Consider the following 40,611-nt stretch of genomic DNA (forward strand, 5'->3'; position numbering starts at 1 on the left):
TCCAACCGGGGGGCCTCCGGCGGCCCCTGCGGGGGGCTTAAAGAAAGGAAAATACAAGAGCCGAATTCAGCAGACCATGCAGGTCTGACTTACATCAACCGGTCTCCTCGAAACCCGGGGCGGTTCACACCGATGCGAACGTCGAAGCGGAGCAAATCTGCGCAAACCGGGCTGCAGGCCGCATGAACACTTGTGTTCGCCCTGATCTAGTCGCTCGATCTGAAAGTCGCTGCATTGCTTCGACTATCGAACACCATTGCATTGTTGCCATCCCCTGCAGTGCATTCAGGCTGTTAGTGGATGTCAAAGCAATGGGCCGAACTGGTTTGAATTTGGCGCATGGTTCGCCTATTGATTTCGGATTCTGTGGAGGTGTGGCATGGGCAAAGGCGGAATGAGGTGCGGGGCCGGAAGGCCGGGCTATCGGGTGAAGGCCGAACACCTTTGCAGCGTGGATGTGCGGGAATGGGCGCGGCGGGGCTACCTGCGCGGCGCTGGCGGGTTTTCCTGGAGCTGGCATAGGGGTGAGGAGCCAGCGGGGTCTATCCGCGTCTCTGTGCACGGCCCGGCGGCGCTGACTCTGGCCTACACGTTCGGCGCAGGCAACGACAAACGCAACGTGGCGGAACGGGTGAACGTGGTTTGCACGCCCTGCGCATACGGTGGATCGCGCCAATGGTTCGCTTGCCCGCGATGCGCGCGGCGCGTGGCAGTGCTGTACCTGCGCGGCGGCTATTTCGGCTGCAGGCTGTGCAAGCGCGTGGCCTATAGCTCGCAGTCTGAGGATGATCTCGACCGGCTCTGGCGCAGGCAGCACAAGATTGAGCGGCGACTAGACGATCACTGGCAACGACCGAAAGGCATGAGGCAACAAACGTATGACCGGCTGTTTGCTGAACTGTTGGAGTGCGAGGAGCGGCGCGAGGGGGCATTCGCGATGCTGGCAGCGCGGCTTATGGGCTGGCGCTGAACGGGCGGGGGGCATTGAATGTTTGGAACCACCTCGGAGTGAAACCGTAGGTACTCCCACGCAGAAAAGTTTTCCCCGGTTTGAATCAGCGAATCAAACGCGCCATGCAATCGACGGCGGCGATCAAACGATTGCGTAACTGCCCGTCAGTTGCAAAACGTTTGGAACCCGATCGTTTGACAAGTGACCGTGCGACCACCTGTCCCATTGATGTAGGTCTGATTGCCGATCCGCTGCGCGTTCCACGAGTTACCGCGATTGTCGGAACCGTATGTCTGGTTGCCGATTTGCTGACTGTTCCAGCTGTTGCCGCGATTGTCGGAACCGTAGTTTTGATTGCCGATCTGCTGGTTATTCCACGAATTGCCTTTGTTGTCGCTCCCGTAGGTTTGGCTCCCGATCTGCTGGGTCTGCCATGAATACCCGTTCGATCCCGATCCATAAACCGTCTGGGCAAATGCAGATGCGGTGAGCAAACCGAGAAGGGCTGCAGCAATTGTGGTTTTCATTCGCGTTCCTTGGAGTGGCAGCCCGCGATTCGCACGGGAGCGGTGTTGCGTGTCAATTTGCAACAGGGGCAGTGTGGCTCTTCCGTGCGCGCTCGTCATCTCCGTTCATCAGGTGTTTCACGTCGATGGCTGGGGGTATTTTTGGGGGTACTTGTGATTCTTTTCAGAGCGAAAGGCAGCATTCATGCGGGCTGGCGAGGATGATGTGAACGACGCCCTCCCGCCAGGCACATGCAAGCAACCCGCCCTCCGGCGGGTTTTTTGTTGCCCCCTCATCTGCGGGATAGGCTCCTTGCCCCTCGATGCCTACATTGGGCCATCCCAAGGAGCAGTTCATGTCCGCACGCAACGCTTTCTACATCGCCGCCGCCTTGTTGCTGGGTGCGCTGTCAACGGAAGTTGCGGACGACTGGTCGGCCCGAAGCCGCGCGGCAGAGGCCTGGTTCTACGCCCTGGTGCCGGCCATGCTCGATCTGCTTCACCCGGCTCCCACCTGGGCCGTCGCCACCGTGGTCTATTCCCTGCAATACCTCACGCTCGCATGGCTGCTCGAGGCGGCCTGGAAGGCCGTCAGTCCTTGCCGGCTGGCGCGCCAAGAATCCTGAGCAGGCGGTCGATCCGCCTGCGCGTGAGCGGGCCTTTGCCGCCAGACGACACCAGCGCTTCATCCACGACCTGCGCCGGCTGCGCGAATGAAAGCGGCAGCCCCGCCGTGATGAATTCGTCGTCCTGCACGACAAGCACCATCGCCTGAACACCCGGGTCGAGCGCAAGTGCCTGTGCCCGCGCGTGCAGGCTCTTGCGCGGCATAGGCCACAGGTGGCCCGCCGGCCCGGCTGTCCTGTCGGCGGTGCTGAAGAAGCAGCGCAGGCCGGCGGCCACTTGCGCCTTCCAGCGCTGCGTCGCAACTTCGACCGCGCGCTCGCCGCCCACGAACACATCGACCGGAATGCGCCCATCGCCCTCCACCAGCTGCGCGAGGAACTGCGGAATGTGCCGGCGCGAAATCTCGCCGCCACCGAACAGCGGCGCGAAGTTCACTTCGTTGACGATGGCGCCCGTGTCGTACCAGGGCCTTGAAATGTCGGTGGTGATGATGTCGATGCCGGCCACCGTCAGGCCGAACAGCGCGGCAGCCTTGGTGGCGATGCGCCGGTTCTCCGGGTGCACGAGTGCGCCGACATCTTCGTCGACGCCGCCTGCCGCCGTGGACTCGATGCGTCGCAGCGCAACGAGCGCGCCCTTCGGCGGCACTGAGTCTGCGCTGAATCCGCCGGCGGCCAGGGCGGCGCGGGCTGCGTCGTCGATCGGCTGGATTTCCGAACGTGACCATGGCGGCAGCAGTGCTTGCCGGGCGAGTTCGATCTCAACCAGTTTGTCCACCGGATGGACGCCGTCGCCGCAGACGGACATGGGCAGCCGCTTCACGGCGTACAGCAGTTTGCCGCCGGCCATGAACAGCCTGTGGCACACGCCGGCAACCTGCTTTTCGACGATGGCTTCGCGCGAACGCGACATGGCCGCGGCTTTGCCGAAGGCGTGCGCCAGGCTTGCTTCATCGCGAACGTCCACGAACACGCCTTCGCCCCGGTCACGGTCAGTGGGCTTGACCACCACAGGCCAGCCCAGTACCGCAGCCGCTTCGCGGGCCTGGGGCAAAGTCGCGGCGACGAAATGCTCGGGCGCGGGAAGGCCCGCCATGCGCATGGCCTGTGCAGCGATGACCTTGTTTTGCGACTGGCGCGCGCCAATCGCCGAGTCCTGCGTGACGGCGCTTCGATCCATGCGCCGGCCGCGCGCACCCCAGCCCAGCTGGTACACACCACCGCCCAGGTGGATGAACGGCATGCCCAGCCCGTGCGCCACACGCAGCACGGGCACGGTCGATTTGCCGCCCGGATTCAGGCCCTGGAGCCGTCCCGCGATCTTGTGGAGGTCGCGCAGCACCACTTCGATCTGCGCAGGCGGTGTCTGTGGCAGACCCATCTGTGCACAAGCGGCAAAGGCCGCCTTGATCGCCATGTCATGGCAGCGCGGTTGCAGATGATCGACGCGCGCCAACTCGATGTCGGCGGCAAAGCGCTGCGGCGCCGCTGCGCTTGGCTTCACCGAGACGATGCGCGGGGTGTCGAACACGGGCATCCGGCCCGCCAGCATCACTTCGCGTGCCAGCAGCAGACACAGGCCAAGCCAGCGCGTCGCGCGGGGATCGGCCGATGCCTCACAAGGAACGGGCACCGTGGTGTCGACACCCGCGTACTGCGCCAGCCGCGCGGCCAGCACATCGGCCTGCGCCCCCTCGGGCAACTCGAAGCCGACGGATTTGCCGAGCGTGATGACCAGCGGGTGGTGATGGCTCGTCATGGCGGCGGTTTGCGTTGCGCTGCCTGCCTCAGGATCTCCTGCGCGAGCTGCGTGCGTTTGACCTTGCCCTGTTCGGTGCGCGGGATTTTGTCCAGCACATAGACGTGCTGTGGCTTGTGGGCGCCGAGCCGGCGCGCGCCGAAATCGAAGAGCGACCTCGGTGTGGCCGTTGAGCCGGGTGCCAGCTCCACGGCACACACCGGCACTTGCTGGTGCAACGGGTCGCTGGCGGGCAGGGCGGCAACGTCGAGCACGTCGGGGTGTGCGGCAAACGCCCGCTCGATTTCAGCGGGGTAGATGTTGATGCCGTTCATGATCATCATGTCGTCGGCCCGGCCATAAAAAATCAGGTGTCCTGCGGCATTGAACTTGCCCAGGTCATTGGGTGTGAACCAGCCGTCTTTGAAGACCTTCGCCGTGGCGTCTTTGTCGCCCCAGTAGCCATCGCACAGGCCGGGGCTGCGGATGCGCAGCGAGCCAACGGTGCCCACAGGCACGGGCTCGCCATGGTCGTCGACGATCCTGATCTGCGCGCCCGCATCGACGCGCCCCACGGTGCCGGCCAGGTTGAAAATCTCGGGCGGACCGGCAGTGGTGATCTGGCCGCTTTCGTTCGTGCCGTAACGCACGTAGAGGTTGCCGGTGAGTGCGTCGCGGGCGCGAGCGCGCAAATCATCAGTGAGTGTGGACGACGCAACGAACATCGCGTCAAGGCCTGCCAGCGCGCGCGTGGTGCCGGCGGGCAGCGAGCGAATCATCATCTCGGTGTGATACACGGTCGTGTGCAGCACCGTGATGCCTTGCAGGGCGCACAGGCCGGGTGTTTCCGGCGACGTCGCGTTCCAGCGGGCGAAGGCGGCGCCCGCGTGCAGCGCTTCGAGCATGCGCAACTTGGTGCCAAAGAAGTCGAGATGGCTCATCGCGGCGACACGATCAGCGGCGCGCAACGGGCGCCAGCCCGTCTTGAGGTCGATGCGCCCGCGCAGCTGGGCATGTGTGAGCGGTATGAGCTTTGGCTCGCCTGTGGAGCCGGAGCCGCTGATCAGCACTGCCGGCCCGTGCGGCTCTCGCACAAACGGCGCCTGCGCGGCAACGGGGCGCATCAGGAGTTCGGCCGACACCTCCAGCGTGACTTGCGCCGTGCCCGGTTTCAGGGGGCGGTCGCTTGCCACGGCACGCGCGCCCGTGCGCGCCAGCAGCTCGCGATGCTGCCTGCCTGTGGCGCTGTGCGGCAACGACTGCACCGTGGCGCCGAGTCGCAGCACAGCCAGCAGGGTGACGGCGAGCAGCACTTCATCGATAAAGACGAGGCCACAGATGTCCCCGGGCTTCAGGCCCGCATCGGAGAGCGCAAGTGCGCAGGCGTTGACGGCTGCACCCAGGTTGCCATAGGGAACGATCGCCTCACGAAGGAGCAGGGCAGGCGCATCGGGCGCGACGGCGGCCCACTCACGCAGCTCGAAGACGACGTTGGTGCTGCCTGGCATCGACGGACGAATCACGCAGCCGTCACGTGGGCGCGCGCGTCCCTTGCACCATCTTCATCGCCGAGGCGATCAGGGCCGTCGTCTCCGTCATGTTGCTCGGCACGATCAGCGTGGTCGTCGCATCGGCTGCGACCCGGCTGTAGGCATCGACGGCGCGCTCGGCCACCTTCAGCTGCACGGCCTGCTCGCCGCCGGGCTGGCGAATGGCTGCCGCAATTCGCTCGATGGCAGCTGCCGTGGCGTTGGCCACGGCCGTGATCGCCCCGGCCTCACCTTCAGCCTTGTTGATCTGCGCCTGCTTCTCGCCTTCGGAGCGGGCGATGAACGCTTCGCGCTCGCCGGTGGCGATGTTGATCTGCTCTTGCCGGCGGCCTTCGGAAGCCGCGATGAGCGCGCGTTTTTCACGCTCGGCCGTGATCTGCGCCTGCATCGCATGCAGGATTTCCTTCGGGGGCGTCAGGTCCTTGATTTCATAGCGCAGCACCTTCACGCCCCAGTTGAGCGCTGCCTCGTCGATGGCCTGCACGACTTGCGCGTTGATGATGTCGCGCTCCTCGAATGTCTTGTCGAGTTCGAGCTTGCCGATCACGCTGCGCAGCGACGTTTGCGCGAGCTGCGTCACGGCCACGATGTAGTTCGACGAGCCGTAGCTGGCGCGCATCGGGTCCGTCACCTGGAAATACAGGATGCCGTCCACCTGCAGCTGCGTGTTGTCGCGTGTGATGCAGACCTGGCTGGGAACGTCGAGCGGGATTTCCTTCAGGCTGTGCTTGTAGGCGACCTTGTCGATGAACGGGAAAAGGATCTTCAGCCCCGGTGTGAGCGTGGCGTGGTATTTGCCCAGCCGCTCGACGACCCAGGCGTTTTGCTGCGGCACGATCTTGAACGACCGGCTGATGAAGATGATGGCAATGACGACGAGGGCGTACGCGAAATATTGCATGCGGTGCTTTCCTTGGGGTGCTTTCAGATCTTTTCGACGACAAGGCGGCTGCCACTGACCGACCGTACGCGGTGCGGCCCGGCGCCATGCGTGTCGCCCGTGCCAATGACTGTCCATTTGGCGCCGCGGTATTTCACTGTCGCCGTTCCATCGGCGTTCCAGCCGTCCACCTGCACCGTCTCGCCGATGTCGAGGTTGACGTCGCGGTTCGATTCGGCGGGCGCGTCGCTGGGCCGGCGGGAGCGAATCAGGTAGCAGCCGCCTACCGTGCAGCTGCCGACGATGGCCGCCGTGACGAGTTGCGTCGTCGTGTCCGCGCCCAAATGGGCTGCAATGGCCGCCGCGGCGACGCCAATGGCAAGCATCAGCAGGTAGAACGTGCCCGTGATGAGTTCAAGGGCGACCGCGATGCCCGCGACCACCCACCAGATTGTCGATTCCGCCATGCCAGTGTTACTCCTTGCGTTTGCAACGCAGGCCTATTTTGGGTCAATTCGGGTGCCACGCAAGATACCGCCACTCTTATTGCATACACTTCGCGCCTGTTTTCCAGTTTTTGAGGCCTGCCCAGGCTGAAAGCCCGCCCCATGAAATTTCGTTTTCCCATCGTCATCATCGACGAGGACTACCGCTCTGAAAACACGTCGGGCCTGGGCATTCGCGCTCTTGCCGAGGCGATCGAGGCCGAAGGTTTTGAAGTGCTGGGCGTCACGCGCTACGGCGACCTTTCCAGCTTTGCCCAGCAGCAAAGCCGCGCCAGCGCCTTCATCCTGTCGATCGACGACGAAGAGTTCACCCCCGGCCCGGACCTTGACCCCGCCGTGCTGAACCTGCGCAACTTCATCGAGGAAGTGCGCCGCAAGAACGCTGACGTGCCGATCTACGTGCACGGCGAAACCAAGACGTCGCGCCACATCCCCAACGACATCCTGCGCGAGCTGCACGGCTTCATCCACATGTTCGAGGACACGCCTGAATTCATGGCGCGCCACATCATCCGTGAAGCCAAGTCGTACCTCGAAGGTATACAGCCGCCGTTTTTCAAGGCGCTGCTCGACTACGCGGAAGACGGCTCGTATTCATGGCACTGCCCGGGGCATTCGGGTGGCGTGGCGTTCCTCAAGAGCCCGGTCGGGCAGATGTTCCACCAGTTCTTCGGCGAGAACATGCTGCGCGCCGACGTGTGCAACGCCGTGGACGAACTGGGGCAGTTGCTCGATCACACGGGGCCAGTCGCCGCGAGTGAGCGCAATGCGGCGCGCATCTTCAATGCGGATCACTGCTTCTTCGTCACGAACGGCACCTCCACCTCGAACAAGATGGTGTGGCACCACACCGTGGCGCCGGGCGACGTGGTGGTGGTGGACCGCAACTGCCACAAGTCGATCCTGCACGCGATCATCATGACGGGCTCTATCCCCGTCTTCATGAAGCCGACGCGCAACCACTTCGGCATCATCGGGCCGATTCCGCAGAGTGAATTTGAGCCCGCCGCCATCAAGGCGAAGATCCGCGCGAACCCGCTGCTCAAGGGCGTCGATGCCGACACCGTGAAGCCGCGTGTGATGACGGTAACGCAGTCCACCTACGACGGCGTTCTGTACAACACCGAAACGATCAAGAAGCTGCTCGACGGGTATGTCGACACGCTGCACTTCGACGAGGCATGGCTGCCGCACGCCGCGTTCCATCCGTTCTATGGCACCTACCACTCGATGGGTCGCAGCCGCACGCGCCCCAAGGAGGCGCTGACGTTTGCGACGCAATCCACACACAAGCTACTCGCCGGCATCAGCCAGGCCAGCCACGTGCTGGTGCAGGACTCGCAGAACCGCAAGCTCGACAGGCACCTCTTCAATGAGGCGTACCTGATGCACACGTCGACGAGCCCGCAGTATTCGATCATCGCGAGCTGCGACGTAGCCGCCGCGATGATGGAGCCGCCCGGCGGCACGGCGCTGGTGGAGGAATCGATTCTGGAAGCGCTCGACTTCCGCCGCGCGATGCGCAAGGTCGATGAGGAATACGGCAAGGACTGGTGGTTCAAGGTCTGGGGCCCGGACAAGCTGGTGGAAGAGGGCATTGGCCGCGCCGACGACTGGATCATCAAGGGCGAGGCTCGCACGGCCAAGTGGCACGGCTTCGGCAACCTGGCCGAAGGCTTCAACATGCTGGACCCGATCAAGTCCACCATCGTCACGCCGGGCCTGGACCTTCAAGGCAAGTTCGCCAAGACGGGCATCCCGGCTTCCATCGTCACGCGCTTTTTGGCGGAGCACGGCATCATCGTGGAGAAGACGGGCCTGTACAGCTTCTTCATCATGTTCACCATCGGCATCACCAAGGGCCGGTGGAACACGATGCTCACGGCGCTGCAGCAGTTCAAGGACGACTACGCGCGCAACCAGCCGATGTGGCGCATCCTGCCGGAGTTCTGCCAGCAGTTCCCGCGCTACGAGCGCATGGGCCTGGCTGACTTGTGCCAGCACATCCACGAGCTGTACGCCAAGTACGACATCGCCCGCCTGACGACGGACATGTACCTGTCCGACCTGACGCCGGCCATGAAGCCCAGCGATGCTTTCGCGTACATCGCCCACCGCCGGACCGAGCGCGTGGAGATCGACCACCTGGAAGGGCGCATCACGACGTCGCTCGTCACGCCATACCCGCCGGGCATTCCGCTGCTGATTCCGGGCGAAGTCTTCAACAAGAAGATCGTGGACTACCTGAAGTTCTCGCGCGAGTTCAATGCCCAGTGCCCTGGGTTCGAGACGGACATCCACGGGCTGGTGGAAGAGGCCGGGCCCGACGGCACGGTGCGCTACTACGCGGATTGCGTGAAGACCTGACTTCCGGCGCTGCGTTCCTGCTGCGTCATGTGCGCGGGTTGACTTGCCGTAGCAGGGTAGATACGGTCAGCGTCGTCGACCTTTGCACCGCCGGGCGCTCACACCATGAATGCCCCCGGCACCAGGCCGGGCGCAAGCAGGCCGGACGTCTCTGCAAATAGCGCCTCACAGGGCGCGACTTGGCTGCCGCTTCTTTCAACGTCGAGTACGCGCACAGCCACGAAGTTCTCGATACCCCCGATTGCCTCAAACTGCCGCACGCGCTCGAATTCATAGAGGAGTCCCTGGTCGAATTCAGGCGACTGCGACGTCTCGTGGGTCATCCATATCCAATAGTCCAGAGTCATCAGGCCGAACGAGCTTCTCGAAACGAGAGGCTGCAGAGCAAGACGCACCGATTCATCGGGGAATGCTGGAAGGGCCGGCGCGACCATCAGCCGCACACGCTCGGGGCGTCGGACGCCCTTGTCGCGCGCCTGCATGATTTGCGTTTCATTTAAAGCGGCGCAACTGAATTGCATGTTGCCTTGGCTCACGTCATTGAAGAACTTCGCCAGCCATGCCATGGCTGGCGCCATAAGTTCGGTCGGGCCCAGTACTTGCGGGAAGGCATCCATGCGATGACCGCTTGTCCCCTCGATCACATAGCGGCGGCCCACCTGCGTCGTGATCACGGGAGAAAAGCGCCCTTCGAGTTTCTGGCTGAGCCAATCGTCTTCACTGTTGAAGTGTTCTACGTCAGCCTCGTCGATGCGCCGGGACCCGAGCTTGTTCCTCAGATGCACGCTCAGCCCTGCGCTGTTGAATGCCGTGACTTGCACGTTGTTGCCGATCCCGGCGTACTGCGCGAACGCGCCTCCCAGCGAATGGCCCACCAGGTGAAGCGCCGCCCCTTCAGCCTGGCACTTGTGCCTGAAAGCCCTCACCAGTGTGTCGGCGTCTTCAAAGGCGCTGTCTGCAATTCCGATTCCCTGCGCTACCAGAGACTTGAGCAAACCCTTCTGCTTGGGAAAATTCAGCCCTGTGAAGACGAGGAAATAGGTGGTGCCGCCACCGTGGCGATCGATGTAGACACCGACCCTCAGCGGTGCCCAGGGGCCGCCACTGAGTTGTCCGGCTTCGGCGTCGTAGTGAAACTTGGCCAGCTTGCCCGTGCCGTTCGGGTAAGCCGCGTGCCCTCGGGGCAGTATGTCTTGTGGAAGCTCATGGACCGCCGCGCGCTCCATGCGGTCCACCGGCAGAGGTCCTGCATAGGGAGTTGCGCAACTCGTGACAAAGGCCAGCGCTGCCGGAACGCGCACCCGTGCCGCCTCATCGGCTGTCAAACGCACTTGCGTGCCTCGTTGCATGAATGCACTCGAGTTCACGATGTCATCGCCTAACTGCACACACGCTCTCGCGATGGAGGCGGGCATCACGCTTTCCGCCACCGCAAGTGTGGAGGCTGCGGGCACCCGCACCAAGGCGTCCATGAGGTCGTGTATTGACTGCTCAGCGGTGGAAACGGCGCTTGCGAGCAACTTGACAGTGCCCCCAATTACGTTGGCGACGCCATGAATGGCGCACCCCGCGTTGTAGCCCGGCCCGCGGCCCATTCCGTCCTGAACCAGGTCGCCTAACTTATGGAGAGGTCTGCCCAACACGCACATTGGCACCTCTTCGACCAGCGTGCCCAGGGTCTGTTCCGTGTTCCATGTGGTGAAGCTTCTGCCGGGACGCCGGAATGGGTTGGCAGCAGCACGGGGTGGATTCGGCGTCTCAACTTGCATCGGCCTGTGCCGAGGAGTCCGTTCATCGATCGGGTGGCCGAAATCGGGTTCTGGCGCGACGTGGAAGGTGACTGGTCGGGTGGATGTGGTGCGGTTCATGGTCAAATTGCCCGCAATGGGCTCAATTCCAGTTGAGTGACGGACATGGGTCCGGTGTTCCACCCGAATCCAAGACATACGACTTGCCCGGCATGTAACGCCCATGCCGGGATTTCCGCGGTTCATCGCATGACGACGCGGCCTGTCGCATAGGCGGTGCGGCGCGTTCGCCGGATGCCTAAAGTCCAACCCGTCGAGCCATTGGAGGCCCGATCAAGGAAGGACACCATGAACACCCGCAACACCCCCGCCAACTCGTTTTTCCCGCGCCGCGATGCTTCGGGCGCACTTCACATTGCGCTCTTCGCCGCAGCCGCCGGATTGACGGCGGTGATGTGGTTGTCGGCCTTCGGGGCGGGCACCCAGCCGCGCGGTTATGTGGCCGAGATGATGGCCCAGGCGCCGCTGCGTGTGCAGCTGCCGCGTGTCGAGATCGTGGGCAACCGCAGCGCGATCGCCGGCCTGGACGCCAGCGAAGTCGCCTGCGCCGCCGACCGCAATCACAAGCCGGGCTGAGGCCTGAAACCGAGGTAATCTCACAAGCCATGGAAGCCAACTCCTCCCCGCCAGGCCGCCCGCCGCTCATTCAGTGGCTGCTGCGTGTGAACGGCGAAGTCTCGCAATGGGTCGCTTCCATGTCGTGGTGGCGCCTGATCGTTCTGTTCATCGTGATCCTCATGGTGGGCGGCATCATCGGCGACGTGCTCCACCTCAAGCACGAGTCCATCAACGTGCGGGACAACACGAAGATCCCCAAGAATGTGACCGTGACGATTGGTGGCGTGAAGATCACCAAGGGCCCGCACGGCAAGACGATCGAGAAGGTACCCGCCGACAAGGAAGGCGCCGATACGCCCACGCCACCGACGCCGCCCGGCACGGCTGCCAGCGAGCCGAGCATCGTCGTGCAGACCGACGGTGATGAAGACGATGAGGACATCAAATACATCCGCCAGCGGGTGATCACGGCAGGCGGCATTCTGGGCGACCTGGGCAGCGTCGTGCTGGTGCTGCTGTTCGGCTATCTCGTCGCGGCCAAGATCGTTGTGAAGAAGGTAGCGCAGGCCGACGAGAAGGTGCGCACGGCCAACGACGCCGCCGAGCGTGAGGCGATGGAGCGGCAGCTGGTGCAGGCCAAGTTGCAGGTGTTGCAGGCGCAGGTCGAGCCGCACTTCCTGTTCAACACGCTGGCCGCTGTTGATTACCTGATCGAGACCGAGCCACCGCGTGCCTCGAAGATGCAGAAGGCGCTGATCACCTATCTGCGCGGCGCGCTGCCCCAGCTGCGCCAGGAGTCGTCGACAGTCGGCCGCGAGATGCGCCTGATCCGCTCATACTTGGAGCTGCTGAAGATGCGCATGGAAGACAGGCTTGAAGTGGAATACGCGGTGCCTGAATCACTGGAGTCCGCTGAGTTTCCGCCCATGATGCTGCAGTCGCTCGTCGAGAACGCCATCAAGCATGGCATCGAGCCCAAGCCCGAAGGCGGCAAGATTCGTGTCGCCGCCAGCGTGCAGAACGCGCAGCTGTCGGTCGAGGTGAGCGATACCGGTGTCGGCGTGCCCGACGGCGATTTGCTCGACGGCCCGACATCCGGCACGGGCGTCGGCCTGCAGAACATCCGTGACCGGCTGGCCATGCTCTATCCGGGCAAGAGCCGCCTGATGCTGATCTCTGATCCGGCCAAGGGCACGGTGCTGAAGATCACGATTCCGTTCCGCGTGGGCAATCAGCCGGCTGCCCCGTCACCCGCAGAATCAGTCACATGAACACCAAACTGAGGGCGCTGGTCGCCGACGACGAGAGGCTTTTGCGTGAGCAACTCAAGAGCCGTCTTGCGCAAGTGTGGCCGGAGCTCGAAGTGGTCGGCGAGGCGCGGGATGGCCAGGAAGCGGTGCAGAAGGCCGACGAGCTGCGGCCCGACATCGTGTTCCTGGACATCCGCATGCCGGGCCTCACGGGCATCGAGGCGGCGAGCGAAATCGTGACGCTCGACTCGTGGCAGGGCGAGATTGTTTTTGTGACGGCCTATGACGAGTACGCCGTAGCCGCTTTCGAGCGCGGCGCGCTCGACTACTTGCTCAAGCCCGTAGAGACGGAGCGGCTCGCGCAAACGGCGCAACGCGTGAAGGCCCGGCTGCAGACGCGCAAGGTCATTGCCGAAAGCGGCGAAGCAGCAGGCGGGCAGGGCGCGGCAGGTGCAGTGGATGAAGCAGCCCTCGATGCATTGCTGCAAAAGTTCATGAGAGCCAGCCAGGGCCTCAATGGCGCGCCCAGTGGCGAGCCGCCCATGCGCTGGATTCAGGCGACGACCGGCGCGACCACCAAGTTGATCGACGTAAAGGACGTGCTGTTTTTCAGGTCAGACGAGAAGTACACCCGCGTGCAGACGAAGGACCATGAGGCCTTTATCCGCACGCCGATTCGCGAGCTGATGCCGCGACTGGATGGCCAGCAGTTCTGGCAGATCCACCGCTCCACCATCGTGAATCTCAGTGCGATTGCGGCAGTGACGCGCGACGATACCGGTCGGCAGCGAGTCCATATCAGCGGGCACCCGGAGGTGCTTGAGGTAAGCCGCACGTTTGCCCACCTGTTCCGCGCGTCGTGACCGTGCGGGGCGGGTGGGCTGTTTTTTGGGTGCAGGCCACCCCTGCATCAAGCCTCGCCGCTCTCGCCCAGCCCGCCGACGATCTTGCTGTAGCCGCCATCCACGTAGCTGATCTCGGCCGTCATGCCGGCAGACAGGTCGCTCAGCAAAAACGCCGCGACATTGCCGACGTCTTCGATCGTCACGTTGCGGCGGATCGGCGATGCCTTGGCGACCGCCGACAGGATCTTGCCGAAGTCCTTGATTCCGCTGGCGGCAAGCGTCTTGATCGGGCCGGCGCTGATGCCATTGACGCGAATGCCGTGCGGCCCGAGCGAGCTGGCCAGGTAACGCACCGATGCCTCCAGCGACGCCTTGGCCAGACCCATCGTGTTGTAGTGCGGAACCACGCGCTCGGCCCCCAGGTAGCTCAGCGTGAGCAGCGACGATTTGTCGTTGAGCCGGGGCAACGCCGCTTTGGTCATCGCCGGGAAGCTGTAAGCGCTGATGTCGTGCGCAATCCTGAATGCCTCGCGCGACAGGCCGTCGAGAAAGTCACCGGCAATGGCCTCGCGCGGGGCAAAACCAATAGCGTGTACAAAGCCGTCGAACTTCGGCCAGACTGCACCCAGGTCATCGAACATTTTTGCGATCTGCTCGTCGCTGCCGACGTCGCAATCGAAGATGAGGCTCGAGCCGCATTCGGCGGCGAATTCTGTGATGCGATCCTTGAACCGCTCGCCGACGTAGCTGAAAGCCAGCTCGGCGCCCTGCGCATGGCACGCCTTGGCGATGCCGTAAGCGATGGAGCGGTTGGATAACACGCCCGTGATCAACAACTTCTTGCCCGCTAGAAAGCCCATGGTTTTCCCGAATCAAAAAAATACCGTGCAGAATTGTCGCATGCGTGGTTTTACGTTTTTACTCGCGACGCTCCTTGCCGCGCCGTGCTGGGCCGCACCCGGCTATGCCGTGTGGGGGACTTTCAAGTACCAACCCGGGTTCACTCACTTCGACTATGTGAATCCGAACGCGCCGAAGGGCGGCGAGTTGCGGATGGTGGCGGGCTCGCGCATCTCCTCCTACGACAAATACAACCCCTTCACGCTGCGCGGCAACGCACCGTCATTTACCGATGAGCTGCTGTTCGAGGGCCTGCTCGCTTCACCGTATGACGAGATCGGTGTCAGCTATGGCCTGATCGCCGAAGACGTCGAGGTGCCCGCTGACCTGAAGTCGGCGACGTTCCGCATCCGCTCCGAAGCGCGCTTTCACAATGGTGATCCGGTCAAGGCGTCGGATGTGAAGTACAGCTTCGACACCCTCAACTCGAAGTTTGCGCATCCGAAGTACGCGACGGTCTTTGCCGATGTCGAGGCATGCGACGTTATCGATGAGCGCACCGTGCGCTTTCGCTTCAAGAAGACAGACAGGCAACTGCCGCTCGTGGTGGGCGCCATGCCGATCTTCTCGTCCAAGTGGGGCATGGAGAACGGCAAGAACAAGCCCTTCGACCAGGTCGTGACGGACATCCCGATCGGCAGCGGCCCGTACAAGATCTTGCAAGGCAAATCGTTTGGCCGCGATGCAACGTTTGCCCGTGACCCGAACTACTGGGGCCGCAACCTGGCCGTTCGCAAGGGCACGAACAACTTCGACCGCATCACGGTCAAGATCTATCGCGACAGCACGGCGCAGCTCGAAGCGTTGAAGGCGGGCGAGTTCGACCTGATGCAGTTCTTCTCGGCCGGCGACTGGACGCGGCGCATGAACAGCAAGCGCGTGAGGAGCGGCGAGATCGTCAAGGAAGAGTTCAAGCACAAGCTGCCTGAAGGCTTCTACAGCTACGTGCTGAACCTGCGCCAGCCCAAGTACCAGGACAGGCGCGTGCGCATGGCGCTCGAGCTGGCCATGGACTACGAGTGGATGAACCTGCACCTGTTCCGCGGTGCCTACAAGCGCGTGAAAGGCGTCTTCGGCAACACAGACTGTGAAGCCAACGGCCTGCCTTCGCCGCAGGAGCTGGCGTTGCTTGAGCCGTTCCGGGCCACATTGCCGGCTGAAACATTCGGGCCGATGGCGGTCGCGCCGAATACGGACCCGCCGAACTCCCTGCGCGACAACATGCGCAAGGCCCAGGCGTTGCTTGCGCAAGCCGGCTGGACCTTGCGTGATGGTGCGCTGCGCGACGCCAAGGGCAATGCGTTTGTGATCGAGTTTCTCGACAGCACCGAGGCGCGAGGCGCCACGACAACGGCCGCCTGGCGGCGTGCACTCTCGCAACTGGGTATCGAGTTCCGGTTGCGCGAGGTGGACTTCGCGCTCTGGCAGGAAAGGCTGGAGTCGAACAAGTTCGACATGCTGTCGATCTCGTTTCCAGGCACGCACTTTCCGGGCGCCGACTACGCCGACCTGTTCGGCAGCAAGGCGGCCGATATTCCCGGCTCTGGCAATTACAGCGGCATCAAGAGCCCCGCGATCGACGCGCTCGTCGCGAATCTCACCGTGGCCGACAACCGTGACGCGTACCTTGCCACCTGCCGCGCGCTTGACCGCACGATTGCGCATGGCCACTACATGATCCCCGCCTGGACGACCACGGGCCGGCGTATCGCCTATTCGCCGTGGCGGGTCGTGCGGCCCCCGGTGGTGCCCGCGTATCCACCTGAAGGTGTTCCGTACATGAACTGGTTCATGACCGTCTGGTGGGCGCAGCTTCCGCCCAAGTCCGCCAACTGATCGAGGCATATGGCCGCCTATATCTTCAAACGCATCCTGCTGATGCTGCCGACCCTGTTCGGCGTTCTGCTCGTGACATTCACGGTCACGCAATTCGTGCCCGGCGGGCCTGTCGAGCAATACATGGCCGAAGCCAAACGCGTGGGCGGCGGTGGCGATACCTCCTCGTATCGGGGCGGGCAGGGCGTGAACCCCAAGCGCATCGAGGAAATCAAGAAGATGTATGGTTTCGACCGGCCGCCGGCAGAACGCTTCTGGAAGATGCTTGGCCAGTACGCCACCTTCGATCTGGGCAAGAGCTTCCAGCAGAACAAACCGGTCGCACAGCTGATTCTTGACAAGCTGCCGGTATCGATCAGCCTGGGGCTGTGGACGTTCTTCATCAGCTACCTGGTGGCGGTTCCGCTGGGCGTGGCCAAGGCCGTGCGGGCGGGCTCACGGTTTGACTTCTTCTCAACGATCCTCGTGCTGGTGGGCTACGCAATACCCGGCTTCGTGCTGGGCCTGTTCCTGCTCGTGATCTTTGGCGGGCAGCTGGAATGGTTTCCGCTGCGCGGGCTGACATCGGCCAACTGGGACGAGCTCAGCTGGCCGTCGCGAATCGTTGATTACCTGTGGCACATCACCTTGCCGGTGACGGCCATGGTGCTCGGCAGTTTCGCCGTCACAACGATGCTGACCAAAAACGCCTTCCTCGAAGAGATTCGCAAGCAATACGTGTTGACGGCCCGTGCCAAGGGGCTGCCTGAGCGCCGCGTGCTCTGGAAGCATGTCTTCCGCAATTCGCTGCTGCCGATCCTCACCGGCTTTCCCGCAGCGTTCATCGGCGCGTTCTTCACGGGAGCGCTGCTGATCGAGACACTGTTCTCGCTCGACGGCCTGGGCCTGCTGAGCTACGAGAGCATCATCCGGCGCGACTATCCGGTCGTGCTTGGATCGCTGTTTGTCTTCACGTTGATCGGCCTTGTCACCAAGCTGATCAGTGACCTGAGTTATGTCTGGGCCGATCCCCGTGTCAAATTCGATTGAACTCCCCGCAGCGGAGCAAGCCGCAGCTGCTGCCGCGGCACCGGCATCCGTGAGTAACAGCCCGACGGCGCGCGCCTGGCGGCGGTTCCGCAAGAATCGCCTGGGCTTCACCAGCCTCGTGATCTTCACGGCCATGCTCGTGCTCAGCCTGTTCGCCGAGGTCATCTCCAACGACAAGCCGCTGGTGGTGCACTACAGCGGCCAGTACTACTTTCCGATGGTCAAGGACTACTCGGAAAAGACGTTTGGCGGCGACTTCGAAGCGCCGACCGACTATCACGATCCGTTCATCACGCAGAAGATGTCCGAGAGCGGCAACTGGATGCTGTTCACGCTCAATCCGTACGGCTCGAAAACACTGGCGTACTACTCGAAGTATCCGTTCCCAAGCCCGCCCTCCAAGGACAACTGGCTGGGCACCGATGAGCGCGGGCGCGACCTGCTCGCGCAGCTGCTCTACGGCTTTCGCCTGAGCGTGTTGTTCGGCCTGGCGTTGATGGTGGTCGGCGTCGTGGTGGGCATCGTCACGGGCGCCGTGCAGGGCTACTTTGGCGGCTGGACCGATCTGTCGTTCCAGCGATTCATCGAGATCTGGGAGTCGATGCCGGAGCTTTACCTGCTGATCATTTTCAGCGCCATCTTCACGCCCAGCGTCGTATTGCTTGTGTTGCTGCTGAGCCTGTTCGGCTGGACCAGTCTGTCGAATTACGTGCGCGCCGAGTTTTTGCGCAATCGCCAGATGGACTATGTGCGCGCTGCCCGAGCGCTAGGTGTGAGCAACAGCCAGATCATGTGGCGCCACATCATGCCCAACAGCATGACGCCCGTTGTCACGTTCATGCCGTTCCGCATGAGCGCGGCGATTCTGGCGCTCACGTCGCTCGACTTCCTGGGTCTTGGTGTTCCGCCCGGCACGCCCTCGTTGGGCGAGTTGCTGCAGCAAGGCAAGCAGAACCTGGATGCGTGGTGGATTTCCCTCTCCGCGTTTGTCGTGCTGGTGTTGACGCTTTCGCTGCTCACCTTCATGGGTGATGCGCTGCGTGATGCGCTCGATCCCCGGAAGGCAGACGTATGAACGCGCTGCTCGACGTCAAAGGCCTGCGTGTTTCATTCGGTTCGAAGGAAGTCGTGCACGGCATTGACTTCACCATCGGTGCTGGTGAACGCCTTGCCCTTGTTGGCGAATCTGGCTCGGGCAAGACCGTGTCGGCACTGAGCTTGCTGGGCTTGGTGCAGAACGCGAAGGTCTGCGGCACGGCGACCTTCAGTGGCCTGACTGACCAGCCGCCCCGCGACCTGATTTCCATGCCCGAGCGCGACATGCTCGCGCTGCGTGGCCGCGAGATCGCGATGATCTTCCAGGAGCCGATGACCGCGCTGAACCCGCTGTACCCAATCGGTGACCAGATTGCCGAGGTGCTCCAGCTCAAGGAAGGCCTGACGCGTCGCGAAGCATGGAATGCCGCGATCGAAGCGCTGCGCGCCACCGGGATTCCCGAGCCGGATCGCAGGGCCACGGCCTTTGCGCACCAGCTGTCGGGCGGGCAGCGGCAGCGCGCGATGATCGCCATGGCTCTGGCCGGGCGTCCGCGTTTGCTGCTGGCTGATGAGCCAACCACCGCTCTCGACGTGACGCTGCGCGGGCAAATCCTGGACCTGCTCGCCCAGATCCAGCAGAGCAACGGCATGTCGATGCTGCTGATCACGCATGACCTGAACCTCGTGCGCAAATTCGCGAATCGCGTCGCCGTGATGGAGAACGGGCACATCGTCGAACAAGGCGCGGTAGAAGAGATTTTCGCGAATCCCCAGCACCCCTACACACGCAAGCTGATCGACAGCCGTCCTGAGCGCGATGTCGTCGAAAGCGATGTGGGCCAGGCCGAACCCGTCATGGTCGCCAAGGGCATGAAGGTCAGCTATCCGGTGCGGCTCGCAGGATTCAAGGGCTGGTTCAAGAAGGGCGAGTTCGTTGCGGTGAAGAATGCCCAGTTCGAGATCAAGCCGGGCCGCACGCTCGGCGTGGTCGGCGAGTCCGGGTCGGGTAAATCGACGCTCGCTTTGGCTGCGCTTGGACTGATGCCGCACAAGGGCGAACTCGCCGTGGTCGGCAAGGGCTGGGGGCCGGACTCCGCATCGAACAAGTCGATCCGGCGCGTGGTGCAGGTCGTGTTCCAGGACCCGTTCTCGTCGCTGTCGCCGCGCATGACCGTCGAAGAAATCGTCGGCGAGGGGCTGCTGGTGCACGAGCCCTCGCTGTCGCTGGAGCAGCGGCGCCAGCGCGTGGTCGAAGTGCTCCATGACGTGGGTTTGACCGAGGCCCAGTTCCCCGGTCTGCTGCACCGCTATCCGCACGAATTCTCGGGTGGCCAGCGGCAGCGCCTGGCAGTCGGGCGCGCGCTGATCGTGCAGCCGCAACTGCTGATCCTGGATGAGCCGACCAGCGCGCTGGACGTGACGATCCAGAAACAGGTGCTCAAGCTGCTTCAAAAGCTGCAGCGCGAGCGCGGCCTGAGCTACCTGCTGATCACGCACGACGTGGATGTCATCCGCGCCATGGCGCACGACGTGCTCGTCATGAAGGACGGCGACATCGTGGAAACCGGAACGGTGCGTGAAGTGCTGGACTCGCCACGTGAGGAATACACCCGGACGCTGGTCGCTGCGGCCGCCTGAGCAATGGCCATGGGACCCGTTGTGCCCACCGTCATCCCCGAGAGCGAGGTGGAGCTCTCGGCCATGCGCGCCCAGGGCGCCGGTGGCCAGAACGTCAACAAAGTGTCGAGCGCCATCCACCTGCGGTTCGACATCCGCAACTCGTCGCTGGCGCCGGACCATAAAGACAGGCTGCTGGAACTGCGTGACTCACGGATCACCCGCGACGGGGTGCTGGTCATCAAGGCACAGACACACCGCAGCCAGGACATGAACCGTGCTGAAGCTTGGGGGCGGCTGCAGGAACTGGTGGACAGCGTGGCCCTGCCGCCGCGCGTCCGCAGGCCGACAAAGCCGACCCGGGCGTCGCAAAAGCGCAGGCTTGAAACCAAGAACTTACGCTCGCAGGTCAAGGTGCTGCGCGGGCCCGTGCGGCAGGAGCCGTGACCCCCGCTCATCACTCATAACCCGTTGCAAATCAACGATTTGCGAGGTACAATCCTTGCTTCACGACCAAACGGGCGGGTAATCACCGCCCGTTTTTTTTGGTCGCTCGTTTATTGGCCAAGAGCCTTTCGGAGCTGAGCGCAGGCAGTGGCATTTCAAGACATCGTGACGCAAACCGTAACCGGCCTCGGTTATGACCTGGTGGAGATTGACCGCTCCGCCGGGGGTCTTTTGCGCATCACGATCGACCTGCCATGGACGCCGGGCCAGCCCGGCGGCGAGCAGTTCGTCACCGTGGAAGACTGCGAAAAGGTCACGCGGCAGCTGCAGTTTGCGCTCGAGGTCGAAGGCACCGAATACAGGCGGCTCGAAGTTTCTTCGCCGGGCCTTGACAGGCCGCTGCGAGGCGAGAAGGATTTCGAGCGTTTCACCGGCCAGGTGGTTGATGTGACGCTCAAGGCGCCGGTAGGTGCAGTTGCCAGCGCCAGCAGCGGCGGCGGTGTCAGCGCCAACAGGAAGAAGTTTCGGGGCACGCTGGAGAAAGCGGCCGAGGGCTGGCAGATCGTCTGGAGCGATGAGCCTGCAGCCAAACCGGGGCAACGTGTTAGCAAAAAGAGAGTGCCTGCGCCATTGCAGGCATTGGGGTTCAAGCTGGACGAGCTGAAAGAAGCGCGGCTGGCTTCGATTGTTGATTTCAAGGGCCGGCGGCCCCGAGAGCTAGGAGAGTAGTGCCATGAATCGCGAATTGTTGATGTTGGTGGAGGCTATTTCCCGCGAAAAGAACGTCGAGCGTGACGTCGTGTTCGGCGCGGTGGAAGCAGCGATGGCGCAGGCCACCAAGAAGCTTTACGAAGGCGACGTGGACATCCGCGTATCGGTCGATCGCGACAGCGGCGAATACGAAACCTTCCGCCGCTGGCTCGTGGTGCCTGACGACGCTGGCCTGCAGAACCCCGACGCCGAAGAGCTCCTGATGGACGCCAGGGAGCGCATCGAGGACATCGAAGAGGGCGAATACATCGAGGAGGGCGTGCCTTCCGTGCCCATCGGCCGTATCGGCGCGATGGCAGCCAAACAAGTCATCCTGCAAAAGATCCGTGACGCTGAACGCGAAATGCTACTCAACGACTTCATGTCGCGCGGCGACAAGATCTTCGTGGGCACCGTCAAGCGCATGGACAAGGGCGACATCATCGTGGAGAGCGGCCGCGTCGAAGGGCGCCTTCGCCGCGGCGAGATGATCCCGAAGGAAAACCTGCGCAATGGCGACCGTGTGCGCGCCATGATCATGGAAGTCGACCTGACGCTGCGCGGCGCACCAATCATCCTGTCGCGCTCCGCACCTGAATTCATGATCGAGCTGTTTCGCCAGGAAGTGCCCGAGATTGAACAGGGCCTGCTTGAAATCAAGAGCTGCGCACGCGACCCCGGCTCACGCGCCAAGATTGCGGTGCTCTCGCACGACAAGCGTGTTGACCCGATCGGCACCTGTGTTGGCGTTCGCGGCACACGCGTCAACGCCGTGACCAACGAGCTCGCCGGCGAACGCGTCGACATCGTGCTCTGGTCTGAAGATCCCGCTCAGTTCGTGATTGGCGCCTTGGCTCCGGCCAACGTGTCGTCCATCGTCGTCGATGAAGAAAAGCACGCGATGGATGTAGTGGTCGATGAGGAAAACCTCGCAATCGCCATTGGCCGCGGCGGCCAGAACGTGCGGCTGGCTTCCGACCTGACGGGCTGGAAGATCAACATCATGGACGCGAACGAATCGGCCCAGAAGCAGGCTGAAGAGTCGAGCGGCATCCGCGCCCTGTTCATGGAAAAGCTCGATGTCGACGAAGAAATCGCCGACATCCTGATCTCCGAAGGCTTCACCAGCCTGGAAGAAGTCGCCTACGTTCCGATCCAGGAAATGCAGGAAATCGAGTCGTTCGACGAAGACACCGTGAACGAGCTTCGCACCCGCGCCAAGGATGCGCTGCTGACGATGGAGATCGCCCGCGAAGAGAGCGTCGAGGAAGTTTCGCAGGACCTGCGTGACCTCGAAGGCCTGAACCCGCAACTCATTGCCAAGCTCGCCGAAAACGGCGTGCACACACGCGACGACCTGGCCGACCTGGCCGTCGATGAATTGACCGAAATCACGGCGCAATCCGCCGATGAAGCCAAAGCCCTGATCATGAAGGCTCGCGAGCACTGGTTTACCAGCGCCACCGCGGCCCAAGCGTGATGTGATGGAAGGCAACCAAACACATGTCCAGTACCACCGTCGCCGAGTTTGCCAACGAACTCAAAAAATCCACCGACACGCTGCTTGAGCAATTGCGCAGCGCCGGAGTGGCCAAGTCCACACCGTCTGACGTCATCTCGGAGGCCGACAAGCAAAAGCTGCTTGGGTACCTGCAGGCCAGCCACGGCACCGTCGCGGCCGAGCGCAAAAAGATCACGTTGACCAAGAAGTCGACGACAGAGATCAAGCAGGCAGATGCCTCCGGCAAAGCCCGCACGATCCAGGTGGAAGTTCGCAAGAAGCGCACGTTCATCAAGCGTGACGAGGGCGGTGACACCGCTGTTGTCGAAGCACCAGAGCCTGAGGTTCAACAACCTTCGGCACCGTCGATCGACGACGCTGAGCTGGCACGCCGCGAAGAAGAAGCACGCCGCCAGGCTGAATTGATCCGCCGCCAGGAAGATGACCTGGCCGAGAAGCGCCGTCTGCGCGAAGAGACTGAGCGTCGCGAGCGCGAGGCCGCCGAACGCGCAGCCAGCTACGCCGCAACTGAAGACCAGAAGAAGGCTGAGGCCAGCGCCAACAAGGAAGAGGCCGAAGTCGAGGCAAAGCGCTCGGCCGATGAGCGCGCAGCGGCCCAGGCTGAAGCACGTGAAAAGGCTGAAGCCGAGTCCAAGGCGCGTGCTGCTGAAGAAGCCGCCCGTGCTGCCGACCTGGGCGATCGCCGCCGCAAGGCTGAAGCCGAAGCTGCCGCCATCCGCTCGATGATGTCGGCGCCCAAGAAGGTGCTGGTGCCGCACAAGGCGCCTGAAAAGCCCGTCGCCAAGCCGGACCCGGCCAAGCCTGCTGCCAAGGGCACGCTGCACAAGCCTGCAGTCGGAACTGGCACAGGCCGCCCTGCACCCGGGGCCCCCGCACCAGGAGCTGGTCCTGGCGCGAACAAGGAAGTCAAGTCTGCCAAGCTGTCGTCCAGCTGGGCAGGCGACCCCGCCAAGAAGAAGGCCATCCCGACCCGCGGCGACGCCACGGGTGGTGTGGGCCGCAACAGCTGGCGTGGAGGCCCGCGTGGGCGCCGCGGCAACGACCGCGACCATCGCGATGACCATGCCCAAGCCGCACCGGCCGAGACGCGCATTCTTGAAGTGCACGTTCCCGAGACGATCACGGTTGCCGAGCTGGCGCACAAGATGGCCGTGAAGGCATCCGAAGTGATCAAGGCGCTGATGAAGATGGGCCAGATGGTCACCATCAACCAGCCGCTCGACCAGGACACGGCGATGATCGTCGTCGAGGAAATGGGCCACAAGGCGCTGACGGCAGCGCTGGACGATCCGGAAGCCTTCACGGAAGAAGACGTTGGCGCGCAGCAGGCAGAGTCACTGCCGCGTGCGCCGGTCGTCACCGTCATGGGTCACGTCGACCACGGCAAGACCTCGCTGCTGGACTACATCCGCCGCGCCAAGGTGGCGGCTGGCGAGGCAGGCGGCATCACGCAGCACATCGGCGCGTACCACGTGCAGACCGAGCGCGGGATCATCTCCTTCCTCGACACGCCAGGCCACGAGGCGTTCACCGCCATGCGCGCCCGCGGTGCGCAAGCCACTGACATCGTCATTCTGGTGGTTGCCGCCGATGACGGCGTGATGCCCCAGACGAAGGAAGCCATCAAGCATGCCAAGGCTGCCGGTGTCCCTATCGTCGTGGCCATCAACAAGATCGACAAGCCCGACGCCAACCTCGACCGAGTGAAGCAGGAACTGGTGGCTGAGCAGGTCGTGCCAGAAGAGTACGGTGGCGAATCGCCGTTCGTGCCCGTCTCGGCCAAGACCGGCGCGGGCATTGACGCGCTGCTCGAACAAGTGCTGCTGCAGGCTGAAGTGCTTGAGTTGAAGGCACCGGTCGACGCGCTGGCCAAGGGTCTCGTGATCGAAGCACAACTCGACAAGGGTCGCGGCCCCGTCGCCACGGTGCTCGTGCAGTCGGGTACCTTGAAGACAGGCGATGTGGTGCTTGCCGGCCAGACGTACGGGCGCGTGCGCGCCATGCTCGATGAGAACGGCAAGTCGATCAAATCGGCAGGCCCGTCCATCCCGGTGGAAATCCAGGGCTTGACTGAAGTGCCGCAGGCTGGCGACGAGTTCATGGTCATGACCGACGAGCGTCGTGCCCGTGAAATCTCGACCTACCGTGCCGGCAAGGTGCGCAACACGAAGCTCGCAAGGCAGCAGGCGTCCAAGCTGGAAAACATGTTCAGCGACATGACCGCCGGCGAAGTGAAGATGGTTCCGATCATCATCAAGGCCGACGTGCAGGGCTCGCAAGAGGCACTGGGCCAGTCGCTGCTCAAGCTGTCGAACGAAGAAGTGAAGGTGCAGCTGGTCTATTCCGCCGTGGGCGCGATCAGCGAATCCGACGTGAACCTGGCGATCGCCTCCAAGGCCGTGATCATCGGCTTCAACGTGCGGGCCGATGCTGGTGCGCGCAAGCTGGCCGAAGGCAACGGCGTCGACATCCGCTACTACAGCATCATCTACGACGCTGTGGATGAACTGAAGGTCGCGATGTCGGGCATGCTGGCTCCGGACAAGCGCGAAGAAGTCATCGGCACGGCCGAAATCCGCACGGTGTTCGTTGCCTCCAAGATCGGTACGGTCGCGGGCTGCATGGTCACCTCCGGCATGGTCAACCGCTCGGCGCACTTCCGCCTGCTGCGCGACAACGTCGTCGTCTACACGGGCGAGATCGACTCGGTCAAGCGCATGAAGGAAGACGTCCGCGAGGTCAAGGAAGGCTTCGAGTGCGGTATCAAGCTCAAGAACTACAACGACATTGCCATCGGCGACCAGCTGGAGTTCTTCGAGATCAAGGAAATCGCCCGGACGCTGTGAGATGGTGAAGAAGGCTGCCAATCCCAATCGCTCCTTCAAGGTCGCTGATCAGATTCAGCGCGACCTGACGGAGCTGATCGCGCGCGAGTTGAAAGACCCGCGCGTGGGGATGTGCACGATTCAGGCTGTCGAGGTCACACCCGACTACGCGCATGCGAAAGTTTTCTTCAGCGTGCTCGTTGGCGACCCGAAGGAATGCGAGATTGCGCTCAACCAAGCAGCCGGCTTTCTGCGCAATGGGCTTTTCAAGCGCCTGCATATCCACACGGTGCCCACACTGCATTTCCAGTTCGACCGCACGACGGAACGAGCCGCTGACATGAACGCGCTGATTGCACGCGCCGTTTCCTCTCGCGTCAAAGACGACTGAACCGTGAGCAACGCCGGGCCGCCCCAAGGTGCGAAGGCCCCCTTGGGGGGCAGGGATTTACACGCAGTGAAAGACCGTGGGGGCGCTGTTCCTGCGCCACGCACCAGGGTGCAGCGGCGCCCTGTGCATGGGGTGTTGTTGCTCGATAAGCCGCTGGGACTGTCCAGCAACAACGCATTGCAACGGGCGAAGTGGCTGCTACGCGCCGAAAAGGCGGGCCACACCGGCACGCTTGATCCGCTGGCGACGGGCGTCTTGCCGCTTTGCTTTGGTGCCGCCACCAAGTTCAGCCAGCTGCAGCTCGATGCTGACAAAACCTACGAAGCGACGATCCGCCTGGGCGTCCAGACATCGACGGGTGACGCAGAAGGTGAAGTCGTCGCAACACACGACGTCCCGCCCATCACGCCGGAGCAGCTTGCCTCCGTGGCCGCGAAATTTACAGGCCCGATGCGCCAGGTTCCCCCCATGTACAGCGCGCTGAAGAAAGACGGCAAGGCGCTTTACGAATACGCACGCGCCGGCGAAGAAGTCGAGCGCGAAGCACGCGATGTACTTGTCTATGAGTGCGTACTGCAATTCGTGCCTGGCAGCTGCGACTCGGTGCTGATGCGCGCAAAAGTGAGTAAGGGCACGTACATACGCACACTTGGCGAGGAGATCGGCCAGGCGCTGGGTTGCGGCGGCCATCTCACTGCGCTGCGTCGTACGGCCACTGGGCACTTCGATGTGTCGCAGTGCGTCACGCTCGAAGCGTTCGAGGCGCTCACCGAACAGGAACGGATCGCCGCGCTCCGCCCGGTCAACGCCTTGCTGCCCGATCACACGCGCGTCACGCTCGACGCTGACAATGCAGGCCGGTTCCTCAGTGGCCTGCGCCGCAGGGGCGACTGGAAGGACAACGAACACGTCGCCGTCTTTGGATCGGAGCCGACGGCTCTCCTTGGCACCGCCCATATCAAAGGCGGTGAACTCATCCCCGGCCGGCTCTTGAGCCCGCCCGAAGTTGCACAGATTCTCGAAAGCATCACATGACCAACAAGCAAATCCGCAACATCGCCATCATCGCGCACGTCGACCATGGCAAGACCACCATGGTCGACCAGCTCCTGCGCCAGTCAGGCACCTTTGCCGAACACGAAAAAGTCGTGGACACGGTGATGGACAACAACGCGATCGAACGCGAGCGCGGCATCACCATCCTGGCCAAGAACTGCGCCGTGAGCTGGAAGGGCACGCACATCAACATCGTCGACACGCCCGGCCACGCGGACTTTGGCGGTGAAGTCGAGCGCGCGTTGTCGATGGTTGACAGCGTGGTGCTGCTGATCGACGCGCAGGAAGGCCCGATGCCGCAAACGCGCTTTGTCACGAAGAAGGCCCTGGCCCTCGGCCTGCGCCCGATCCTGGTGGTGAACAAGGTCGACAAGCCGGGCTCGCGCCCGCAATACGTGGTTGATGCAGCGTTCGACCTGTTCGACAAGCTCGGCGCGACTGACGAGCAGCTCGACTTCCCCGTCGTGTACGCCTCGGGCATCAATGGCTGGAGCTCGCTGGAAGAGGGCGGGCAGGGCGAGCAATGGGGCCCGGACATGTCGGCCCTGTTCGATACGATCCTCTCCCACGTGCCGCCGCACGAAGGCGAGCCCGATGCGCCGCTGCAACTGCAGATTTCCGCGCTGGACTTCTCAAGCTTTGTCGGCCGCATTGGCGTGGGCCGCGTGAACGCAGGTACCGTGCGCCCCGGTATGGAAGTGCTCGTGATGGAAGGCCCGGATGGCTTCTCGAAGAAGGGCCGGGTCAACCAGGTGTTGACGTTCCGCGGCCTCGACCGGGTACAAGTGACAGAGGCAGGCCCGGGCGACATCGTGCTGGTCAATGGCATGGACGACATCGGTATTGGCGTCACTATCACCGATCCGCTCAATCCTTCGCCGCTGCCGATGCTCAAGGTGGACGAGCCGACGCTCACGATGAACTTCTGCGTGAACACCAGCCCGCTGGCCGGTCGCGAAGGCAAGTTCGTCACCAGCCGCCAGATCTGGGACCGCCTGCAAAAAGAACTGCAATCGAACGTCGCACTGCGCGTTGCCGAGACGGACGAAGAGGGCGTGTTCGAGGTGATGGGCCGCGGTGAACTGCACCTGACGATCCTGCTGGAAAACATGCGCCGTGAAGGCTACGAGCTGGCTGTGTCGAAGCCGCGCGTGGTGTTCAAGGAAGTGAACGGCGAGCGTCACGAGCCGATCGAAATGGTGACGGTCGATATCGAAGAGCAGCACCAGGGCGGCGTGATGCAGGCGCTCGGCGAGCGCAAGGGCGACCTGGTGAACATGGAGCCGGACGGTCGGGGCCGTGTGCGCCTTGAGTACCGCATTCCGGCGCGTGGCCTGATCGGCTTCACGAATGAATTTCTGAACCTGACGCGCGGTTCGGGCCTGATCTCGAACATTTTCGACAGCTACGAGCCGCACAAGGGCGACATCGGTGGCCGCAAGAACGGCGTGCTGATCTCGATGGACGACGGCGAAATCTTCAACTACGCACTCGGCAAGCTCGATGACCGCGGCCGCATGTTCGTTCGCGCGAATGACCCGGTGTATGAGGGCATGATCGTGGGCATCCACAGCCGTGACAACGATCTGGTGGTAAACGCCACCCGTACCAAGCAGCTAACCAACTTCCGCGTGAGCGGCAAGGAAGACGCAATCAAGATCACGCCGCCGATCATGCTCACGCTGGAGTACGGCGTGGAATTCATCGAAGACGACGAGCTGGTCGAAATCACGCCCAAGAGCATTCGCCTGCGCAAACGCCACCTGAAGGAACACGAGCGCAAGCGCGCCTCCAGGGAATCGTGAACCTCCGCGCTCCTCTCGTGTTGCGATGACTTCCCTGCGTCCAGGCCAAGCCGCCTGGCTCATGGTGATCGTCACCTTGATGTGGTCGATCGCCGGTGTGGTGACGCGGCACCTCGAACACGCGCGCAGCTTTGAAGTCACGTTCTGGCGCAGCTTCTTCACCATGGTGGCGCTGCTCGTGATCCTGCCGGTGTGGCAGGGCGCGGGCGTGTTCAGGCGCATCCATTGGCGCAGCCCTTACTTCTGGTTGTCCGGCCTGTGCTGGGGCGTGATGTTCACCGCGTTCATGGTGGCATTGACGATCACGACAGTGGCCAACGTGCTCATCACGCTCGCGCTGGGCCCGCTTCTGACAGCACTGATCACACGGATTTTCATTGGGCATCGCCTGCCGCGCAGGACGTGGGTGGCCATCGTCGTCGCAGGTATCGGTATCGGATGGATGTACGGCTCCCAGGTGAGTCTGGGCGCCCAGGGCGTCTTGCTGGGCTCGCTGGTGGCGCTTTGTGTGCCGATTGCCGGAGCCGTTCAATGGACGGTCACGCAGCGCAGCCAGACGTCCGGCGAAAAGCTCGACCTGGTGCCGTGCGTGCTCGTCGGGGCCATGATTTCGTCGGCGGTCACCTTGCCGCTGGCCCTGCCGTTTTCGGCGACGGCAAACGACATCGGTTTGCTGGCGCTGCTGGGCGTCGTACAGCTCGCCATTCCGTGTGTGCTTTCGGTGATTTGCGCACGCGTGCTGCAGGCGCCAGAAGTGTCGCTACTCGGGCTGCTGGAGATCATCTTCGGCATCGCGCTGGCCTGGCTGGGCGCGGGCGAGAAGCCGGAAGTCAATGTGCTCGCGGGGGGCGCGCTGGTCGTCGGCGCGCTCGCCTTGAACCAGCTCGCGGGCTGGCATGAACAAGCCTGACACCAGGCTCAGCGCTTGCTCGACTTCATCAGTCGCTCGACTTCGCGCTTGCCTTCCCGGTCCTTGATCGTGTTGCGCTTGTCGTGCTCGCCCTTGCCCTTGGCCAGCGCAATCTCGCACTTCACACGGCCGCCTTTCCAGTGCAGGTTGATCGGCACGAGCGTGTAGCCCTTTTGCTCGACCTTGCCGATGAGTTTGCGGATCTCGTCCTTGTGCATCAACAGTTTCTTGGTGCGCACGGAGTCGGGCGAGACGTGCGTCGATGCGGTCTTCAGGGGATTGATCTGGCAGCCGATCACGTACAGTTCGCCGTTCTTGATCACGACGTAGCCATCCGTCAGCTGCACTTTGCCTTCGCGCAATGCCTTGATCTCCCAGCCTTGCAGGACCATGCCGGCTTCGAACCGCTCCTCGAAGGAGTAGTTGAAGGAAGCTTTCTTGTTGTCCGCGATGCGGCTGGATGTATCGGGTTTGTTCGAGGCCATGGCTGACAGATGAGGGCGCGCGGCCATATCTACAATGCCGAGGCGGCCTGCATTCTTCCATGAAAACTGTTCATAAATCCGTTCTTCTCTGGTTCAGCGCAGACGAAATGTTCGCCCTGGTCACCGACGTGGCACGGTATCCCGAGTTCCTGCCTTGGTGCGACACGGCGTCCGTGCTCTCGCAGACCGAGACGACGATGGAAGCACAGATCGGCATCGCGTTCAGCGGTATCCGCCAGACATTCGAGACACACAACGAACACGTACCCGGCCGCGAGGTCAACATCAAGCTGGTCAACGGCCCGTTCTCGCAACTCGACGGCCAGTGGAAGTTCAGCCCGGTGGGCGAGCCGCAGGAGCGCGCCTGCAAGGTCGAGCTGTTCCTGACGTACGGTTTCGAGAACGCGGCGCTGCGCACGCTGGTCGGGCCAGTCTTCGACAAGATCGCGGGCAGCCTGGTCGATGCGTTCGTCAAGCGCGCCGAGGTCGTGCATGGCTGAGCGCGTGCGCATCGAGGTCATCTGGTCACCGCAACCGCGGCACGTACTCGAATGGAAAGGCGACATGGAAGCAGGCGCGACCGTGCTCGAGGCGCTGCGTGCGAGCGGGCTGCTGTCGGGTGCTGCGCTTCTGGAGCCTGTCGGCGTCGGCATCTGGGGCCGCAAGTGCCGCCTTGACCGCGAGGTGCGCGATGGCGATCGGGTCGAGGCCTACCGGCCACTCACGGTCGATCCGAAGGTCGCGCGGCGCGAGCGATTCCGAAAACAGGGTGCGCGAGCCGCGGGGCTTTTTGCGCAGCGCAGGGTGGGCGCGAAGGCCGGCTACTAGCCGTCGCTCATTCAAAAGCTAGTGGTTCAAAGAACCAGCCCTTTGAAGACCTACCCCTGCTTGGCGGCGCATTCGCGGGCGATGATGCCTTCGATCCGCTTGGTTTCCACCTGGCGCGCCGCGTCGTCCAGGATTTCGCGCTCGCCCTTGGCGTTGGTGCGTGCGATCCGCGTGCCCGAATCCATCTGCACCTTGGCCTGCTTGGCGCGGCTGCAGTTCTCGGCGCGGATCTTGTTGTTCTCTTCCTCGCGGGCTTTGGCCTTCTCGTCTTCAGCCGCCTCGGCGGCCTTCTTCTTTGCCTCGAGATCTTTGTCCTTGCCCACGGCCCGGCTGGCGGCGAGTTCGGGTTTGGCGGCTACGGCCTGCGAGGCAGCAGGCGCCGTCTCGGACGCCGGTGCGGCCCGCACGCCGGGCTGGCGCAGGATGTTCCTGGCGGGAATATCCATCGGCGGAGGCTGGTCGGACAGCACCTTGCGGCCCGAGTTGTCGACCCACATCCACTGCGCTAAGGCCAGCGCGGGCATGGCACAGGCGAGGGCGAGGAGCGCGGCACGAATCGGTTTCATCGGATAAGTGTAGCGCTGGCCTTCCATGCAGGCCAGCGGGCAATTCGTAACCACTGGTGGCTGCGCGCGTGACCATTGAGGGAAAGTACCGAGAAACGCGCGAGTACAATCCGTTTTTTGGAGCTTTGACATGCGCCTTTTAGGAAAAGCGCTCACCTTCGACGATGTGTTGCTGGTGCCAGCGTTCTCCCAAGTCCTGCCTAAGGACACGTCCCTCGCGACCCGTCTCTCCCGCAACATCACCCTGAACTTGCCGCTTGTGTCCGCAGCCATGGACACCGTGACGGAAGCTCGCCTGGCCATTGCGCTGGCGCAAGAAGGCGGCATCGGGATCGTCCACAAGAACTTCACCGCCAAGCAGCAAGCTGCCGAAGTCGCGCGCGTCAAGCGCTATGAATCGGGTGTGCTGCGCGACCCCGTCATCATCACCCCGACGCACTCTGTGCGGCAGGTCATCGCCATGCAGGAGCAACTGGGCATCTCCGGCTTTCCTGTCGTGGATGGCGGCCGCGTAGTGGGCATCGTCACCGGGCGCGATCTGCGTTTCGAAACGCGTTATGACGCACCCGTGAGCGAGATCATGACCCCGCGCGAGCGGCTGATCACCGTGCGCGAAGGCACGTCGCCCAGTGAAGCGAAAGCGCTGCTGAACAAATACAAGCTCGAGCGGCTGTTGGTCATCAACGACGACTTCGTGCTCAAGGGCCTGATTACCGTCAAGGACATCACCAAGCAGACGAGCTTTCCGAATGCCGCGCGTGACGCATCCGGGCGCCTGCGCGTTGGCGCTGCTGTCGGTGTGGGCGAAGGCACTGAGGAGCGCGTTGAGGCGCTGGTCAAGGCAGGCGTTGATGCAATCGTTGTCGACACCGCCCACGGCCACAGCAAAGGCGTGATTGATCGCGTGCGCTGGGTCAAGCAGAACTATCCCCAGATCGACGTGATCGGCGGCAACATCGCCACTGGCACGGCAGCTCGTGCGCTGGTGGAAGCCGGCGCCGATGCGGTCAAGGTCGGTATCGGCCCTGGCTCCATCTGTACCACGCGCATCGTCACCGGAGTGGGCGTGCCGCAGATCTTCGCGATCGACCAGGTGGCCAATGCCATCAAGGGCTCTGGCGTCCCGCTTATCGCCGATGGCGGCGTGCGGTTCTCGGGCGATCTTGCCAAGGCGATCGCAGCGGGCGCGGACTCCGTGATGATGGGCGGCGCCTTCGCAGGTACCGAAGAGGCTCCCGGCGAGACGATTCTCTACCAGGGCCGCACTTACAAGAGCTATCGCGGCATGGGCTCGCTGGGCGCCATGCAGCAGGGCTCTGCCGACCGGTACTTCCAGGAAGACAACGCCGGCAGCAACCCCAACACGGCCAAGCTCGTGCCCGAAGGCATCGAAGGCCAGGTGCCCTACAAGGGCTCGATGGTCGGCGTGGTGTTCCAGATGGCCGGCGGCTTGCGTGCGTCGATGCACTATTGCGGCTGCGCCACCATCGAGGAAATGCGGTCCAAAGCCGAGTTTGTCGAGATTTCATCGGCGGGCATGCGCGAGAGTCACGTGCACGACGTGCAGATCACCAAGGAAGCCCCGAACTACCGGGCGGAATGATCTGAACAACTCTTCGCCGCCCCACATGCAACACCAGAAAATCCTGATCCTCGATTTCGGCTCGCAAGTCACCCAATTGATCGCGCGGCGCGTCCGCGAAGCACACGTGTACTGCGAAGTGCATCCGTGCGATGTCACTGACGACTGGATTCGCGAATACGCGTCGGACGGGCAGCTCAAGGGCGTGATCCTCTCCGGCAGCCACGCCAGCGTGTACGAAGACACCACCGACAAGGCGCCCGCCGCCGTGTTCACGCTGGGTGTGCCGGTGCTGGGCATCTGCTACGGCATGCAAACCATGGCGCACCAGCTCGGCGGCAAAGTCGAAGGTGGCCACAAGCGCGAGTTCGGCTTTGCTGCCGTGCGTGCGCGCGGCCACACGGCGCTGCTCAAAGACATTGCCGACTTCACGACGGACGACGGCGCCGGCATGCTCAACGTGTGGATGAGCCATGGCGACAAGGTCACGGAACTGCCGCCGGGCTTCAAGCTGATGGCCTCGACCGAGAGCTGCCCCATCGCCGGCATGGCGGACGAGGAGCGCAAGTTCTACGCCGTGCAGTTCCACCCCGAAGTCACGCACACACAGCAGGGCAGGGCGATTCTTGAACGCTTCGTGCTCGGCATCTGCGGCGTCAAGCCTGACTGGGTGATGCGCGACCACATCGCGGAAGCAGTGGAGCTGATCCGCAAACAAGTCGGTGATGAGGAAGTGATCCTCGGCCTGTCAGGTGGTGTCGATTCATCGGTAGCGGCTGCGCTGATTCACCGTGCCATCGGTGACCAGCTGACGTGCGTCTTCGTCGATCACGGCCTGCTGCGCCTGAACGAGGGCGACATGGTCATGGACATGTTCGCCGGCAAGCTGCACGCAAAGGTGATCCGCGTTGACGCAAGCGATGCGTTCCTGTCGAAGTTGGCGGGCGTGAGCGAGCCCGAGGCCAAGCGCAAGATCATCGGCCGCGAGTTCGTCGAAGTCTTCAAGGCCGAAGCAGCTCGTTTGAAAGCCGGGCTGGACGGCGCACACAAAGGCGCGAAGTGGCTCGCACAAGGCACGATCTACCCGGACGTGATCGAGTCAGGCGGCGCCAAGAGCAAGAAGGCCGTCACGATCAAGAGCCATCACAACGTGGGTGGACTGCCCGAGCAGCTCGGATTGAAACTGCTCGAACCGCTGCGCGACCTGTTCAAGGACGAAGTGCGCGAGCTCGGCGTTGCACTGGGCCTGCCGCATGAGATGGTCTATCGCCATCCGTTCCCGGGGCCTGGCCTGGGCGTTCGCATCCTGGGCGAAGTGAAAAAGGAATACGCCGATTTGCTTCGCCGCGCCGACGCGATCTTTATCGAGGAGCTTCGCAACTTCATCGACCCGGCCAGCGGCAAGAGCTGGTACGACCTCACGAGCCAGGCTTTCACGGTGTTCTTGCCCGTCAAGAGCGTCGGCGTGATGGGTGATGGCAGGACGTACGACTACGTGGTCGCCCTGCGCGCTGTGCAGACGAGTGACTTCATGACAGCTGATTGGGCCGAGCTGCCGTACGCGCTGCTCAAGAAAGTGTCGGGCCGCATCATCAACGAGGTTCGCGGGATCAACCGCGTGACCTATGACGTGAGCAGCAAGCCGCCAGCCACCATCGAATGGGAATAGCCGCATCGCATTAGCGGCTTGGGCATCGCGGCCGTCGAGCCGCGTACCAACAGGGAGGAGCCCCGCCATGACGGGCAGCAAAACCACGGTCGTGTTCGCCGACCTGAGTGGCAGCACGGGCGTATTTGAAGCGCTCGGCAATGAACTCGCGACGAAGGCAGTCACCTCGCTCACATACTGGATGGGCACCGTCTGCACACAACACGGCGGACGTGTCATCAAGATGCTCGGCGACGGTGTTCTCGCGCTATTCCCGGACGGTGTTACCGCCGTTGATGCAGCAGTGGCCATGCAACGCACCCATGCCGAACGCCTGCGCGAGTGGCCCAGCCAGGCGCGCATGCGCTTGCAGATCGGCGTCGCGGCAGGCGAGGTCGTTGAGGTCGATGGCGATTGCTACGGCGACTCAGTCAATGTCGCCGCGCGCCTGTCGGACCTGTCGGGCGCGGACCAGATCTGGACCACTGAATCGGTCGTGCGGCAATGCGAGAACCCGCGGGCAGGCGTGCGATTTTTGAGTTTGGGTGCAGTGCCCATTCGCGGCAAGAGCGGCCCGGCCGCCATGCACCGCGTCGAGTGGCAACAAGACGTACACACCACGCATCTCACCGTTCCCGCGGCGCCACTGCATCGCATACAGCCCGTTCAACCCACGGCGGGCGGCATAGAACTGTCGTGGCTCGACCAGCAATTGCGGTTCGGCATCAACAAACTGCCCATTCACCTCGGACGCGACGCTCAGGCGCAATTCATGGTGAACGACCAGCGCGTATCACGCCTGCATGCGAGCATCAGCTGGCGCCAGGGCAACTTTGTGCTCACCGACTTGAGCAGCTACGGCACGTGGGTGCGCTTTGGCGGCAATACAACCGAGCTGGCATTGCGTCGCGATGATTGCGTGCTTGCCGACAGCGGCGATATTGCGCTGGGTGCCCCATTCGACGATTTCACGGCGCCGACAATCAGCTTCAGGACGCGTGCCGGACAGTAGAGCTGCGGGCACAATTGCCCTCATGTACCAGCCGCCTCATTTCAAATCCACAGACGCCGCCATCGCCGCGGAGCTGATGACGCGCATTGCATTTGCGAGCCTTGTATCCACCGACGATGCGGGCTTTCCGTTCGTCACGCACCTGCCAATGCACCTGGCCACCAACGATGGCGAATTCGTGCTCTGGGCTCACTGCGCCAAACCCAACCCGCACTGGCGTTACCTGCGCGCGCGGCCCCAGGCGCTCGTCACGTTTCTCGGCCCGCACGCGTATTTGTCGCCGCAAATTTACCCCGACCTGGCTCGCGTACCGAGCTGGAACTACCTGGCCGTGCATTGCAAAGTCGAGGCTCGCCTGGTGGAAGAACCCGGCGAAAAAGACGTGCTGCTCAAGAAGCTGATCGGCGATCACGAACCCGCTTATGCCGACCAGTGGCGCGGCCTGGGCGAGGAGTACCAGCACAAGATGCTGGCCGGCATCGTTGGCCTGGAGCTGCGTGTGAAGGAGTGGGAGTGCAAGCTGAAAATCAACCAGCACCGCCCCGAATCGCACGCAAAATTGAAGGCAAGCTATTCGGTGGGCAACGCGCACGAGCGCGAACTCGCCGTGTGGATGGATCGACTCGGAATGGGAGCCTGATATGCGCGCTGTGTTTGGTGTCTTGAGCCTGCTGGTGGTGGTGCTGATCATCGGCGTGCTCGTCAAAAAGCAGCTGGGTGTGGGCGGTGCACCCGCTGCTGCGCCCGTCACGTCAAGCGGCGTGACGGCGCCCACGGGCACGCCCCAGCAGCAGGTGAACCAGGTCAAGCAGGCTGTCGAAGGCGCGGTGCAACAGGCGCGCCCGATGCCAGCCGACGAAGACAAGAAATAAGGCCTCGCGTGGACGACAGCCACTACATGCGCCTGGCGCTCGAGCAAGCGGGCAGGGCGCTTGCGGCAGGCGAGGTTCCCGTGGGCGCGGTGGTGGTGAAAGACGGCGCGGTGATCGCCTCTGGCCATAACGCCCCCGTCGGCACACACGACCCAAGTGCACATGCCGAGATCGCTGCGCTGCGCCAGGCGGCTGCCTTGCTGGGCAACTACCGGCTCGATGGTTGCACCCTGTACGTCACGCTGGAGCCCTGCTCGATGTGCGCGGGCGCCATGCTCCACGCGCGGCTTGACCGCGTGGTGTACGGCGCTGCAGACCCCAAGACCGGTGCGGCTGGCTCAGTTGTTGACCTGTTTGCGAACGCGCAGCTCAATCACCAGACGAAGGTGACTGGCGGCGTACTCGACAGCGAATGTGCCGGCATGCTCGGCGGATTCTTCAAGCAGCGCCGCGAACAAGACCGTGCAGTGGCCCAACCCCTGCGCGACGACGCCCTGCGCACGCCGCAGGAGCGCTTTGAGAATCTGCCCGGCTATCCATGGAAGCCGCACTATGTGTCGGACCTGCCTTCGCTCGCCGGGCTGCGCATGCATTACCTTGATGAGGGTCGTGCCGACGCCAAGCGCACATGGCTGTGCCTGCACGGCAACCCGGCGTGGAGCTACCTGTATCGCAAGATGATCCCCGTGTTTCTTGAAGCGGGCGACAGGGTGGTGGCACCCGACATGATCGGCTTTGGCAAGAGCGACAAGCCGAAAAAAGACGCGGCCCACTCATTCAGCTGGCACCGCCAGGTGCTGCTTGAGTTTGTCGAGCGGCTCGACCTGCGCAACGTGATTCTCGTCGTGCAGGACTGGGGCGGAATCCTGGGCCTGACCTTGCCGATGGAAGCGCCCGGGCGCTACGACGGATTGCTCGTGATGAACACAACGCTGGCCACAGGTGACGCTGCGCTCAGCCCGGGCTTCCTCGCATGGCGGGCCATGTGCGCGAAGAACCCTGAATTCGATGTCGCACGCCTTTTTGCGCGTGGCAACCCGCAAATGAGTGAAGCTGAGTGCGCCGCGTACAACGCCCCCTTTCCCGATCGCGGGCATCGCGCCGCGTTGCGGATGTTTCCGCCGATGGTGCCCGAGCATGCTGATTCCGATGGCGCTGCCATCTCGCAAGTGGCTCGCGAATTCTGGTCAACGCAGTGGGCGGGCCGCAGCTTCATGGCCGTCGGCGTGCAGGACCCGGTGCTCGGCCCGCCGGCGATGCAGGCGTTGCGCGAATCGATCAAGGGTTGCCCTGAGCCCATGCTGGTCGAGCAGGGCGGTCACTTCGTGCAGGAGCATGGCGAGGAAATTGCGCGTGCTGCGGTGGGATACTTCCGCCGGTGAAACAACATATCTACGTTTATTCGCCGTCGAGTGCCGTTCGCGACAAGGCAGCGATCCGGCGCGGCGTCGCACGCCTGAAGTCACTCGGCCATGAGGTCGAGCTCGACGAAGCGGCGCTCGCTTCCCATATGCGCTTTGCGGGCGACGACGAGACGCGCCTCGCCGCCATCCACCGGGCAGCCGCAAGCGGCGCCGACGTTGCGCTCATCACAAGAGGCGGCTATGGGCTCACGCGGATCTTGCCCGGCATCAACTACAAGGCGGTCGCCAAAGCCATCCGCGGCGGCACGAAGTTCGTGGGCCTGAGCGACTTCACTGCCTTCCAGTGCGCTGTGCTCGCCAAGTCCGGCGAGACCACGTGGGCAGGCCCTGCGCTTGGTGAAGACCTGGGTGTCGAAGGCGAGCCTGACGACATCATGCTGGACTGCTTCGAAGACCTGGTGACGGGTCGGGGGGAGGGCGCGGGCTGGCGGCTGCCCGCTGCAGAAGCCATCGAGCAGCCGCTCAACCTGAAGGGCCAGCTGTGGGGCGGCAACCTGGCCATGCTCTCGTCACTTGTCGGAACGCCCTGGCTGCCCGACGTGCCCAACGGAATCCTGTTCATCGAAGACGTTTCCGAGCACCCCTATCGTGTCGAACGGATGTTGACGCAGCTGCTGTACGCAGGCGTGCTGAAGCGGCAGCGCGCCATCCTGGTGGGCCACTTCACGAACTACAAGTCTTACCCGCATGACCGCGGCTTCAAACTGAAGACGGTGCTCGACTGGTTGCGCGCGCAGGTCAAAGCGCCCGTGTTGACGAATCTGCCGTTCGGTCATGTGCCCACCAAGGTCTCGCTACCAGTGGGCGCGCAGGTCAATCTAGCGGTGCAGGGGCGTGATGCTTTTGTGCTGTGGGGCCACCAGCACTAGTGGCTGTGGCGCTAGCGGAGAGCAGGGGGGTCAGCCCACGAGCGGGCTGGGGCGGGAACCCATGCCGCCAGGCAACAAGCCCTGGAACTGGGCCGTGATGGATGCGATCTTCTCGCGCGCCTTGACCTCGCCATGCATGGATGCGAGCGCGGCCATCAAGTCACCGCGCAGGTACCACAGTGCCTGAATGTCATTGGCGTAGCGAATCCGGCGCGTCAGCTGAGGAAAGTGCCGGGAGCCGGATTCCCCCAGCGCCTGGAGCATGCATTCGCGAATATCTTCAGTGCCTGTTTCGAGCACCGAGTCCGAAGGCGTCACCGGATTGCCGAGCAAGCCGTAGAGACTGTTCCTGAGATTCGGTTTGAGCCAACGCATGGTTTACTTTTGGACCGCTGATTCGAAATTGCCTCAGCAGAGGATTGAAGTTATGCCCAGTGTGCGAAGAGTGCAAGTCAGCGTCGTGACCAAGTTAACGAATTAACAACATTCGAATCAATAGCTTGGTAACGAATCGTGATGCGATTTATGCGGTTGTGTCGCAATGAGGCCTTTTCGCTAAGAACGGTCATGAAGATCGGTCATCCTTTGGGAGCGCAACGCTTCAAAAGCTTCACGCCCATCGCCATGCGCGAATTCGCGCGTTCACAGCTCGACATGTTCGGGTAGTGCGCAGTGACGTTCAGCCCCGGCGGGTCGTAGTACAGCGTGGCGGTGGCGCCCAGCTCACTTGCGACAGAGCGGCCCTCGCATTTGACGTTGCCTGCTGCCACTGCCTCCACCTGCTTGCAAAAGCCCGAGTTCGGGTAGTCGACCTGCATGTCGGGTGCGCCCTTGGCATCGCGATAGACAAGGTACGTGTTGGGCGTTGAGCACCCGACCAGTGCGACGCCGGCGGCAATGGCAATGGCTATCGAGAGCGGGCTTGCAATGGAGCATTTGTGCATCGTGGGGGATCGCGGGTGGGTCAATGGAAAGGGCTGAAGTTATCGCGGAACCTGCGCGGGCAGTACTCGATGTAAGCAATTGAGACAGCCTGCCAAGACTTGGTCGGAAGGAACTAATGATCTGGCGCCGTTACGTACATTAGTCCTCAAATTGATCCTCAACTCCGATTTCGAATTCAGATGAGCGTGAAATCCGTGAACCTCCAGCCCATGAGCAGCCCCAGCGCCGACACAGGCTCTGGCCCGCTGGTGGCGCAACCCGATGCAGTCGCCACTTTCCGGGCCAGGATGGCAGCAGGCACACCGAAAAAACCCCCTGAGTGGACACCGCTCGCTACAGACGAGCAGATCCTCACGCTGCCGCCCGCCGATGTGGAGCGCCTGAAGATCAAGTGGGCCGGCGATGAAGACACGTTCCGCAGGGAAGCGTATGAGTTTTATGAGTTCTTCAAGGCATCGCAAGAGCTCACGGCGCAGCAACTTGCGCTATCCGAATACAAGCGCAGGCAAGAGGAGAAGGCCGAAGCACGCCGCTAGCGGCCTGCGGGACAGGGGGTCTCCTCGTTTTCAGTGCAATAAGTGACGGTACGAAAAGCTAGCACTGGCGCGGAGGTGGTGTTGGTAGATCGTTGATTTCATTGACTTTCCTGTTCACTTTCAAATCTGCGA

Annotated in this window: 39 protein-coding genes; 28 read left to right on the top strand and 11 right to left on the bottom strand. The window is 63.0% G+C overall.

Annotation, left to right across the window (positions count from 1 at the left end; all coding sequences use genetic code 11):
* The first annotated feature begins 427 nt into the window (after positions 1-427).
* Positions 428-970, top strand: a complete 543-nt coding sequence (locus tag GHT07_RS20215) for a hypothetical protein (protein WP_153586902.1) — start codon at positions 428-430, stop codon at positions 968-970.
* Positions 971-1,116: 146 nt separating this feature from the next.
* Here GHT07_RS20215 and GHT07_RS20220 read toward each other — a convergent pair whose 3' ends face one another.
* Positions 1,117-1,479 (bottom strand): hypothetical protein, encoded by a 363-nt coding sequence (locus tag GHT07_RS20220; RefSeq protein ID WP_228488465.1) that lies wholly within the window; start codon positions 1,477-1,479, stop codon positions 1,117-1,119.
* A gap of 335 nt (positions 1,480-1,814) precedes the next feature.
* Between GHT07_RS20220 and GHT07_RS20225 the strand changes: the two genes are divergently transcribed.
* The gene (locus tag GHT07_RS20225) at positions 1,815-2,084 is read left to right on the top strand and encodes a hypothetical protein (RefSeq protein WP_153586903.1); all 270 of its coding nucleotides are present in this window, start codon (positions 1,815-1,817) and stop codon (positions 2,082-2,084) included.
* On the opposite strand, the gene GHT07_RS20230 is transcribed toward GHT07_RS20225, so the two are convergent.
* The 4 genes from GHT07_RS20230 to GHT07_RS20245 are packed head-to-tail and all read right to left on the bottom strand — an operon-like array spanning position 2,050 to position 6,719.
* Positions 2,050-3,843 (bottom strand): carboxylate--amine ligase, encoded by a 1,794-nt coding sequence (locus GHT07_RS20230; RefSeq protein WP_153586904.1) that lies wholly within the window; start codon positions 3,841-3,843, stop codon positions 2,050-2,052. The two genes, GHT07_RS20225 and GHT07_RS20230, sit on opposite strands and share 35 nt — an antisense overlap.
* Positions 3,840-5,330, bottom strand: coding sequence for a class I adenylate-forming enzyme family protein (locus tag GHT07_RS20235; RefSeq protein ID WP_153586905.1), 1,491 nt, complete (start codon positions 5,328-5,330; stop codon positions 3,840-3,842). Before GHT07_RS20235 ends, GHT07_RS20230 begins: the two co-directional genes overlap by 4 nt.
* 22 nt (positions 5,331-5,352) lie before the next feature.
* The gene (locus tag GHT07_RS20240; protein ID WP_153586906.1) at positions 5,353-6,273 is read right to left on the bottom strand and encodes an SPFH domain-containing protein; all 921 of its coding nucleotides are present in this window, start codon (positions 6,271-6,273) and stop codon (positions 5,353-5,355) included.
* 23 nt (positions 6,274-6,296) lie between these two features.
* Positions 6,297-6,719: an NfeD family protein gene (locus GHT07_RS20245; RefSeq protein ID WP_153586907.1), complete on the bottom strand. Its 423-nt coding sequence runs from the start codon at positions 6,717-6,719 to the stop codon at positions 6,297-6,299.
* 141 nt (positions 6,720-6,860) lie between these two features.
* Here GHT07_RS20245 and GHT07_RS20250 point away from each other — a divergent pair, with 141 nt between their 5' ends.
* Positions 6,861-9,125, top strand: coding sequence for an arginine/lysine/ornithine decarboxylase (locus GHT07_RS20250; RefSeq protein ID WP_153586908.1), 2,265 nt, complete (start codon positions 6,861-6,863; stop codon positions 9,123-9,125).
* Positions 9,126-9,223: 98 nt separating this feature from the next.
* On the opposite strand, the gene GHT07_RS20255 is transcribed toward GHT07_RS20250, so the two are convergent.
* A complete protein-coding gene (locus GHT07_RS20255; RefSeq protein WP_153586909.1) occupies positions 9,224-10,993 on the bottom strand; it encodes a hypothetical protein in 1,770 nt (589 codons plus the stop codon).
* Between the two features lie 228 nt (positions 10,994-11,221).
* Here GHT07_RS20255 and GHT07_RS20260 point away from each other — a divergent pair, with 228 nt between their 5' ends.
* The 3 genes from GHT07_RS20260 to GHT07_RS20270 are packed head-to-tail and all read left to right on the top strand — an operon-like array spanning position 11,222 to position 13,604.
* Positions 11,222-11,509 (top strand): hypothetical protein, encoded by a 288-nt coding sequence (locus GHT07_RS20260; RefSeq protein WP_153586910.1) that lies wholly within the window; start codon positions 11,222-11,224, stop codon positions 11,507-11,509.
* 29 nt (positions 11,510-11,538) lie between these two features.
* Positions 11,539-12,762: a sensor histidine kinase gene (locus GHT07_RS20265; protein WP_153586911.1), complete on the top strand. Its 1,224-nt coding sequence runs from the start codon at positions 11,539-11,541 to the stop codon at positions 12,760-12,762.
* Positions 12,759-13,604 (top strand): LytR/AlgR family response regulator transcription factor, encoded by an 846-nt coding sequence (locus GHT07_RS20270; protein WP_153586912.1) that lies wholly within the window; start codon positions 12,759-12,761, stop codon positions 13,602-13,604. Before GHT07_RS20265 ends, GHT07_RS20270 begins: the two co-directional genes overlap by 4 nt.
* Before the next feature lie 47 nt (positions 13,605-13,651).
* On the opposite strand, the gene fabI is transcribed toward GHT07_RS20270, so the two are convergent.
* Positions 13,652-14,446: an enoyl-ACP reductase FabI gene (fabI, locus tag GHT07_RS20275; protein WP_153586913.1), complete on the bottom strand. Its 795-nt coding sequence runs from the start codon at positions 14,444-14,446 to the stop codon at positions 13,652-13,654.
* A 40-nt stretch (positions 14,447-14,486) separates the two neighbouring features.
* Here fabI and GHT07_RS20280 point away from each other — a divergent pair, with 40 nt between their 5' ends.
* From GHT07_RS20280 to GHT07_RS20335, 12 genes are all read left to right on the top strand, one after another.
* On the top strand, positions 14,487-16,322 hold the full coding sequence (locus GHT07_RS20280; RefSeq protein ID WP_153586914.1) for an extracellular solute-binding protein: 1,836 nt from the start codon (positions 14,487-14,489) through the stop codon (positions 16,320-16,322).
* 9 nt (positions 16,323-16,331) lie between these two features.
* Positions 16,332-17,351: a microcin C ABC transporter permease YejB gene (locus tag GHT07_RS20285; RefSeq protein WP_153586915.1), complete on the top strand. Its 1,020-nt coding sequence runs from the start codon at positions 16,332-16,334 to the stop codon at positions 17,349-17,351.
* A complete protein-coding gene (locus GHT07_RS20290) occupies positions 17,317-18,426 on the top strand; it encodes an ABC transporter permease (protein ID WP_153586916.1) in 1,110 nt (369 codons plus the stop codon). The genes GHT07_RS20285 and GHT07_RS20290 overlap by 35 nt, the downstream gene beginning before the upstream one ends.
* On the top strand, positions 18,423-20,027 hold the full coding sequence (locus GHT07_RS20295) for an ABC transporter ATP-binding protein (protein ID WP_153586917.1): 1,605 nt from the start codon (positions 18,423-18,425) through the stop codon (positions 20,025-20,027). Before GHT07_RS20290 ends, GHT07_RS20295 begins: the two co-directional genes overlap by 4 nt.
* Before the next feature lie 9 nt (positions 20,028-20,036).
* Positions 20,037-20,453 carry an alternative ribosome rescue aminoacyl-tRNA hydrolase ArfB gene (gene arfB, locus GHT07_RS20300; protein WP_153586918.1) on the top strand — a complete coding sequence of 139 codons (417 nt, stop codon included), beginning with the start codon at positions 20,037-20,039 and terminating at the stop codon, positions 20,451-20,453.
* A gap of 147 nt (positions 20,454-20,600) precedes the next feature.
* Positions 20,601-21,182, top strand: coding sequence for a ribosome maturation factor RimP (rimP, locus tag GHT07_RS20305; protein WP_323741038.1), 582 nt, complete (start codon positions 20,601-20,603; stop codon positions 21,180-21,182).
* A 4-nt stretch (positions 21,183-21,186) separates the two neighbouring features.
* On the top strand, positions 21,187-22,683 hold the full coding sequence (gene nusA / locus GHT07_RS20310; protein ID WP_153586919.1) for a transcription termination factor NusA: 1,497 nt from the start codon (positions 21,187-21,189) through the stop codon (positions 22,681-22,683).
* A 23-nt stretch (positions 22,684-22,706) separates the two neighbouring features.
* Positions 22,707-25,571, top strand: coding sequence for a translation initiation factor IF-2 (gene infB, locus GHT07_RS20315; RefSeq protein WP_153586920.1), 2,865 nt, complete (start codon positions 22,707-22,709; stop codon positions 25,569-25,571).
* A gap of 1 nt (position 25,572) precedes the next feature.
* Complete coding sequence (rbfA, locus tag GHT07_RS20320; protein WP_153586921.1) at positions 25,573-25,941, top strand: 30S ribosome-binding factor RbfA; 369 nt, start codon at positions 25,573-25,575, stop codon at positions 25,939-25,941.
* Between the two features lie 66 nt (positions 25,942-26,007).
* The gene (truB, locus tag GHT07_RS20325; protein WP_407646671.1) at positions 26,008-26,976 is read left to right on the top strand and encodes a tRNA pseudouridine(55) synthase TruB; all 969 of its coding nucleotides are present in this window, start codon (positions 26,008-26,010) and stop codon (positions 26,974-26,976) included.
* Positions 26,973-28,802, top strand: coding sequence for a translational GTPase TypA (gene typA, locus GHT07_RS20330; RefSeq protein WP_153586923.1), 1,830 nt, complete (start codon positions 26,973-26,975; stop codon positions 28,800-28,802). The genes truB and typA overlap by 4 nt, the downstream gene beginning before the upstream one ends.
* Before the next feature lie 25 nt (positions 28,803-28,827).
* Positions 28,828-29,712, top strand: coding sequence for a DMT family transporter (locus GHT07_RS20335; protein WP_228488466.1), 885 nt, complete (start codon positions 28,828-28,830; stop codon positions 29,710-29,712).
* Positions 29,713-29,720: 8 nt separating this feature from the next.
* Here GHT07_RS20335 and smpB read toward each other — a convergent pair whose 3' ends face one another.
* Positions 29,721-30,197: an SsrA-binding protein SmpB gene (gene smpB / locus GHT07_RS20340; protein WP_153586924.1), complete on the bottom strand. Its 477-nt coding sequence runs from the start codon at positions 30,195-30,197 to the stop codon at positions 29,721-29,723.
* 59 nt (positions 30,198-30,256) lie between these two features.
* Here smpB and GHT07_RS20345 point away from each other — a divergent pair, with 59 nt between their 5' ends.
* Both GHT07_RS20345 and GHT07_RS20350 read left to right on the top strand, forming a co-directional pair.
* Entirely contained in the window at positions 30,257-30,697 is a 441-nt protein-coding gene (locus GHT07_RS20345; protein WP_153586925.1) for a type II toxin-antitoxin system RatA family toxin, read from the top strand.
* Positions 30,690-31,025 (top strand): RnfH family protein, encoded by a 336-nt coding sequence (locus GHT07_RS20350; RefSeq protein WP_153586926.1) that lies wholly within the window; start codon positions 30,690-30,692, stop codon positions 31,023-31,025. Before GHT07_RS20345 ends, GHT07_RS20350 begins: the two co-directional genes overlap by 8 nt.
* Positions 31,026-31,075: 50 nt before the next feature.
* On the opposite strand, the gene GHT07_RS20355 is transcribed toward GHT07_RS20350, so the two are convergent.
* Positions 31,076-31,618 carry a DUF4124 domain-containing protein gene (locus tag GHT07_RS20355; RefSeq protein ID WP_228488467.1) on the bottom strand — a complete coding sequence of 181 codons (543 nt, stop codon included), beginning with the start codon at positions 31,616-31,618 and terminating at the stop codon, positions 31,076-31,078.
* 103 nt (positions 31,619-31,721) lie between these two features.
* Here GHT07_RS20355 and guaB point away from each other — a divergent pair, with 103 nt between their 5' ends.
* The 7 genes from guaB to GHT07_RS20390 all read left to right on the top strand — a co-directional run bounded on the left by guaB (position 31,722) and on the right by GHT07_RS20390 (position 38,998).
* Positions 31,722-33,194, top strand: coding sequence for an IMP dehydrogenase (gene guaB, locus GHT07_RS20360; protein WP_153586927.1), 1,473 nt, complete (start codon positions 31,722-31,724; stop codon positions 33,192-33,194).
* A gap of 25 nt (positions 33,195-33,219) precedes the next feature.
* Positions 33,220-34,842, top strand: a complete 1,623-nt coding sequence (guaA, locus tag GHT07_RS20365; RefSeq protein ID WP_153586928.1) for a glutamine-hydrolyzing GMP synthase — start codon at positions 33,220-33,222, stop codon at positions 34,840-34,842.
* Between the two features lie 67 nt (positions 34,843-34,909).
* On the top strand, positions 34,910-35,833 hold the full coding sequence (locus GHT07_RS20370) for an adenylate/guanylate cyclase domain-containing protein (RefSeq protein ID WP_153586929.1): 924 nt from the start codon (positions 34,910-34,912) through the stop codon (positions 35,831-35,833).
* 22 nt (positions 35,834-35,855) lie between these two features.
* Positions 35,856-36,473: an FMN-binding negative transcriptional regulator gene (locus GHT07_RS20375; protein ID WP_153586930.1), complete on the top strand. Its 618-nt coding sequence runs from the start codon at positions 35,856-35,858 to the stop codon at positions 36,471-36,473.
* A 1-nt stretch (position 36,474) separates the two neighbouring features.
* Positions 36,475-36,705, top strand: coding sequence for a hypothetical protein (locus GHT07_RS20380; protein ID WP_153586931.1), 231 nt, complete (start codon positions 36,475-36,477; stop codon positions 36,703-36,705).
* A gap of 8 nt (positions 36,706-36,713) precedes the next feature.
* Complete coding sequence (gene tadA / locus GHT07_RS20385) at positions 36,714-38,087, top strand: tRNA adenosine(34) deaminase TadA (protein WP_323741040.1); 1,374 nt, start codon at positions 36,714-36,716, stop codon at positions 38,085-38,087.
* On the top strand, positions 38,084-38,998 hold the full coding sequence (locus tag GHT07_RS20390) for an LD-carboxypeptidase (RefSeq protein ID WP_323741042.1): 915 nt from the start codon (positions 38,084-38,086) through the stop codon (positions 38,996-38,998). Before tadA ends, GHT07_RS20390 begins: the two co-directional genes overlap by 4 nt.
* A gap of 30 nt (positions 38,999-39,028) precedes the next feature.
* Here the strand turns inward: GHT07_RS20390 and GHT07_RS20395 are convergent, their stop codons facing one another.
* Both GHT07_RS20395 and GHT07_RS20400 read right to left on the bottom strand, forming a co-directional pair.
* Positions 39,029-39,373 (bottom strand): hypothetical protein, encoded by a 345-nt coding sequence (locus GHT07_RS20395; RefSeq protein WP_153586932.1) that lies wholly within the window; start codon positions 39,371-39,373, stop codon positions 39,029-39,031.
* Positions 39,374-39,576: 203 nt separating this feature from the next.
* Positions 39,577-39,942, bottom strand: coding sequence for a hypothetical protein (locus GHT07_RS20400; RefSeq protein WP_153586933.1), 366 nt, complete (start codon positions 39,940-39,942; stop codon positions 39,577-39,579).
* A 210-nt stretch (positions 39,943-40,152) separates the two neighbouring features.
* On the opposite strand from GHT07_RS20400, the gene GHT07_RS20405 reads away from it, so the two are divergent.
* Complete coding sequence (locus GHT07_RS20405) at positions 40,153-40,479, top strand: hypothetical protein (protein WP_153586934.1); 327 nt, start codon at positions 40,153-40,155, stop codon at positions 40,477-40,479.
* Positions 40,480-40,611: the final 132 nt, after the last annotated feature.

Source organism: Caenimonas koreensis DSM 17982, from assembly GCF_009646335.1.
Taxonomy (GTDB): Bacteria; Pseudomonadota; Gammaproteobacteria; order Burkholderiales; family Burkholderiaceae_C; genus Ramlibacter; species Ramlibacter koreensis.

Excerpts from the sequence above, each read along its gene's own strand:
- GHT07_RS20225 (WP_153586903.1), top strand. The coding sequence starts at position 1,815 with ATGTCCGCACGCAACGCTTTCTACATCGCCGCCGCCTTGTTGCTGGGT.
- GHT07_RS20335 (WP_228488466.1), top strand. The coding sequence starts at position 28,828 with ATGACTTCCCTGCGTCCAGGCCAAGCCGCCTGGCTCATGGTGATCGTC.
- nusA (WP_153586919.1), top strand. The coding sequence starts at position 21,187 with ATGAATCGCGAATTGTTGATGTTGGTGGAGGCTATTTCCCGCGAAAAG.
- infB (WP_153586920.1), top strand. The coding sequence starts at position 22,707 with ATGTCCAGTACCACCGTCGCCGAGTTTGCCAACGAACTCAAAAAATCC.
- GHT07_RS20250 (WP_153586908.1), top strand. The coding sequence starts at position 6,861 with ATGAAATTTCGTTTTCCCATCGTCATCATCGACGAGGACTACCGCTCT.
- guaA (WP_153586928.1), top strand. The coding sequence starts at position 33,220 with ATGCAACACCAGAAAATCCTGATCCTCGATTTCGGCTCGCAAGTCACC.
- GHT07_RS20290 (WP_153586916.1), top strand. The coding sequence starts at position 17,317 with ATGTCTGGGCCGATCCCCGTGTCAAATTCGATTGAACTCCCCGCAGCG.
- guaB (WP_153586927.1), top strand. The coding sequence starts at position 31,722 with ATGCGCCTTTTAGGAAAAGCGCTCACCTTCGACGATGTGTTGCTGGTG.
- GHT07_RS20405 (WP_153586934.1), top strand. The coding sequence starts at position 40,153 with ATGAGCAGCCCCAGCGCCGACACAGGCTCTGGCCCGCTGGTGGCGCAA.
- GHT07_RS20240 (WP_153586906.1), bottom strand. The coding sequence starts at position 6,273 with ATGCAATATTTCGCGTACGCCCTCGTCGTCATTGCCATCATCTTCATC.
- GHT07_RS20370 (WP_153586929.1), top strand. The coding sequence starts at position 34,910 with ATGACGGGCAGCAAAACCACGGTCGTGTTCGCCGACCTGAGTGGCAGC.
- fabI (WP_153586913.1), bottom strand. The coding sequence starts at position 14,446 with ATGGGCTTTCTAGCGGGCAAGAAGTTGTTGATCACGGGCGTGTTATCC.
- GHT07_RS20355 (WP_228488467.1), bottom strand. The coding sequence starts at position 31,618 with ATGGAAGGCCAGCGCTACACTTATCCGATGAAACCGATTCGTGCCGCG.
- GHT07_RS20345 (WP_153586925.1), top strand. The coding sequence starts at position 30,257 with ATGAAAACTGTTCATAAATCCGTTCTTCTCTGGTTCAGCGCAGACGAA.
- GHT07_RS20235 (WP_153586905.1), bottom strand. The coding sequence starts at position 5,330 with ATGCCAGGCAGCACCAACGTCGTCTTCGAGCTGCGTGAGTGGGCCGCC.
- GHT07_RS20285 (WP_153586915.1), top strand. The coding sequence starts at position 16,332 with ATGGCCGCCTATATCTTCAAACGCATCCTGCTGATGCTGCCGACCCTG.
- GHT07_RS20255 (WP_153586909.1), bottom strand. The coding sequence starts at position 10,993 with ATGAACCGCACCACATCCACCCGACCAGTCACCTTCCACGTCGCGCCA.
- GHT07_RS20270 (WP_153586912.1), top strand. The coding sequence starts at position 12,759 with ATGAACACCAAACTGAGGGCGCTGGTCGCCGACGACGAGAGGCTTTTG.
- GHT07_RS20265 (WP_153586911.1), top strand. The coding sequence starts at position 11,539 with ATGGAAGCCAACTCCTCCCCGCCAGGCCGCCCGCCGCTCATTCAGTGG.
- GHT07_RS20380 (WP_153586931.1), top strand. The coding sequence starts at position 36,475 with ATGCGCGCTGTGTTTGGTGTCTTGAGCCTGCTGGTGGTGGTGCTGATC.
- GHT07_RS20260 (WP_153586910.1), top strand. The coding sequence starts at position 11,222 with ATGAACACCCGCAACACCCCCGCCAACTCGTTTTTCCCGCGCCGCGAT.
- GHT07_RS20220 (WP_228488465.1), bottom strand. The coding sequence starts at position 1,479 with ATGAAAACCACAATTGCTGCAGCCCTTCTCGGTTTGCTCACCGCATCT.
- GHT07_RS20350 (WP_153586926.1), top strand. The coding sequence starts at position 30,690 with ATGGCTGAGCGCGTGCGCATCGAGGTCATCTGGTCACCGCAACCGCGG.
- GHT07_RS20230 (WP_153586904.1), bottom strand. The coding sequence starts at position 3,843 with ATGACGAGCCATCACCACCCGCTGGTCATCACGCTCGGCAAATCCGTC.
- smpB (WP_153586924.1), bottom strand. The coding sequence starts at position 30,197 with ATGGCCTCGAACAAACCCGATACATCCAGCCGCATCGCGGACAACAAG.
- GHT07_RS20400 (WP_153586933.1), bottom strand. The coding sequence starts at position 39,942 with ATGCACAAATGCTCCATTGCAAGCCCGCTCTCGATAGCCATTGCCATT.
- GHT07_RS20245 (WP_153586907.1), bottom strand. The coding sequence starts at position 6,719 with ATGGCGGAATCGACAATCTGGTGGGTGGTCGCGGGCATCGCGGTCGCC.
- GHT07_RS20295 (WP_153586917.1), top strand. The coding sequence starts at position 18,423 with ATGAACGCGCTGCTCGACGTCAAAGGCCTGCGTGTTTCATTCGGTTCG.
- rbfA (WP_153586921.1), top strand. The coding sequence starts at position 25,573 with ATGGTGAAGAAGGCTGCCAATCCCAATCGCTCCTTCAAGGTCGCTGAT.
- GHT07_RS20375 (WP_153586930.1), top strand. The coding sequence starts at position 35,856 with ATGTACCAGCCGCCTCATTTCAAATCCACAGACGCCGCCATCGCCGCG.
- GHT07_RS20395 (WP_153586932.1), bottom strand. The coding sequence starts at position 39,373 with ATGCGTTGGCTCAAACCGAATCTCAGGAACAGTCTCTACGGCTTGCTC.
- arfB (WP_153586918.1), top strand. The coding sequence starts at position 20,037 with ATGGGACCCGTTGTGCCCACCGTCATCCCCGAGAGCGAGGTGGAGCTC.
- typA (WP_153586923.1), top strand. The coding sequence starts at position 26,973 with ATGACCAACAAGCAAATCCGCAACATCGCCATCATCGCGCACGTCGAC.
- GHT07_RS20280 (WP_153586914.1), top strand. The coding sequence starts at position 14,487 with ATGCGTGGTTTTACGTTTTTACTCGCGACGCTCCTTGCCGCGCCGTGC.